This window comes from Micromonospora sp. C51 (genome assembly GCF_018070435.1).
In the GTDB taxonomy this organism is placed as follows: Bacteria; Actinomycetota; Actinomycetes; order Mycobacteriales; family Micromonosporaceae; genus Micromonospora; species Micromonospora sediminimaris.
The window spans coordinates 1-42573 of record NZ_JAGPXQ010000049.1; the positions used below are offsets into that span (position 1 = coordinate 1).

Genomic DNA, 42573 nt, shown 5'->3' on the forward strand with positions numbered 1-42573 from the left:
CACCCAACCCCGGTGATCATGAGGTTAACGGCACTCATGGAGATCAACTTCGCCGCTAACCTCATGATCAACGCGGACAGAGGGGGAGCGGACAGAGGGGGAGCAGGGGGTGGGCGGTCAGAGTTGGGCTTGGGATTTCAGGGCCAGGTAGGTGTCGGCCAGGGCGGGGGCCAGGTGGGTGGCGGGGGCGTCCACCACGGTGACGTTGTGGCGGGTGAGCGCCTGGGTGAGGCGGTCGCGTTCGGCGAGCGTGCGCCAGGCGGCGGCTGCGGCGTACGCGTCCGCCGGACGTCGCGGGGGCGCGGCGGTGAGTTGGGCGAGCACCGGATCCTGGGCCGCCGCCACCAACACCCGGTGCCGGGCGGCCAGCCGGGGCAGCACCGGCAGCAGACCCTCGCCGAGCGCACCGGGCTCCAGGGCGGTGAGCAGCACCACCAGGCTGCGCGGGCGGTGCCGCCGGAGCAACTCGCCCGCGATCAGCCGGAAGTCGGTCTCGACCAGCGCGGGTTGCAACGGGGCCAACGCGTGGGCCAGCCGGTTCCACTGCCCGGGCCGTTCGGCACCACCGACCGAGGCTCGGGGTACGGCGTCCGCCGCGAGCACGTCCACCCGGTCACCGGCCCGCGCCGCCAACGCGCTGAGCAGCAGCGCCGCCTCGATCGAGGCGTCCAACCGCGGCTCGTCGCCCAGCCGCACCGCCGAGGTGCGCCCGGTGTCCAGCACGCAGACCAGCCGCCGGTCCCGCTCCGGACGCCAGATGCGGACCAGCACCTCGGCCCGCCGGGCGCTGGCTCGCCAGTCGATGGACCGTACGTCGTCGCCGGACACGTACTCCCGCAACGCGTCGAACTCGGTGCCCGGTCCGCGCCCCCGACCGACCTGTGTGCCGTCGATGACGCGCAGCCGCGACAGCCGCTCCGGCAGGTGTCGGCGCGAGTCGAAACGGGGCAGCACCCGTAGGGTCCACGGCGGCGTGCCCGGCCGGCCACCCCACTGCCGGAACGCCAGCCCGAGCGGACCGAAAGAGCGGACGGTCAGGGCCACGGCGGGTCGATCGCCCCGACGGGTGGGGGTGAGGTGGCTGGGCAGCGCCAGCACCTCACCGGGTGCGGCCCGCACCACCCGGGTCGGCGGCACCTCCGGCCGGGCCCCGGCCGAGGGCACCCAGGCGTCGCGGACCCGGGCCCGCAGCGGCCGACCGGAGGCGTTACGCAGGTACAGGGTGACCGTGGCGGTGCCACCGAGCCGTACGGCCCGCTCACCGGTCCGTTCGGCGGTCAACGCCCGCAGCGGCGCGGCGAGCGCAAGGTCGAGCCCGACCAGCAGCAGCACCACACCGACCATCACCGCCACCCCGACGAAGGGTGCCGGCCACACCGGCAGGGTCAGCGCCCCGGCTGCCAGCAGCGCCGCCACCCGCCAGGTCATCGCGGAGTCGGCACGGTGGCCAGCACCGTGTCCAGGACCGGATCCACCCCGACACCCTCAAGTTCGGCCTCCGGCCGAAGGCGCAGCCGGTGCCGCAGGGTCGGGCGGGCCATCGCCTTGACGTCGTCGGGCACCACGTGATCGCGTCCGTTCAGCCACGCCCAGGCCTTCGCGGTGCCGAGCAGGGCCGTCGCACCGCGCGGTGAGGCACCCAGTTCCAGCGCCGGGGTGGCGCGAGTGGCCCGGCACAGGTCGACGACGTAGCCGAGCAGCGGTTCGGCAACGTGCACGCGGCCCACCGCCGTGCGTGCGGCGGCGAGGTCGGCCGCGTCCGCCACCGGGCGTACGCCGGCTGCGGTCAGATCCCGGGGATCGAAACCGGCGTGGTGGGCCCGGAGCACACCCAGTTCCTCGTCCCGGCTGGGCAGCGGCACGGTGAGTTTGAGCAGGAACCGGTCGAGCTGGGCCTCCGGCAGCGGATAGGTGCCCTCGTACTCCACCGGGTTCTGGGTGGCGGCGACGATGAACGGATCGGGCAGCACGCGTTGCTCGCCCTCGACGGTGACCTGCCGTTCCTCCATCACCTCCAGCAGTGCGGACTGGGTCTTCGGTGGGGTGCGGTTGATCTCGTCGGCGAGCAAGAGGTTGGTGAAGACCGGGCCCTCCCGGAAGGTGAACGCCGCGGTTCGCGCGTCGAAGACCATCGAGCCGGTGACGTCGCCGGGCATCAGGTCGGGGGTGAACTGCACCCGCCGCGAGGTCAGGTCCAGTGCGGCGGCCACGGTACGCACCAGCAGCGTCTTCGCGACCCCCGGTACGCCCTCCAGCAGCACGTGACCACGGCAGAGCAGGGCGACGATCAGCCCGGTGACCACACCCTCCTGACCCACGACCGCCTTGGCCACCTCGGCGCGGAGCCGGTGCAGCGCGGCCCGGGTGGGATCGGCGGCGAGCTGGTCCACGGTCGTCGCGGGTCGGGTCACCGGTGGTCTCCTTCGGATCGGGGCTTCGGCAGCCGGGGCGGGGCCGGCGGGTCGGCGACGGGCTGCGCGGGGCTCGGCCCGCCGGCCCGCGTCACGCGGTCCAGGTCACCGGCCAGCTCCAGCAGGTCCCGGTCGGTTGGCGGCGTGTCGCCGTAGAGCAGTTCGTGGATGGTGTCGGGCCGGTCGCCGGTGCGGGCGGCGACGGTGGCGGCGACCGTCACGGGCGGCGCCTCGGCGGGCAGGTGCACCCGTCGTGCCAACCGGGCGAGCGTCGCGGTCCGGAGTAGTCGGGCGGTGCTCTCGCGGGCTCGCGCCCGCTGGTAGAGCCGGCCCCGGCCGAGGACCGTCTCGGCGGCGGGTACGGAGACCGGCAGCGGTTCCGGCGTGGGCGGGCCGAGCCGGCGGGCCCGGCCGATGGCGATCAGCAGCGCCGCCAGGCCGAGTTGCAGCAGCAGCGCCCAGAACCACGGCGGGAAGGCCGACCAGAGCGGGTTGGGCTCCCCGGAGGAGCCCCGTGAGTCGGGGCCGGACGCCTCACCGCCCGGACGGCCACCCGGTGCCGTCTCGCCACTCTCCCCGCTGTCCAGGTCCTCCGGTTCGCCGCGATCGTCGATGTCGTCGTCGCGCTCCGGCAGTGGCCGGGTGGGTGCCGGGCTGGGTTCGGGTGGCGGCGGCGCCGGGCCGTCCAGGTCGAGCCAGACCACCCGGCCGGAGGTGGCGAGCAGACCGGTGGCGAAGGCAAGGTTGTCCCATTCGTCGATCCGGCCGTTGCGGAACGGGTCACTGGCACCCACCACCACGCTTTCGGCGGCGCCGGGCAGGCGGGCCAGCCCGCCGGCGTAGCAGAGATCGACGCTGCCGGGAGCGCCGGTCGATGCGTACCGCTGGCGGGCGACGGCGGCGGTGGCGGCGGGCGCGATCTCGGCCAGCGGGCAGGAGCCGTCGACGCCGTGCGGCGACACGGCCCGGGTCGCCCACCGCCGGCCCGCCGGACGCAGCGGCAGCCCGGCGGCGGCCAGCACCCGCCGGGGCGGGTCGACCAGCACCACCCGGGTGCCTCCGGGCAACAGGCCCAGGTATCCGACGGTGCGCGGGTGCAGCAGTTCGGGCGCCGGAACGAACAGGGTGGTCGGGGCGGGCCGGGTGGCCAGCAACGCCCGGAGGGTGTCGGTCTCCCGGTGCACCACCACCCCGCGCTCGCCCAGGATCCCGGCGAGCCGGCTGCCACCGTGGTCCTCGGTCACCACCGGGGAGAGGAAGCCCCGGTCGGTCTGGTCCGGCTGGTCGATCTCACGAGCGACAAGTGTGACGGCCATCAGCAGTACCCCCACCAGCACCGGAACGATGATCCGGTGGCGGCGTCCGGGTGCGCTCACCGGTCGTCGCCCTTCGCTGGTGGGGCCGCCGCGAGCAGGTCGCCCAGCTGACCGGCGTGGTCGCGCATCCGGTGATCATGCTCGGCGGTGGCCGGGCGCTGGGCGTACCACACCTCCGAGAAGATGGTGGCGGCGGCGGTCAGCGGCGGTTCGGCCGGTGGATGGTGGGCGGCGGCCTCGGCGACCACTTCGGCGACGGTCATACCGGGCCGGACCTGCACCACGCGCCGATCGGTGAGCTGGTGGAGCATGCCGCGCAACCGCTCGCGGACCGCCTCGTCGTAGCGGCCCTCGGCCGCCAGCCGGTCGGCCACCACTTCGGTGCCGACCGGGCCCGCCGACGGCGGTGGGGCGGCGGTCACCGGCGGGGTTTCGGATTTCCGCGCGGTGCCCTGGGTGCGGCGGCGTCGGCGCGGCCGGGGAAGTCGGCGGGGAAGCCAGGCGGGGAAGGTGTACCAGGCCGTCGCGGTCAGCGCCGTGGCCAGCACCAGCAGCAGCGTGGCCAGCGGCAGCGGCAGGTGGTCGCCGAGGGCGGCGGTGGTCTCGGTCCACCACCGGCTGACGCTCATCCGCCGACCGCCAGCAGGTCCGTGGCGCGCGGTGTGGCGGGCAGACGGGCGAGCCGGATGTCCAGGCCCTCGGTGCGAATCCGGGTCTCCAGCTGCACGACCGCGTCCAGGCAGGCCAACGCGGCGTAGGCGACCGCGTTCACGGCCGCCCAGACCAGCATCGCCACAGCATCGGCCCAGCCCTCGGCGATGAGGTCGAGTGCGGTCACCCCGGTGAACAACCCCCAGCCGAGCCCGACCCGGATGATCCACCAGACGAGGTAGCCGAGTACCCGCAGCGCGGCGGCCCGCCCGGTCAGGCGCAGCGCCAGAGCGACGGAGCGCTTGATCGCGCGTACCGGTGCGACCCGGTCGACCACCAAGGCTGGCGCCACCGCACCCAACAGGGCGAATCCGATGAACCAGACGGGGCCGAGCAGGGACGCGAGCAGGATGACCGCGCCGACCACGGGACAGAGCAGGACGGTGGCGCCCCAGCGGCCGCCGGGCCCCCATGCGTCCGTGGCGGCGGAGCGCCGGCCGACCAGCGCGCCGGCGGCGGCGTGGGCGGCGGGGTTGCCGAGTAGCAGAATGATCATCGCTTCGGTCGCCGCGCCGAGGGCGAGCAGGAACCAGAAGATGCCGAACTCGTTCAGGCCGGACGGCCACCACAGCGGCCCGGTGGCACCCACGACGGTCCGTAGGGGCAGCAGCAGGAGTTGTTCACCGGCGGCCAGCACGGCGGCGAGAGGCAGCAGGACCGCCGCCTGGCCGCGCAGCAGCAGCACCGCCGAGTCGAGCAACTCCCCGCTGGTGAGCGGGCGACCGGGGAGTACGACGGTCGGGCCTGCTTCGGGCACGCGTACTCCTGGGAGGCGGTGATGGTGGCGCGCTGCGGCGCACCCGGGGATCATGTTGACACGCGCGGTCGGCCGGGGTGCAGACCCGCCCCCCGGGGTGGCACGTGCGGGCGGTAGAACCGAGCGGTGCTGGGCACGGCCCACCTGACGGCAGTAGCGTGCGGGTGACGCCGAGCCCACCGAACTGACGGGATGGAACCATTAACCCCATGAGAGCCCGGGTACTGGTGGTCGACGACGACCCCGCGCTCGCCGAGATGCTCGGCATCGTGCTGCGCAGCGAAGGCTTCATGCCCTCGTTTGTGGCGGACGGGGAACGGGCGTTGGCCGCGTTCCGCGACAATCGGCCCGACATCGTCCTGCTTGACCTGATGCTGCCCGGAATGAGCGGTATCGACGTGGCGCGGGCGATCCGGGGTGAGTCCGGAGTGCCGATCGTGATGCTGACCGCCAAAAGCGACACGGTCGACGTCGTGCTCGGTCTGGAGTCGGGCGCCGACGACTACGTGGTCAAGCCGTTCAAGCCGAAGGAACTGGTGGCCCGGATGCGGGCGCGGCTGCGCCGCGGTGAGGACGCCACGCCGGAGTTGCTCACCATCGGCCCGCCCGCCAACCAGATCGCCATAGACGTGCCGGCGCACACCGTCAGTCGCAACGGCGAGGAGGTGAAGCTGACGCCGCTGGAGTTCGACCTGCTGGTCGCGCTCGCCCGCAAACCGCGTCAGGTCTTCACCCGGGAGGTGCTGCTGGAGCAGGTCTGGGGATACCGGCACGCGGCGGACACCCGGCTGGTCAACGTGCACGTGCAGCGGCTGCGCGCCAAGATCGAGCCGGATCCGGAGCGCCCCGAAATCATCCTCACCGTTCGCGGCGTGGGCTACAAGGCGGGCACCGGATAGCCTTGGTCGCACTGTGACCACCTCCCCGATCCCCGATCTCGACCCGACCTCCCGCCGGCACGGCGCCGCGTGGGAGTTGTGGCGTGGGGTGAGTGGGCGACTGGCCCGATCAATGGCGAGACTCCACCAGACCTGGCGCCGGTCGTTGCAGGTGCGGGTGGTGACCATCACGTTGGTGACGTCCAGCCTGCTGGTCGGCGGTTTCGCCTACCTGATCGCCGACAAGATCACGAGCATTCTGCTGGACAATGCCAAGACGGACGTCCAGCTGCGGCTGCTCAACGGCGCGGAGTACGCGGCCAAGCAGTTCAGCCTCTACAGCCAGCCCCAGGAGGCGCAGCTCCAGGAGACGATCGACGGCACGGTCAACTACCTCGCCGGTGGCGACCCCCAGCAGAACAGCGGCGTGGTGGTGGCCCTCACCGCGGACAACTGGCCCGGAGTGATCGAGGCGCGCACCTCACCGTCGGCGAACGTCCGGCCCCTGATCAGCCCCGAGCTGCGCGCCGCGGTGGCCGACGGGAACGTGGCCAACCAGATCCGTACCGGCCGGCTCACCGGAGAGGCCGAGGCGAAGTACCTCGTCTACGGCTCTCCGGTGCCGACCCGCTTCGGCCAGGTGGAGCTTTACTACTTCGTGCCGCTGACCCTGCAGGACACCACGGCGGCGCAGGCGCGGGCCACCGTGGTGGCCACCGGAGTCGCCCTGGTGCTGCTGCTCGGGCTGCTCGCCGCCCTGGTGACCCGGCTGGTGGTGCTCCCGGTACGGGTCGCCGCCCGGACCGCCCAGCGGCTCTCGGCTGGCCTGCTCGACCAGCGGATGGCCGTCAACGGCGAGGACGACCTGGCGCTGCTCGCGGCCTCGTTCAACCAGATGGCCACCAACCTGCAACGGCAGATTCTGCGACTGGAGGAGATGTCCCGACTGCAACGTCGGTTCACCTCCGACGTGTCGCACGAACTGCGGACCCCGCTGACCACGGTACGGATGGCCGCTGATCTGATCTTCGCCGAACGCGACGAGTTCGATCCGGCGGTGGCACGCAGCGCCGAGCTGCTCCAGGCCGAGCTGGACCGCTTCGAGGAACTGCTGACCGACCTGCTGGAGATCAGCCGGTTCGACGCGGGCTTCGCGGTGCTCGACGCCGAGCCGACCGATCTGGTGCCGGTGGTCCACCGGGTGGCCGACCGGCTGACCGGGCTGGCCGAGCGGGTCGGAGTGGCCATCGAGCTGGACGTCCCGGCCGCCCCGGTGATCGCCGAGATCGACCCACGACGGGTCGAACGGGTGCTGCGCAACCTGGTCGGCAACGCGGTCGAGCACGGCGAGGGCCGGCCGGTGCGGATCACGCTGGGCATGGACGAGACCGCCGTCGCGCTGACCGTCCGCGACCACGGCGTCGGGCTCAAGCCGGGTGAGGAGAAGCTGGTTTTCAACCGGTTCTGGCGGGCTGATCCGTCGCGGGCCCGGCAGACCGGCGGGACCGGCCTGGGCCTGTCGATCAGCCTGGAGGACGCCCGACTGCACGGCGGCTGGCTGGAGGCGTGGGGTGCGCCGGGGCAGGGCGCGCAGTTCCGGCTCACCCTGCCGGCGCGCGCCGGCGATCGGCTCACCACCTCGCCGCTGCGGCTGGTGCCGGCCGACGCCACCCTGCCGTTCGGTGGCGCGCCCGCCGGTGGGCTGCTGGCCATCGGGCCCGGCCCGGCCGGGGCGCTCGCCGTCGGCCCGGCTCCGGACGCGGTGCCGCCGGCCGAACAGCCGCGCGCGGAGGTGGGCTCGTGAGGCGACGGTTGCTGACCGGGGTCCTCAGCGGCGTGCTGGTGCTGGGTGTCGCCGCCGGCTGCGGGATTCCCGACCGCAGCGAGGTGCAGATCGAGCAGCGTGGGCCGGCCGCGGAGACGAACTGGTCGCTGGGACGCGGTACCGAGCCACCGACGCGGGAGGCCAGCGGCAGCGACGCCGAGGCGTTCGTGCGCAACTTCCTGGCCGCGGCAGCCGGCGAGCCCGATCGGGCGTACGAGCGGGTGAAGCGGTTCATCGCGACCGCGGACCGCAACGGGCTGCCGGACAAGCAGGGCAGCGAGGTGACGCTGTCGGTGGTGCGGCTCACCGACGACCCGGTGATCGAACCGGACGTGGACAGCATGAAGGTCACCATCAGCGTGCAGCAGGTCGGGCTGCTGCGGGCCAACGGGATGCTGGTGCCGCCGGTGGCCACGGAGTCGACGTACGAGTTCCGGCTGATCAGTGCCGGCCCGGCGGGTGAGGACGACGCCGGCTACTACGTCAGCGACCCGCCGAACGTGCTGCTGCTCAGCGACGACGCGCTGCGCCGGTTTTACCAGGCGGAGGCGATCTACTTCTGGAACTCCGACCGCACCCAGCTCGTGCCGGACCAGCGGTACCTCTCCTCGGCCGTACCACCGCAGCGGCGGGTGAGCGAGGTCGTCCGGTGGTTGACCGCCGGCCCGTCGGACTGGCTGCGGATCGGCGTCTCAGGTCTGCCCGACCGCACCGAGATGATCAACAACGCCACCGGTTCGGACGGCCGGTGGGAGGTCAACCTGGACATGCCGGGCGCTGACGAGCGGCGGCTGGAGCAGCTCGGTACCCAGTTGGCGTGGTCCCTGCGGGAGTTGCACGGCACGGTCGAGGTGAAGATCCTCAACCAGTCCCGCAAGGTGATCGACCTCGCGGAGCAGCGCCGGCTGAATCCGCTGGACCTGATCGAGGTCAACGCACGGCGATACTGCGTCTACGAGGGGGCGATCCACTCGCTGACGGTGGCTGGCGAGGCCGCCGGCTCGGTGCCGGTGGCGCCCGAGGTCAACCACGACATCGTCTCGGCCGGGCTGCGTCGCGTCGACGCGGACGTCCTGGTCGCCGTCGTGGTGGCCGGTGACGACGGGCGGCAGCGGCTGGCCGTCGGGCGGAGCGGCGGCGTGGTGGAAACCCTCACCACCGGCCCCAGCAGGTACGCCGAGATGAGCCGCCCGGTCTGGATTCGCAGCGACGGCGCCCGCCCGGCCGGCCTGGTTGTCGCCGACGGCCGGCTCTACCGCTTCGACGACCAGGCGGCGACGCGGCAGGTGCAGCTCAGCCTGCCGGGCCGGGTCACCGCGGTGGCGCCCGCCCTGGACGGGCACCGGCTGGCGCTGATCGTCGACGGCACGCTGCACGTCGCCGCGATCAACTGGGAGGGCGGGGTACCCACCGTGGGCCCGGCCCGACGGCTGGTCAGCTCGCTCAGCGACGCCACCGCAGTGGACTGGTCGGCGGCGAACCGCCTGCTGGTGGCGGGCTCGGCGGGTCGCCCGGCGATCTACGACGTGACCGTCGACGGCGCCTTGGAGACCCCGCTGCGGGAGGACACCGGCAGCCAGGTCGACCACCTCGCCGCGTACCCGGCCACCGCCGAGCGGTCCCCGCTGGCCGGCTCGTTCATGTACGAGGCGAACGGGGTGGCGTACCGCAGCAACCCGTTCGACCGGATCAACCGCGACCAGGTCCAGGACGTGACACCGCCCCCGGCGGGGGTGCGTCCGGGCAACCCCACCGCCCCCGTCTTCCTCTACTGAGCAGGCCGTGACGGGCGGGCTCTGGGCGGACCTGGCCGACCTGGTGCTGCCCACCGAGTGCGCCGGCTGCCGGGAACGCCGCCCCGGGCTGCGGCACGGGGTCTGCCCCGACTGCGTCACCGCCCTGCGGGCGCTGCGCCCGGGGCCGGTGCGACCTGTCCCGGCCCCGCCGGGTCTGCCGCCCTGTCACGCCCTCGGCGCGTACGGCGGGCCGCTGCGGGAGACGCTGCTGGCGTACAAGGAACACGGCCGACACGGTCTTGCCCGACCACTGGGTGCGCTGCTCGCCGAGGTCGTCGCTGCGGCGGTCGGTTCGGTGGGGCCGGTGCTGCTGGTGCCGGTGCCGGACACCCCGGCGGCGGCCCGGGCCCGCTACGGCGACCACCTGAGCCGGTTGACCCGGCACTGCGCCCGCCGGCTACGGGCGGCAGGCTGGCCGGTGCGGGTGCACAACGCGGTACGTGCCGCACCCCGACCGGACTCGGTGACGCTGGACAGCGTCGGTCGGGCGGCGGCGGCCACGGCTGCCTTCCGGGCCCGTTCGAGCCGCAATCCGGCCACCGCGGGGGCGCGGGTGGTCCTGCTGGACGACATCGTCACCACGGGGGCGACCCTCGCGGCGGTCAGCCGGGTGCTGACCGTGCGCGGGTTGTCGCCGTACGGGGCGGCGGTGTTGGCCGCGACACGGAAAAGGCACCAACAGTGACCGATCGTGTTTCCGTTTCACCCCTTCGTGTATGAGGTGTGGAAATTCTCCGGGCGGTCTTGGCGACCGGGGGTGACTGTCGGGCTAACAGGAGTTAGCGTTTGGCTGTCGGGGGTAGGAAGGCCATCCCACCCGCTCCCGGCGGTGAGAGGAGGCGTAGCCGCATTGACCGGTCGACGCCGAATGGGGCCGTTCCCCGGGCGCGACCGGAGTTCCGGATCGAAGACCGTCCGAACGAGGGAGGTCACGTGGACATCGTGGTCAAGGGCCGTAACGTCGAAGTGCCGGACCATTACCGGGTGCACGTAGCAGACAAGCTTGCGAAGATCGAACGCTACGACCACAAGCTCATTCGTGTCGATGTCGAACTGTTCCACGAGCGCAATCCGCGCCAGGCCGATCATTGCCAGCGGGTGGAGATCACCTGCTATTCGCGTGGCCCGGTGATTCGGGCCGAGGCCTGCACCAGCGACTTCTACAGCGCTCTGGACTCGGCGATCGCCAAGCTCGACTCCCGGCTGCGTCGCGCGGCCGACCGGCGTCGGGTGCACCGAGGCCGGCACGCGCCGCTGTCGGTCGCGGCCGCGACCGCCGGCCTGCCGGTGACCGACCTCCCCGCGCTGTCCGCCCCCGCGGAGACCAGCAGCGCCGCCGCGGAGACCAGCACCGCCACCGCGCTGGCCGAGCGGCCCGAGGAGGAGTACGCCGACGACCAGCCGTGGCACATCGCCCGGGAGAAGGTGCACCCCGCCGAGCCGATGACCATCGACGACGCCCTGTTCCAGATGGAACTGGTGGGCCACGACTTCTATCTCTTCCAGGACAAGGAATCCGGCCGCCCGAGCGTCGTCTACCGGCGGCACGCCTACGACTACGGCATCATCTCGCTGGACATCTGAGCGTGACGGCGGCCGGGTCGGTACCACCCGACCCGGGCCGCCGTCGCGGACCTGGGCCGTCGGGCCCCCGGTCAGCCCAACGGATCCGTCGTCAGCAGGCCGTAGACCGTCGAGTCGGCCCGGCTGCCCGCCGTGCCGGGTAGCCGACCTCGCAACAGCCCCTCTCGCCGGAATCCGGCCTTCTCCAGCACCCGCTGGGAGGCGGCGTTCTCCGGCAGGGTGCCGGCCCACAGCCGGGACAGGCCGACGTGGTCGAACCCCCACCGGGCGAGTAGCCGTACCATGCGGGTGGCGTAGCCGCGTCCGCGCCACCGCGGCAGCAGGCTGTAGCCGAGCATCGCCTGGCCGCTGGCGGGCTGGTCGGGGAGGAGCATGCAGCTGCCGGCGAACTCCCCGGAAACGGCGTCCAGGATGGTCATGGCCGCGGCAGTGCCCACCAGCCACTGACTCTCCGCACCGTGGCAGCGTCGCTCGATCTCGTCCCAGGCCGGTGCCGCCGGGGGCACCCGGCTGGCCACCACCTCCGGGTCGCTGTGCAGGCGGTAGGTCTGCTCGGTGTCGTCCGGTCCGAGCGGGCGCAGCACGACCACCCCGTCGGTGAGTCGGCCGTCGGGCAGGTCCGGCAGCGGACGCGGCGACGGGCCGGGCGGGTCGTCGGCGAACCGTACCCACACCGTCAGGTCCCGCCGGTCCCCGCCCCGAACCGGTGTCGCGGAGCGGCGTACCCCCTCGGGCCGGAAACCGGCGGCCAGCGCGACCCGCTGGCTGGCCGTGTTCTCCACCCGGGTGAGCAGTTCCAGCCGGGCGGTGCCGCTGGCGAAGGCGTGCCCGGACAGGGCGCGGGTGGCGGCGGTGGCCACCCCCCGCCCCCGCGCCCACGGTGCCACCCAGTAGCCGATCTCCGCCTGGCCCCGCTGCGGCACCGGATGGCTCAGGCCCACGGTGCCGAGCAGCCGGTCGGTCGCCGGGTCGGCCACGCAGTACGCGGCGCCACCGCTGGCGAAGGCGGCCGGCGCACCCTGCGTGATCCACCACCGTGCGTCGGCCTCGGTGTACGGGTCGGGCAGGCCGTCGAGGAAGCGCTGGGTGAGCGGATCGGCGCAACCGGCCGCGACGTCCTCCACGTCGTCGAGGCGGAACGGCCGTAGCCGCACCCCGTGCGCCTCGATCCGCTGCTCGCTGCGGTGCGGCTCGCTCATGACGACCCTTCGCTTCGCTGCGGGCCGTCATGAGCGTCCAAGGCGCTGCTTTGATGATTCGCTCGCGGCCGCTCGCTCATGACAGGTCCTCGGCGAGCAGGGCACCGACCCAGGCGTCGACCCGGGTGCCACGGTGGTTCAGGGCCGCGCGGGCGGTGCCCTCCATCGTGAAGCCGGCTTTCTCGGCGGCTCGCCGGGAGGCGACGTTACCGACGTTGGCCCGCCATTCGATCCGGGCCAGCCCCAGGGTGGTGAAGCCCCAGGTGCAGAGGGCCGCCAACGCCGCCGGCTGGTAGCCCCGCCCGCGGGCGTACGGTGCGGTCATGAAGCCGACGTCGGCCAGCAGCGGGTCGGTGGCCGACAGCCGCAGGTCGATGGAGCCGGCGTACCGGTCCGCGGCGTCGGTGAAGACGAAGTTGGCGCTGGTGCCGGCGGCCCAGGTGGCTCGCACGAACCGTAGGAAATCTTCGGCGTCCGCCCGCGTGTAGCCCTCCGGCACGGTCGTCCAGCGCAGCGTCTCCGGATCCCGACAGGTGGTGACGATGGCGTCGAGGTCGCGCTCGTCCATCGGACGCAGGCTCAGCTCGTGCGTGCCGGTGGTGGCGAACAGGGTCGGTTGGGGCCGGCCGAAGACGACCGCGCGTCGGGCGTCCAGTGTGCCCGGAGCGGCCGGGCCGACCTCGCCGGGTGCCGGTACGTCACCGGGCAGCAACGTGCCGAACCACTCGTGGGTGCGGCCGGCCGGGTCGGCGGCCCGTAGCCGTCCCTCGATCCGGATACCGGACCGCAGGGCGACCAGCCGGGAGGCGTGGTTGCCCACCTCGGCCCCCCAGAGCAGCCGGCGTAGCTTCAGCTCGTCGAAGGACCACCGGGCGACGGCCCGGACGGCGACCCGCTGGCCCCTCGCCCACGGCGCGGTCCAGTACCCGATCTCGCTGAGTTCGTGGTTGCGGTCGATGGTGTTGAGCCCGCAGGCACCGAGCACCTCGCCGCTGGCGGCGTCGCAGACCGCGAAGGCCGCGCTGGTGCCGCGTTCCCACTGGCGGGCCCGGTCCGCGAGGAAGCTCTGCGCGTGTTCGTGCCGGTACGGGCGAGGTACGGTGGTCCAGCGCTGGATGTCCGGATCCTGGCAGGCGCGGTAGACGGCGTCGGCGTCGGTCGCCTGCCATGGCCGCAGCAACAGGCCGTCTTCGGTGATCTCCACGGGCTCCACCGGGCCATCGTGCCGGATCGTTCGCGCACGGCGTAACCGGATAACCGGGACACGGACGGGGGCGGGGAGTGTTATGTCGGTTTCGCGGCGGCCGACCACCGCCACCAGTGACCATCGGCCCGATGGAACGCCTACGATGGTTCGAGACTGTCTAGGGGAGCGTTGATCCGTGTCGATTCTGGAAAAGGTCCTCCGTGCGGGCGAGGGGCGCATGGTGCGCCGCCTCAAGGCGATCGCCGCCGCCGTCAACTCGATCGAGGACGACTACGTCAACCTCACCGATGATGAGCTGCGCGACATGACCGAGCAGTTCAGGGAACGTCTCGCCGACGGCGAGACCCTGGACGACCTGCTGCCCGAGGCGTTCGCGGTCTGCCGGGAGGCGGCGGCCCGGGTGCTCGGCCAGCGGCCGTACGACGTGCAGGTGATGGGCGGCGCGGCGTTGCACTTCGGCAACATCGCCGAGATGAAGACCGGTGAGGGCAAGACCCTGACCTCGGTGATGCCGGTCTATCTCAACGCACTGTCCGGCAAGGGCGTGCACGTGGTCACGGTCAACGACTACCTGGCCCAGCGGGACGCCGCCTGGATGGGGCGGGTGCACGAGTTCCTCGGTCTGACCGTCGGTGTGGTGCTGCCCAACCGGCCGGCGACCGAGCACCGCGCGGCGTACGAGTGCGACATCACCTACGGCACGAACAACGAGTTCGGTTTCGACTACCTGCGCGACAACATGGCCTGGTCGAAGGACGAGCTGGTCCAGCGCGGCCACAACTTCGCCGTGGTCGACGAGGTCGACTCCATCCTGATCGACGAGGCCCGGACTCCGCTGATCATCTCCGGTCCGGCCGAGCACTCCGCCCGGTGGTACGGCGAGTTCGCCGCCGTGGTGGCCCGTCTCCAGTCGGGCAAGGACGGCGAGGGCGACTACGAGGTCGACTACGCCAAGCGCACCATCGCGGTCACCGAGCGGGGCGTGGCGAAGGTCGAGGACCGGCTCGGCATCGACAACCTCTACGAGTCGGTGAACACTCCGCTGGTCGGCTACCTGAACAACGCGATCAAGGCCAAGGAGCTGTACAAGCGCGACAAGGACTACATCGTCAGCGACGGCGAGGTCCTGATCGTCGACGAGTTCACCGGCCGCATCCTGCACGGTCGCCGCTACAACGAGGGCATGCACCAGGCGATCGAGGCCAAGGAGGGGGTGGAGATCAAGCAGGAGAACCAGACCCTGGCCACCATCACCCTGCAGAACTACTTCCGCCTCTACGACAAGCTCGCCGGCATGACCGGTACGGCCCAGACCGAGGCGGGCGAGTTCAACAAGGTCTACAAGGTCGGCGTGGTGACCATCCCGACCCACCGGCCGATGATCCGCGAGGACCGGGCCGACGTCATCTACAAGACCGAGCAGGCCAAGTTCAACGCGGTGATCGAGGACATCGCCGAGCGGCACCAGGCGGGCCAGCCGGTGCTGGTCGGCACGGTCTCGGTGGAGAATTCCGAGATCCTGTCCCGGCTGCTGACCCGCCGGGGCATCCCGCACTCGGTGCTGAACGCGAAGTTCCACGCCCGGGAGGCGGAGATCGTCGCCCAGGCCGGTCGCAAGGGCGCGGTCACGGTGGCCACCAACATGGCCGGCCGGGGCACCGACATCCTGCTCGGCGGCAACCCCGAGTTCCTCGCGGCCAACGAGCTACGCCAGCGCGGGCTGGACCCACTGGAGAACGCCGAGGAGTACGACAAGGCCCTCGAAGAGGTCCTGCCGAAGTGGAAGCAGGCCTGTGACGTGGAGGCCGAGGAGGTCGCCGCCGCCGGTGGGCTCTACGTGCTCGGCACCGAGCGGCACGAGTCCCGGCGGATCGACAACCAGCTGCGTGGCCGGTCCGGCCGGCAGGGCGACCCGGGCGAGTCGCGGTTCTACCTGTCCCTGCAGGACGAGCTGATGAAGCGGTTCCGCTCCGGTGCGGTGGAGGCGGTCATGGACCGCTTCAACATCCCGGAGGACGTGCCCATCGAGTCGAAGATGGTCACCCGTCAGATCAAGAGCGCCCAGGCGCAGATCGAGGGGCAGAACGCCGAGATCCGTAAGAACGTCCTCAAGTACGACGAGGTCATGAACAAGCAGCGCCAGGTGATCTACGCCGAGCGACTGCGCGTACTCAACGGCGAGGATCTCTCCGACCAGGTACGCAACATGATCAACGACACCATCGAGGCGTACGTCCAGGGGGCCACCTCGGACGGCTACGCCGAGGACTGGGATCTCGAGCAGCTGTGGTCCAGCCTCAAGCAGCTCTACCCGGTGGGCCTCACCATCGAGGAGTTGGAGGAAGAGGCTGGCGGGTCCCGGGCCAGCATCGACGCCGACTTCCTGCTCGCCCGGCTCAAGGATGACGCCAACGCCGCGTACGACCGGCGTGAGGAGCAGCTCGGCGCCGAGGGCACCCGGCAGCTGGAACGGATGGTGCTGCTCCAGGTCATCGACCGCAAGTGGCGTGAGCACCTCTACGAGATGGACTACCTCCAGGAGGGCATCTCGCTGCGGGCGTACGCCCAGCGCGACCCCGTGGTGGAGTACCAGCGCGAGGGCTTCGACATGTTCGCCACCATGATGGACGGCATCAAAGAGGAGACTGTCGGTTTCCTCTACAACCTTGAGGTGCAGGTCAACGAGCCGGAGCCGGAGGCCGAGGAGGTCCAACTGCTGGAGAAGCCGGTGGAGATCCGGGCCAAGGGCCTGGGTCGTGCGCCGCAGCAGCAGGGGCTTCAGTACTCCGCGCCGACCATCGACGGTGAGGCCGGCGCCGGTGGCGTCGCCGTGCAGCGCGAGGAGCAGCGGGCTCCCGCGCTCGGCATCGGCCGTCCGGACCAGGCCGCCCCGGCAGCGCCGGGGCGCACCGCACCGACCGCGCCGCAGCGTCCGGCCGGTGGCCTGCGCGGTCCGGCGGTACCGGTCGGCAACTCCCGCCAGCCCGCACCGGGGCAGGTGACCGCCAGCAACGGACCGTCCCGCAACGCGCCGTGCCCCTGCGGCTCGGGTCGTAAGTACAAGCGCTGCCACGGTGCCCCCGGCGGCACCTCCGCCGGCTAGGAATCATCCGACTCCGGACGATCGCGCCCGATCCTGGATCGAGTGGCCTCGCACCACGAACATGGCCACTCGCTCAGGATTCGGGCGCGTTCTCGGCTGGGCTCCCGTCCGCGGCGGTCAGGTCGCGGGGTCGGTCAGAGAACCCGCAGGTCGGTGCAGAGCCAGTTGCCGCGCCGCTGCTCCAGGCGCAGCGCCATTGCCCAGCTGCGACCACCGGCACCGGTGAACACGGCGGCGGCCTCGATGGCGCTGGGGCGCGGCTCGCAGACGCGCAGTCGACGCAGCCGTATCCCGGGTCGCGCCGAACGCCGTCGAGCCGGTGCCCCGTGAGCGGTGGCGCGGGCCAGCTCGGGCAGCAGCACGGCGACCCGAGCCGGGTCAAGCTGACGCCGTAGCTGCACCGGCGGCCGGAAGCCGTTAAACACCTCCAGGCAGGTGGCGACGAAGCGGTGGGCGACCCGGGTGGCCGCCGGGGTGGCTGTGGTCAGAGCCCCGGACGGCAGGTGCCGGGCCGACACGTGGCCGGGCCCGCCCGGCCCGGATCCGGTGGGCCGGGCGGGCTCACCCGACCACGGCACCCCCGGCGGGACCGGCCGGCTGTCGGAGCGCGAGGCTGCCCACGGCAGCGGTGGCCGGTCCGGGCCACGGCCACCGGGCCAGTGCCGGGCGGCGGCGAAGAGGTCGAGGGCCAGTTGGCCGTCGGTCGGTCGGGGCCAACCGGTGGTGTCCTCGTCGACGGAGGGCGGCTCGAAGGCGGGCGCCGGCCGCAGCCGCACGGGTGGGCGCGCCGGCCCGGGTCGCCGGAGGTCGGTCATCGCGCTGCCCCCTGCCGGTCAAAGATTGCGTTTGCCTTCGTTTGCCTTCGACAGCTTAGATTGTCGGGCATGGCAGAGCCGACGGTCAATGCCGTGCTGCGGTCCTACCGTTCGTCGGGGTCGCGTTCCGCCAACGGGTTACCGCGCACCCACTCGGCGGTTTCGGCGTACTTACGCTGGATGTACTCCTCCAGGCGGGCCCGCTCCACCCGCCACTGCCCCCGGCCGCCGATCTTGATCGCGGGCAGCTCGCCACTGCGTACCATGTGGTAGACCTGCGAATCCGACACGTTCAGCTCGGTGGCCACGTCGGACAGGAGCAGGAACCTCGGTTCCACCGAAACTCCCCGGGTTGACGTCGTTCGCCTCAGTTTGCCACCGTCCGCCGCCTCCCGACCAATCCGCCCGGCGACCGGCGGGACACACCGGCCGGTCGACGGAACTTCCACCAGGGCGATACGGGGTGTATGACGGTCAGGGCGGACGGGCAGGGCCGGACGCCGGGCCCGGCGTGTCGTCGCCGGGCGGAGCAGAGCGGGGGAGACCACGGTGACCGACGAGCTTGTCCGGGTCTACGTGCCGGCGACCGTGCCGATGCTGGCCAGGCTGCCGGAGCACGGGCTCGCCGCGAAGCAGGCGCACGCGGTGACCCCGACGCTACGTGAGTGGTATGCGGAAGGCGATGAGGAGGAGTTGGAGTACGTCGCCTTCACCCGCGCCGCCCAGGACGCCCTGCAACTGATCCGGCACGACCCGGCCGCGCCCCGTCGACGGGTGGTCGTCTCGGCGGACCTGCCCGCGACGGCGATCGGCCGGGGTGACGGAGAACTTGGCTCCAGCGTGGTCGAGCTACGGGCTCCGGTGCCGGTCGCGGCCGTCGCGGCCGTGCACGTGGACGGGGTGGACGCCGCCACCGACGTCGCCGCCGCCGTCCAGGTGGTGCTGGAGGCGTTGGCCGGCGACCCCGACGCCCAGTTCACCGTCGACGGTGCCGAGGACCATGAGCTGGAGTGGTACGACCCCAGCGAACTGGAGTCGCTGCTGCGCGCCAGCGCCACGGAAGGCTGACCGCCGTCCGGGTCACCCGGCCCCGGCTACGCCTCGTCGTCGGCTGGCGCGCCGAGCGTACGGCCGAAACTGACCACGGCGGTCAGCGCGCCGACGAACAGCACCCAGATGGCGTTGTCCACCCGTGAGGTGCCGAGTGAGGTCTGCGCGACCGCGTCCGCCTCGCTGAGCGCGGCGGCCAGGTCGATCAGCGACCGTCCACCGATCCGGATGATCACTTCGCTGAGCAGGAGCAGGAGCCCCGGTCCCGCGCCCGCCACCAGGTACGCCGGCCAGCGCGGCCCCGCCGCGCCGCCGTCGCGTACGGCTCGTCGCCGGGCCCAGGTGAGGTAGCCGAAGGCCAATCCACCGGCGATGAGACCGGCCAGCAGGGACTCGGTCCGGGAGACCCAGCTGGCCGCGTTGACCAGCGACTGCTGGCTGTCGCCGGCGCCGAAGAGGTTGAACAGCGGATCCCGAGCCACGCTGAAGGCCACCACGAAGATCAGGGTGCCCAGCGCGGCGGCGACCACGGCACCCACCACGGCACCGTTGCGGGCCCCGGCGAGCGCGCCGCCGATGACGGCCGCGGCGGCCGTGGTGCCGGCGATCGTGCGGGTGGTGACGTCACCGGCGTAGCTGAGATCGATCGCGAGCGCGGCGAGCAGCCCGACGAGCAGGCCGGCGCCGATCGCCACCGCGAAGCGCAGCGTCACCCGTTCGGTCCGGCGGGCAACCGGCTCCCCGGCCGCCAACCCGACGGCGGCGCCGGCCACCAACGCGGCCGAGATCACGCCGGGCAGCGCAAAGGCGGAGAGACTGACCGCGGTGACCCCGGCCGTCGCCGAACTGATCGCCTCCCGGGTCGACCAGAGCATCGCGGCCAGCCAACCGGTCGCCAGCAGCGCCAGCGCCGTCGTTGCCGGTGCGGGTGCCGGGCGGCTGGCATCGAGGTGGTCGCCGGCAGCTCCGGACTGGTCGTCCGCGTCGGGGCCGGCGGCCCCGGACCGGTCGTCCGCGCCCGGGTCGGCGGTGTCGGACTGGTCGGGCTGCGCGGCGGTCGGCCCACCGGGCTCGTTGCTCATGGTCTCCCTCTCGCCGCCGGGCCCGACCGGGCCGGAACGTCACGGCAACCCAGCGTACGCGGCCGGAACAGGCGTGCGCCCGAAGCCTGCACGGCCTGCATTTCTTCGGTCAGATATCTCGTTCGGGTGCGAATCCATCCCAGGGAACGTGAACTACCTCGTGATCAATGGTCAGGGAGTGGCCGGGGTGTGATCGACCGATGCTGGGCGTGGGAGGATTGACGCAGGTCCCGCCACCCCGGGGCCGGTTTCGCCACCGCCGTCGAGATCGCCAGGAGCCCTGATGGACGCCGTGTTCTCCGTACCCGAGCCGCGTAACGAGCCGGTGCGCAGCTATGAGCCGGGCAGCACCGATCGCGAACGTCTCCAGCGCAGGCTCACCGAGCTGGCCGCCGAGCGCATCGACCTGCCGATGACCATCGCGGGCGAACAGCGGATGGCCGGTGGTGAGCCGATCCAGGTGGTGCAGCCGCATCGGCACGCGCACGTGCTCGGGGTGACCGGGCACGCCACCCACGACGACGCGCGGGCGGCCGTCAAGGCCGCCAAGGACGCCGCGCCGGGCTGGCGCACGCTGCCCTTCGAGGAGCGCGCCGCGATCTTCCTGCGCGCCGCCGAACTGCTCGCCGGACCGTGGCGGGACACCCTGAACGCGGCCACCATGCTCGGTCAGTCGAAGACCGCCGTGCAGGCCGAGATCGACTCGGCCTGCGAGTTCATCGACTTCCTGCGGTTCAACGTGCACTTCGCCCGCAAGCTGCTGGCCGAGCAGCCGATGTCGTCGCCCGGCGTGTGGAACCGCTTCGACCACCGGCCGCTGGAGGGTTTCGTCTACGCGGTCACCCCGTTCAACTTCACCGCCATCGCCGGCAACCTGCCCTCGGCGCCGGCCCTGCTCGGCAACACGGTGGTCTGGAAGCCGGGCCCGACCCAGCAGTTCGCCGCGCACTTCACCATGCGTCTGTTCGAGGCGGCCGGCCTGCCGCCCGGCGTGATCAACATGGTGACCGGCCGGGGTGAAGAGGTCTCCGACGTGGTGCTGGCCGACCCCGACCTGGCCGGCATCCACTTCACCGGGTCCACCAAGGTCTTCCAGCAGCTCTGGCGTACGGTCGGGGAGAACATCGCCGGCTACCGGGGCTACCCCAGGCTGGTCGGCGAGACCGGCGGCAAGGACTTCGTGGTCGCGCACACCAGCGCCGACATCGACGCGCTGCACACGGCGCTGATCCGGGGTGCCTTCGAGTACCAGGGGCAGAAGTGCTCGGCGGCCTCCCGTGCGTACGTCCCGCGCTCGCTCTGGGAGGGCGGCCTGCGTGACCGGCTCGCCGCGACCGCCGACGGGCTGGCCTACGGCGACGTCACCGACTTCCGCAACTTCGGCGGCGCGGTCATCGACGACAAGGCGTACTCCCGGCACACCGCCGCACTGGAGTTGATCTCCTCCGACGACAGCTGCCGGATCATCGCCGGTGGCACCGCCGACGATTCGGTCGGCTGGTTCGTCCGCCCGACCATCTTCGAGTGCGGCGACCCGGCACACGAGACGTTCACCACCGAGTACTTCGGCCCGATCCTCGGCGTGCACGTCTTCGACGACGCCCGCTTCGACGAGGTGGTCACGCAGGCCGAGGCCATCGCTCCGTACGCACTCACCGGGTCGATCTTCGCCACCGATCGGCGGGTGGTCGACGCGGTGGCCGAGAAGATGCGGTACGCGGCCGGCAACTTCTACATCAACGACAAGCCGACCGGCGCTGTCGTCGGTCAGCAGCCGTTCGGCGGCGCCCGGGCCAGCGGCACCAACGACAAGGCCGGCTCCTGGCACAACCTGGTCCGCTGGATGTCCCCCCGGACGATCAAGGAGACGTTCGTCCCCCCGACCGACCACAGCTACCCGCACATGGGCTGAGATGTAACGAAGGGGCCCCTCCTGACGCCTCGTGTGCAGGAGGGGGCCCCTCCGCACGCCTCGCTCGTGGGGAGGGGGATCCTGCCCTGCCTCCGGCACGCGGGTGGCTTGGGTGGACCGTCGCGCGCCGACAGTGCACATAGGAAACCCCGATCGGTGGCGAAAAGGGGAAATCCTGGACGCCGGCCCGGCAAAGTGGCAGCGTAATGGGCATGGCGGAATCCGGAGTGAACCCCACGGCGGCGGCCCTGCTCGGGCTGCTCCACGAGGGTCCCATGACAGGTGGCCAGTTGATGGCCGCCGCCGAGCGCCGACTGGCGCCGTACTGGTCGATGACCCGAAGCCAGGTGTACCGGGAGTTGCCGGTGCTGGCCGAGCGAGGTTTCGTCCGGTTGGGTAAGCCCGGGCCGCGGATGAGTCAGCCGTACGCGATCACGGCAGCCGGGAAACGGACATTTTCCCGCTGGCTGGCCGAGGATCCGGGGCGGGACACCATCCGCAACCCGATCGCCCTGCGCATCGCCTTCGGGAACCTGCACTCCCCGAGCCAGCTGAAGAACCTCCAGGCCGCTGCCAACGAGTACCACACCGACGCGTTGGCGCGGGTCCGCGAGCAGGTCAAGAACGCCAAGAAGGAAGGCGACACGTACGACGCGAGCGCGCTGGAGTTCGCCGTGGCGTACCACCGGGCCGCCCTGTCCTGGCTCAAGAGCGCCGCCACCGGCTGACCCTGGGCCGGTCCGAGCTGGTTTTGTTTGGCTCTGACTGCGGGGCTCGCAAGCTCACTCCTCGTCCGAGCTGGGTTTGTTTGGCATCGGACTGCGGGGCTCGCAAGCTCACTCCTCGTCCGAGCAGTACCCTTGTCTGTCGTGACCGCTGCCGACTTCGCCGAACAGCTCAAGGAACTCGACGCCACCCTGCGCAACATCGAGGCGGTGCTCGACCTCGACCGTCTCCGCGCGGACAAGGCCCGCCTGGAGCAGGAGGCATCCGCCCCGGATCTCTGGGACGACCAGGCCCGCGCCCAACAGGTGACCTCGCAGCTGTCGTACGTCAACGGCGAGATCGACAAGCTCGGCAGCCTGCGCTCGCGGCTGGACGACGCGCACGTGCTGCTGGAACTGGCCGAGGCGGAGTCCGACTCGGGGGTGCTCACCGAGGTCGAGACCGAGATCGCCGGGCTGACCAAGGCCATCCAGGAGATGGAGGTCCGCACGCTGCTGTCCGGCGAGTACGACTCCCGGGAGGCGCTGGTGGCCATCCGGGCCGGCGCCGGTGGTGTGGACGCGGCCGACTTCGCCGAGATGCTGCTGCGGATGTACCTGCGCTGGGCCGAGCGGCACGGCTACCCGACCGAGGTCTACGAGACCTCGTACGCCGAGGAGGCCGGTCTGAAGTCGGCCACCTTCACGGTCAAGGTCCCGTACGCGTACGGCACGCTCAGCGTGGAGTCCGGCACCCACCGGCTGGTGCGGATCAGCCCGTTCGACAACCAGGGGCGGCGGCAGACCAGCTTCGCCGGGGTCGAGGTGCTGCCGGTGGTGGAGCAGACCGACCACATCGACATCCCCGAGAACGAGATGCGGGTCGACGTCTACCGCTCCTCGGGCCCGGGCGGGCAGAGCGTCAACACCACCGACTCGGCGGTACGGATCACCCACATCCCGACCGGCATCGTGGTGACCTGCCAGAACGAGAAGTCCCAGTTGCAGAACAAGGCCTCCGCGCTGAGGGTGCTCCAGGCCCGGCTGCTGGAGCGCAAGCGCCAGGAGGAGCAGGCGAAGCTCCAGGGGCTCAAGACCGACGCGGCCGGGTCGTGGGGTGACCAGATGCGTTCGTACGTGCTGCACCCGTATCAGATGGTGAAGGATCTGCGGACCGAGCAGGAGACCGGCAACCCGTCGTCGGTCTTCGACGGTGACCTGGACTCCTTCATCGAGGCGGGCATCCGGTGGCGCAAGCAGCAGCAACTGGCCGGCGACCGTGCGTGATCGATCGTGGGCGGAGCGCGCCGTCGATCTCCACCTGACGTGCTGATTTGATGACTTGCCGCGCAACGGCGGGGCGTGGGACTTGGCACGACAGTTACACGGCGTAGACTCACCACCCGTGATTCAGCTTGAGCAAGTGACGAAGACGTACCCGAAGGCGTCGCGGCCTTCGCTCGACAACGTGTCCGTGTCGATCGACAAGGGCGAGTTCGTCTTCTTCATCGGCCCATCCGGCTCCGGCAAGTCGACCATCGTCAAGATGCTGCTGCACGAGGTGGTCCCCAACAAGGGACGCGTCGTCGTCAACGGCAAGGACGTCACGTCGATGCGGTCCTGGAAGCGCCCGCACTTCCGCCGCTCGATCGGCTGTGTCTTCCAGGACTTCCGGCTGCTGCCCAACCGCACCGCGTACGAGAACGTGGCCTTCGCGCTGGAGGTGATCGGCAAGACCAAGGCGGTGGCCCGCCGGGTCGTGCCGGAGGTGCTGGAACTGGTCGGCCTCGGTGGCAAGGAGCACCGCTACCCGCACGAGCTCTCCGGTGGTGAGCAGCAGCGCGTCGCGGTGGCCCGGGCGTTCGTGAACCGTCCGCTGATCCTGCTGGCGGACGAGCCGACCGGAAACCTGGACCCGGACACCTCCATCGAGATCATGCGCCTGCTGGACCGGATCAACCGCACCGGCACCACCGTCGTGATGGTCACGCACGACTCCAACATCGTGAACCAGATGCGCCGCCGCGTCATCGAGATCGAGAGCGGCCGTATCGTTCGCGACCAGGCCCGCGGCGTCTACGGGTGACGGTACCTACCCATCGCACCCCGATCTGACGACGAACACCTCACGCCGGAGAGCCGGAGGAAATCCCGATGCGGATGAAATACGTCATGTCCGAGGTACTGGTCGGACTGTGGCGCAACGTGACCATGACCATCGCGATGATCATCACGATGGCGGTCTCGCTGACCATGCTCGGTGCCAGCGGCCTGATCTACACCAAGGTCGCCGACATGAAGCAGCTGTACTTCGAGAACATCGAGGTCTCGATCTTCCTGGACGCCGAGGTGACGGACGAGCAGCGCAGCGCGCTCGCCACGCAGTTGGAGTCCGACCCGCTGGTCTCGCAGGTCACGTACGTCAACAAGGACGAGGCCTTCCAGCGCTTCCAGGAGATGTTCCGGGACTCGCCCGACCTGCTCAGCGCGGTCAAGGCGGACCAGCTGCCGGAGTCGTACCGGCTCAAGCTGGTGAACCCGGAGGAGTACAAGACCATCTCCGACCAGTACACCTCGGTCGAGGGGGTCGACCAGGTCGTCGACCAGAGTCAGGTGCTCGACAAGATTTTCAACCTCTTCACCGCCGGGCAGAACATCGCGCTGGTCGCCGCGGTCGCGATGGCGATCGCCGCGCTGCTGCTGGTCGCCAACACCATCCAGGTCGCCGCGTACAGCAAGCGGCGTGAGGTCGCGGTCATGAAGCTGGTCGGCGCGTCGAACTGGTTCATCCAGGCGCCGTTCGTGCTGGAGGCGGTGGTCGCCGGCCTGATCGGCTCGATCCTGGGCCTCGGCGCGCTGATCGCGCTCAAGATATTCCTCTTCGACGGTGCGCTCAGCGCCCTACAGGGTCTCTTCGCGCCGGTGAGCTGGGGCGAGGTGTTCCTGACCTTCCCGGTGATGGCCGGCATCGGCGGCCTGATCAGCGCGGTCACCGCCTGGGTCACGCTCCGCTTCTACCTGCGGGTCTAGTTCGTCGACCAAGGGCCCTTCCACGCCGGAATAAACGGCGCGGAAGGGCCCTTGTCGTTCGGGTAGCATGATCTCCGCTCGGCGGCCGGCCAGGTCGGTCACGGGCGGCAAGGAAAGGAGGTGGCGCGGCGATGCCACGGGAAAAGGGGCGCAAGGTCGTCGCCTCCAACAAGAAGGCGCGTCACGACTACGCCATCCTCGACACGTACGAGGCGGGCATGGCGCTGACCGGCACCGAAGTGAAGTCGCTGCGCGCCGGGCGGGCCTCGCTGGTCGACGCGTTCGCTCAGGAGCGGGACGGCGAACTCTACCTGCACAGCATGCACATCCCCGAGTACGTGCAGGGCACCTGGACCAACCATGAGCCCCGGCGTACCCGGAAACTGCTGCTCAAGCGGCTGGAGATCGACCGGCTGATCGGCAAGCTCCGGGAGAGCGGGCTGACCCTGGTGCCGCTTCAGGTCTACTTCTCCGACGGCTGGGCCAAGGTGGAGATCGGCCTTGCCAAGGGCAAGAAGGCGTACGACAAGCGCCAGGACCTCGCCAAGCGGGACGCCGACCGGGAGATTCAACGGGCGGTGGGTCGGCGAGGCAAGGGAATGAACGACTGATTTATCCGGATTGTCCCATCCGGCGCGCCGCTCCGGGCTCGGGATGAATCCGATTGCGGCAGGCGTTACTCTTGTCAGAGCCACCGGAGATCGGTGGCCTGCCGAGGGGGTGACTGGTTTCGACTTCGTACGTTGCGGCAGGGGAAGCGAGCCGAGGAAGCCGACGTCGTCTCGAGAATCGTTCGTCGGAAACCAATAAGCGCCAAGAACAATCGCGCTGACTTCGCTCTCGCCGCCTGAGGCGAGTAGCAAGTCTGTCGGCCTGGGAGCGCCTTCGACCCAGCTAGCCGGCATCAGCTAGAAGGCTGGCCAACCGGACCCGGTCGCGGGGTCCGTGCGGCGAGATCAATCAGCGACTGGGCCCGTCACACCGACTCGCTCGCGTGATCGGAGGGGCCGAGTAGAGGCACAGCGAGCTGCGCTCGGAGAAGCCCTGACAAGGCGGCGAAGGACCCGGGTTCGATTCCCGGCACCTCCACCACCTCACTGCGCGCCCCGGTCAGCCGACCGGGGCGCGCAGTCGTCTTCCCGAACGGCCGGCATCGCGGGGCACGGGAACCAGCCCGGGGGCACCGCCGTCAGATCGGCATGCGCCGCGTCCTCGCCCTGCTGGGTCTGCCACTGCTGATGATGGCCGGTTGTGCCCGTCCGGGCACCGAGCCGACCGGCCCGGCTTTTTCGACCGACCACCACGAGGCGTTCGAGCAGCGCGCCACGGCGGTCGCGCAGGCATGGCGCCCGGGCGCGACGTGGAGCGCCGGCTACGTGCCGCTTCAGGAGCCCACAGTGCTCGTCGGCGACCCCGAGTTCACCGACGAGACCAAGCTCGCCTTCAACGCCGGCTGGTACCGGGAGCAGGTGCCGTTGCCGCCCCGGCGGCCGGGCGACGGCAGCATCCGCTTCCCCGACGACGAACTGCGGGTGCCAATGATCAGCGCGGCCGAGGCGTACCGGCAGCTCGACCAGGGTGACCCGCCGCCCTGTGCCGGGCGACCGAAGGACCCGGGTACGCCGCCACCGGCCAACCCGCCGGACGGGCCGGACGCCCCGGTGAGCAGCGAGCCGCAGGCCGCCTGCATCCCACTCACCGTCACCAACGTCGAACTGGGTTCCGCGCCGGTGCACACCAGCCGGGGCGAGGCGCAGGTGCCGGCGTGGCTGTTCACCATCGAGGAGATCGACGCCGTGGTGGCCCGGGTCGCGGTCGCACCCGAGGCCGTCGGTGCGCTGCCCGAGCCGGTCGCGCCGTCCACGCCCGCGCCGCAGGACCTGGTCAGCGCGCAGGACATCGAATCGGTCGACGGTACGACGCTGAACTTCCGGCTCGGTGTCGGTAGCTGCGACACCGGTATCACCCCGCTGGTGCAGGAACACGACCACGTGGTCGTCGTCGGCGGCACAGTGGTGCGGAGCACCGGCGTCTGCGACGACATGCTCAGGCTGGAACCGGTCGCGGTGACGCTGCGAGCGCCACTGGGCGCCCGTCCGGTCCTCGACGTGGTCAGCGCGACGCCGCTGCGCTTTGCCGCTGGCTGACCGCGTCGGCCTCCGCCTGTCTCGTCTGTCACCCGGGTTCAGAGGATCGGTGGCACGTCGGTGCGGATCGGCACCGGCAGCACCGTCGGCCCGTCGGCCCGGAGCGCGACGGCCAGCGCCTCGCCGAGCTGATCGGGACTCTCGACCACGGTGGTGGCGCAGCCGTAGCCGCGGGCTATCGCCGTGACGTCGATGCCGGGCAGGTCCAGCCCGGGTACCCCCGGCGTCTGCTTGAGTTCGGCGAACGCCTTGAGGATGGCGTACTGCTGGTTGACCGGCACGACGACCACCAGCGGCAACCGCAACTGGCTGGCGGTCCAGAGCGCCTGCACCGAGTAGTGGAACGAGCCGTCCCCGATCACCGCGATGACCGGCCGGTGTCGGCCGGTGTCACGCTGCGCCAGCGCGATGCCGACGGACGCCGGCAGGCCGTAGCCGAGACCACCGCTGGCCATCGTGAAGTACGACCCGGGGGTGTCGAACCGCAGCCGGCGACGCAGCGCCGACAGGTTGGACGGAGATTCCTGCACCAGCACCCCGTCGGCAGGCCAGTGCCGGGCCAAGGCGGCGAAGAGTGCGTCGGCGCTGAGCGGAACCGAATCCTCCACCGGCGACGGTGCGGGCCGGGCGGGCGGTGGCGGCCGGTCCGCCGGTGGCATGAGATCGGTCAGCGCGGCGAGGGTGAGGCCGGCATCGCCGAGGAGGCTGTCGCCGATCGGCGCCCGAGCCGCCTCCTCGGGATCGTCGGTGACGTGCAGCAGCCGGGCACCGTCCGGCAGCGTCTCACCGGGCACGTGCGGGTAGTACCGGAACACCGGGGCGCCGACCACCAGCACGGTGTCGTGTCCCCGGAGCTGTTCGGCCAACGGGCCGATCGCGAAGGGCAGCACCCCCTGGAAATGCGGATGATTCTCGGGGAAGGTGGTCCGCTCGGGCGCGGGCGCCGACCAGACCGGGGCGACCAGCCGCTCCGCGAGCGCCACCCCGGCCGCCCAGGCGCCGGCCCGGTCCACGGCGCCCCCGAACACCAGGGCCGGTGATCGGCTCGTCGCCAGTGCCGTGGCGAACTGACGCAGCCGCTCCGGGTCGGGAGCGAACCGGGTGGCCACCGTGCGGGCCTGCGGAGGCGGGTCGGCGGGCTGTGCCCAGTCGTCCAGCGGAAGCGAGAGGAAGACGGGTCCGGTCGGCGGCTGGATCGCGGTCGCGTACGCCCGCATGAGCGCCGCCGGGACGTCCTGGGCCCGGACCGGCTCGTGGGCCCACTTGACGTAGGGCTGGGGAAGTTCGGTGGGATGGCGGGCGGTGAGTCGTGGTTCGAGCAGCAGCATCTCCCGGGTCTGCTGGCCGGCGGTGACGATCAGCGGGGTCCGGTTGTGCCAGGCGGTGACGATGTTGCCCATGGCATTGCCGGTGCCCGGTGCCGTGTGCAGGTTGACGTGTGCCGGTGCCCCGGTGACCTGCGCGTACCCATCGGCCATGCCCACCGCCGACGCCTCGTGCAACGCCAGCACGTAGCGGAAGTCGTCGGGAAAGGCGTGCAGGAACGGCTCCTCGGTGGAGCCGGGGTTGCCGAAGACGGTGGTCATGCCCAGGGCCCGGAGCAGGTCGTAGGTGGTGTCGCGGACCGTTGCCATCGCTTCTGAATGTATCGGGGCAACTCGGGAGTGAAGAGCTTTTCGCCGCTGCTGCGATGGTCAGCTTCCTGGCGGCACCGGCCGTGGTCGCCTCGGTGGTGACGCGTCGCCCGGCCCAGCCGACCGTCTGTCGATCACCCGACTGTCAGACCTTCGCCTGGATCGGGGGCGCAAGCTATGGTGCCAGGCATGGCGATGACAGCGCAGATGTCACCGGTTGGTCCCACCGTCGATGAGTGTCACCGGTTCCGCCTTTCCGTGCACGACTGACGGGTGCGTGTGATGCAGGGAGAGGGGCAGGCGATCGGCGGGCGGGCGACCGAGTCGATGACCGGGAAGCTGCTGGTGGCCACACCGGCGCTGAAGGACCCGAACTTCGACCGTACGGTCGTGCTACTGGTCGCGCACGAGCCCGGCGGCGCGCTCGGTGTGGTGCTCAACCGGGCCACCGAGGTGCCGGTGTCCGACGTGCTGCGGGACTGGGGCGACCTGGCCCGCCACCCGGCGGTGCTGTTCGAGGGTGGCCCCGTGCAGCCCGACTCCGCGATCTGCCTGGCCCGGATGCGTCCGCCGGTGCGCCGCCTCAAGGGCTTCCACCAGGTCTCCGGCGCGGTGGGCACGCTCGACCTGTCGGTCGACCCGCAGCGGCTGCGGGAGAACGTGCAGAGCATCCGGGTCTTCGCCGGGTACGCGGGCTGGGGCACCGGCCAACTGGAACAGGAGATCGAGGATGGGTCCTGGTTCGTGCTGGACGCGCTGCCCGGTGACGCGTTCGTCGACCGGCCCGATGACCTGTGGCCGATGGTACTGCGCCGACAGGGCGGCATGATGGCGGCGGTCGCACACTTCCCGCCGGACGTGGCGCTGAACTGACCGGCCGTTGCGGGCACCCCCGCGAGATGACCATGCCGGCGGGCGTGTGTATAGTTCTCCCAGTGCCCGGGCGACCGGGCGCGACAGCAAGGGGCCGTGGCGCAGCTGGTAGCGCACCACACTGGCAGTGTGGGGGTCAGGGGTTCGAGTCCCCTCGGCTCCACCCTTGTTCGCGGAGGTCAATCGGCATCAGTCATCGACTGGTGCCGATTTTTGTGATCTCGTGGTCACCCAGCGCCCCACACTGCACTTCGATGACCGGTGTTGAGAGTTCGGGAGAAACCGCCTCTGAGCAGGGATCTCTCTACCGCTCTGACTGCCCGGGTGTCGTTGGAGCGAAATGTGGGGCGCAAACCGTGTGGTACCCGATGCCGGCCCGTACCGGCATATGCGGCACGGCCGGTGTGCTGGCTGGGTGCCCGGCGAGGCGGTTGTCGAGCTTCTCCTCGGCTGAGCGACTGGTCCGCGGCCACCACCCGCCGTCCAGAACCGCCCAGGCCGGGGGAGTGCGAGGACGACCCGGGGTGCGGAGGACACCGGTGCGGGGATCGTGGTGGCTGGTCGCGTGGTGATGGACACGGCTCATTCGTCCCGATTCTCGGGGCGGGGCGACAGCGGGACGGTGGCGATGCCGGTTGTCGGTGGGGGAGTCGGGTCGGGCCCGGGCCGGCCGTCCGGCTGCGTGGCGGGACGGCGGTCGAGCATCCTGAGCTGCACGATCCGGGCGGTGCCGGGCAGGGCGACGAGCAGGACCCCGAAGACCGCGGCCAGCAGCAGCGCCACCCCCATCGGCAGGGTGCCGTGTGCGCCGAGGAACGACACCTCGGCACGTTGTCCGTTCTGCAGTACGAAGATCAGGAGCAGCAGGAGCACGAACGCGAACACCACGGCAGCGACCCAAACGCCGCCGATCCGTGAGCGCTTCACCGCCGGCCGCCTGGGCATCGCACGAGAAGCATCGGTGCCGCCGCGGCCGTTTGTCGGGAAGAATCGAACATGACTGTTCCGGGGTGCGGTCATCACGAACCGCCGCCTTTCGATGAAGGCCTGGCGCGCCTGAGAGCCGTTTTGCGCTGGCGTGCCTGGATGATGGTGGGCCCTGCGACGAGCTGTCGCGGTCCAGGGTGCCGGTGCTACGTGGATGCCTGGCCAGGAATGCGACGGAGATCCGGCGACCTGACCGGCGGATGTGGTGTGGCGGGTGGCCAACACGGTGACCTCGATCGGTGGGGTGCGTCCGCCAACGGCGAACTGTCAGCCACCGGGGTCCCGAGCGACACCGCAAGCGTACGCCTCCGCGACCGGATCGGCAGCCGCTGGCGCCGGCGCGGTCCGGTGGGCCGCCGGTCGTGCGGTGGCGTCACGCGGGAGTACGGTGTGACCGTCGCCCGAGACTTCGGCGCCGTACGGCAGCGCGTCCGTTCGACTGATCCGGGTCGGAGTCAGCAGTGGACAGGAACAACCCGGGGCGTGGCGATCCGATGACCGCCGATCGCCGGCGGCGGCTGTGGGCCGATGTCGTCGGTGCCGCCCGGGGTGGTGCCGTCGCGGTCGATCATGTCTGCGCGGCGGCGGTATCGGTCGCCGGTGTCGATTCGGGGGCTGTCGCGGTGATCCTCGACGCCACGCCGCGCGAACTGGTGTGTGCTACGGACCGGACGGCCTTGGAGCTGGAAGACCTGACCCTGACGCTCGGTGAGGGGCCGTGCGTGGACGCGACCACCGGTGGACCTGTTCTGGTCGGCGATCTGACCGTGCCGGAGTGCCGGAACCGCTGGCCGGCGTTCGCGCCAGCCGCGGTGTTCGCCGGGACCGGCGCGGTGTTCGCGTTGCCGTTACGGGTGGGCGGGATCCGCCTCGGTGTGCTGGACCTCTACCGGGCCTGCGCCGGTGACCTCGGGGCGGAGCAACTGGCCGACGCGCTGGTCCTGGCGGGCACGGCATGCGCGGTGCTGCTGGACGATGCGACGCGCCAGGGGGTGGACCGGGACGATCAGTGGCCCGAGCGGACCGGCCTGCACCACCCTGAGGTGCACCAGGCAACCGGAATGATCACGGTCCAGTTGGGAGTTTCCGCGGCGGTGGCGCTCATCCGGTTGCGCGCCTACGCGTACTCCCAGGACCGGCGCCTGCGGGATGTGGCGGCTGACGTCGTCGCCCGGCGCCTGCACCTCGGACCGGCCGGGGCACCTGGTGACCGGCATGGGTGAACTAGCGATCGGCGCCAGGCCGGCGCGTTACGGATCACGCCGTTGGGCGACCAGCGGTACCACTGATTGACGAGGTGACTGACATGGCCGAGACCCCGCTGGCCGACGTTTTCGTGGAGATGGCCGACACTCTCGTCGACGACTTCGACGTGATCGAGTTCCTGCACGTGCTGACCGAGAGATGTGTCGAGCTGCTGGGTGTGACGGCGGCCGGGCTGCTCCTGACCGACCAGCGGGACACGCTGCAGGTGGTCGCCGCCTCCTCCGAACGCACCCGACTGCTGGAGCTGTTCCAGCTTCAGACCGACCAGGGGCCCTGTCTCGACTGCTTCCATTCCGGGCAACCGGTGTCGGTCGCTGACCTGACCCGGGCCACTGCCCGATGGCCGAGGTTCACCGCGGCTGCGGCCGAGGTCGGTTTCGCCGCGGTGCACGCCCTGCCCATGCGCCTGCGCTCCGAGGTGATCGGCGCGCTGAACCTCTTCGACGTCCGGCCGGGGGACCTCGACGAGGACAGGCTCCGCATCGGTCAGGCGCTCGCCGACGTGGCCACCATCGGACTGCTGCAACACCGCGCCATCCACCGGCGCGACATGCTCACCGAACAGCTGCAAACCGCCCTGAAGAGCCGGATCCTGATCGAACAGGCCAAGGGAATCCTTGCCGAACGCCTCCAGGTGGACGTGGGCCAAGCCTTCGCGATACTGCGCGACGGCGCCCGCAGCCGCAACCGGCGACTGTCCGAACTGTCCCAGGCGATCGTTGACGGCTCCGAGCAGCTCGCGCCGGGACCGGTCGCCCACCGGCCCGGCTGACGACCGGCTCCACCGCCGAGTCGGCTGCCGAGAGCGGCGGCTTCCAGGGGTGTCGGTCGGCAAGGTGAAGGCGTACGGTTGCGGTGTCGCCCGGGTCCCCGGTGGCCGCCAGTCTCGCCGCCACCAGCCCGTTAGGGGCGTACAACAATGGTCACCCCCATCGTGACACCCACGGCCGTTTCGCTTCCTCCGACGCTGGACCCGGCAACGGGGGCCAGCGAGCAAACGTTGCGTCGACGCGCAGCCCTGGACGTCGACGATCCCGACCGGGCACGGCTGCGAACCCAGGTCATCGCGGCGAACCTGCCGATGGCCAGTCGATTGGCCCGCCGTTACACCGGCCGCGGAGAGCCCCACGAGGACCTGGCGCAGGTCGGCGCGCTCGGCCTGATCAGAGCCGTCGACGGATACGACGCCAACCGGGGTGTTCCGTTCGCCAGCTACGCCATCCCGACAATCCTCGGCAGCATCCGACGGCACTTCCGCGACTCGGCCTGGGCGATCCGGGTGCCGCGAGCGGCGCAGGAACTGGGCGCTCGAGTGCCCGAGGCCCGGGCCAGGCTAGGGCAGCAGTACGGTCGCGAACCGACTAACGGAGAACTCGCCGACCACCTAGAGGTGACCGCCGCCCAAATCGTGGCCGCCGTCGCCGCCTCCGATGTCTATCGCCCGCAGTCCCTGAACGATCCACGGCCCGGGGGCAACGGCATCGAGCGGCACGCGTACATCGGCGCCGTCGATCCGGGATACGCCGCGGTGGACGACCACCTCACCCTCCGACTGCTCCTCGCGGCGCTTCCGCCACGTGAACGTCGAATCCTGACCATGCGGTTCTACGGCGACCTGACCCAGGCGCAGATCGCCACCCGGGTCGGCCTGTCCCAGATGCACGTCTCCCGCCTGCTGAAACGTTCTCTGGCTCAGATGAGAGCCGGGATGCTCCGCTGACCGGTAGCCGACCGGTACCAGCCCGTTTCGCAGTGGTCGGTAGCACGACACTTCCGGACGGCGTTACCAGGGAGCATCCGATGAACATCGCCAGGCAGAAGACGTATTCTTCGGCAACGCGGCCAGCAGGTCAGGGCAAACTGGGTCGAGCGCGAGCTACCGGAGCGGGTGGATCCCGAAGAGCACTTTGGGCTGCTCGCCATCCTGCAGCTGGATCCGGCCGATCTCCCGGACGAGCCGTCCCGTGAGGTGCCCCTCCGCTCGGACCCCTTCGCCAGGCCACACCTCCTACCGCAGCGACGCCGTGCTCCGGCGCTATTGAACCAATCCGCTGCGACGGGTTGGTCGAATGACGAAAATTGGAGGTGAAGAGGCGTCGGAGCCGGCCGCCTCGGGTCGGCCACGGAGGAAGCGGGTGGCCTGGTGCGGCGTGCCCGCCAGAGCCGGTCCTGCGGCGGACGCCTCAACAGCTCATGGCCCGCCTGACCGGTTGGTCGAGCCACCGAGGAGACAGACAGACGGAGACGGACCAGCGAAAGCAGCCATCATGAGCGATACCAACCTCGGCATCGACGGGCAGCGAGGTAGTGACTATGCGAGCCTGTCCCGGCTGGTCCGAGCGGCGGGTCTGCTCGGGCGACGGCGGGGCTACTACGCAGTGCGGATCGGCCTCGTCGTCGGTTCCTTCGCCGGATTGTGCGCCTTGTTCGTCCGATTGGGTGAATCGTGGTGGCAGCTCGGCATCGCGGTGGCTCTGGCGGTGGTCTTCGCGCAGGCCGGGTTCATCGGCCACGATGCGGGGCACCGGCAGATCGCCAGCTCGCGGCGCGGGAACGACCTGATCGGCATCGTGCACGGCAACCTCCTGACCGGGCTCAGCTACGGCTGGTGGGTGGACAAGCACAATCGGCACCACGCACACCCCAACACCGAAGGCAAGGATCCCGACATCACCGTGGCGCCCCTGGCCTTCACCGCCGACCAGGCCCACCATCAACGTGGACTCCGTGCGCTGCTCGTGCGCTACCAGGCATATCTGTTCTTCCCGTTGCTTCTGTTGGAAGGCCTGCACCTGCACCTCAACAGCGTGAAGGCGGTCCTCGGTCCGCGCCGCATCGCCCGCCGACCCGTCGAAGCCGGACTGCTGGCCCTGCACCTGGGCGGCTACCTGACTGCCGTGTTCCTGGTCCTGAACCCGGTACAGGCGGTCGCGTTCATCCTCGTCAACCAGGGCGTGCTCGGCCTCTATCTCGGCTGCTCCTTTGCCCCGAACCACAAGGGCATGCCCATCCTCGACGCTGACGACAATGTCGACTACCTCCGGCGGCAGGTTCTCACCTCCCGCAACGTCCGCGGCGGGAGGTTCCTCGACATCATGCTCGGCGGCCTGAACTACCAGATCGAACACCACCTGTTCCCGAGCATGCCGTGTCCCAACCTGCGCCGCGCCCAACCCTTGATCAGGCGGTTCTGCGCCGAGCACGAGATCGACTACAGCGAAACCACGCTTGGCCGCTCCTGGGCCGAGGTACTGCGCCACCTGAACGAGATCGGATCTCCCGCACCTCCGGTCGTCACGCGTTGAGCTGCCGTGCGACCCGGGCGGGAGCTGAGGCGCCCTCCTGAGCCTGTTTGTCCGGATCGGTAGATCCGACATCTCGGGCGGGCCGATCAGCCAGTCGGAGAGTAGGCTGAGGATGTCGTCCTGGACCTCGGCGGCTCCGGTTCGCGTACTTCGCGCACCACCGTCGAGATGAGGTCCACGATGTCTAGGTTCACCGGCTCCGCCCGCTCCACCAACGTGCAGCCGGGCCCGCAGATCAACGACCGGCCCCGTCCTGGGCCGCGTGTCCGCGCCGGGGGTTCGCTTGTCGCGTTCGCAGCGTCCGCCGTGGTGCTGCTCCTGCTTTTGATCTTCATCCTACAGAACGGTCAGCGCACGGAGGTGCACTTCTTCGGCGCGCAGGGGCAACTGCCGATGGGAGTCGCGTTGCTGCTCGCTGCGGTGTTCGGTGTGCTGTTGGTGACCGTGCAAGCCACCGTGCGGCGCATCATCCGACTGCGGCTGTTGACCCGCAGGCACCGCACCACCTCCTACACCACCAACACCCGTCCGGACCCCGCCGACACCGACCCGGGCACCGACGTACCGGAGGGGCGGAACTGATGGTCAGCTCTGCCGAGGACCGCATGACGTGGGTCTGCACCGGTGAGCCGCCTACGGCACGCCTGCGGATGACCGACTCGCCGTCCAGCCGCGCGATGCTCGACGGCGGTTGGTGGCCCACCTCACGCGACCCGGTCGTCGAATTGTGCAGCCTGGTCACGGCGCTGACCGCACGGCGTGGTGGCGTGATCGAACGCATCATGTTGCAGCCGGCGGCCTGGGAAAGGCATCCGTGCCGCATCGGCGTCGGCGGTGCGGTGGTGCGAGTGGGCTGGTTCGCCACCCTCGGTGCCCAGTTGGTGATCATCACAGGCCGGCGGGATCTGCGGATCGACCTGGCCGTGATAGCACCCGAGACCACGTACGCCGCGGCGACGGCGGCCATGCTCGCGGCTTCCCGCCCCGCCAACACCACCCGCGCCGCCAACATCCTGTCCGTACCGCCCAGCCCTCGCTCACGACCGTTGGTCGCAGACGGCGACGATGTCGCCGTCTGGGAGACCGAAGGCGGCCATTTTCAACCCGATCGACACCCCACAGCGCCGGCCCGGGCCTGAACGCTCCAACCGGCCGGGTCGGCAGGCGCGGGGTCCGGGATCTCGGTTCGAGATCCCGGACCCCGAAGCCATCACCGACCAAGCCGACAGCCGGCCGCCGACTGAACGTCCGAGGAGCGGAGCAATCGCATGGAGTTCGATGTCACCATCGAGATTCCCAAGGGGACACGCAACAAATTCGAAATGGATCGCCGGACCGGCCGGATCCGACTGGACCGCACCCTGTTCACCGCTACCCAGTACCCGGCCGACTACGGCTTCATCGAATACACCCTCGGCGAAGACACCGACCCCCTTGACGCGCTGGTACTGGTACAGGAACCGACCTTTCCCGGCTGCCTCATCCGATGCCGGGCCATCGGCATGTTCCGCATGCGGGACGAGAAGGGGCCCGACCCGAAGGTGCTATGCGTGCCCACGGCTGACCCCCGCCTCGCGCACCTCGGCGACATCGCGGATCTGGAGCACTTCTACAAGCTGGAGATCCAACACTTCTTCGACGTGTACAAGGACCTCGAACCCGGCAAGAGCGTCGACACCGAACGCGGGATCTGGGCCGGCCGGACCGAAGCCGAGGCGGAGATCAAACACTCACAGGAACGCGCCCGCCAGTCCACCTCCGCCAGATGACCATGACCACGCCAGGCCGAGCCAGGGAGCATTCGATGAGCATCGCCAGGGACCGGATCGTCAATGTCCTTCGGGACCGGGGCCAGCAGGTCAGGGCTGACTGGGTCGAGCGGGAACTGCCGGTGCGGGTGGACCTTCATGAGCACGTGGGGCTGCTCGCCACTCTGCGTCTTGATCCGGCCGATCTTGCCGACGCATCATCCCCGTGAGGGTTGCCCTGCTCGGTCCGGTCGCCTGGCGGACGCCCCCGCACCACTACGGCCCTTGGGAGCAGGTGACCGGCCTGCTCGCCGAAGGACTTGTCACCCGGGGCGTGGAGGTGACCTTGTTCGCGACGCTGGACTCCGTCACCTCCGCCGCCCTTGACGGTGTGTGCCCCCGTGGGTACGCCGACGACGCGGCCATGGACGGCCGCGTGTGGGAGGCGATGCACGTCTCCCACGCGATGGCCCGCTCCGAGCAGTTCGACCTGGTGCACAGCCACCTCGACTGGCTGCCGCTGGCCTTCGCCGAGCACTGCCGTGTTCCGCTGCTCACCACCGTGCACGGCTTCTCCGGTACGGGGATCCTTCCGGCGTACGCCCGGGCCCGCTCGTCCTACGTGTCGATCTCCGACGCCGATCGGAGCGCCGAACTCGACTACGTCGCGACGGTGCACCACGGCGTCGACCTCACCGGACTGCCGTTCACCCGCGACGCCGGCCCCGGACTGGTCGCCTTCGGCCGGATCCACCCCGACAAGGGCATCCACACGGCCATCGAGATCGCCCGTTGCGCCGGCCGCCCGCTGACCATCTGCGGCATCGTGCAGGACGAGCGTTACTTCGCCGAACAGGTGGCCCCGCACATCGACGGCGACCAGGTCGTCTTCCTCGGCTCGGTCGGCCCGAGACGGCGTGCGGAGGTGCTGGGCGCGAGCACCGCCCTGCTGCACCCGATCGCCTTCGACGAGCCGTTCGGACTGTCGGTCGTGGAGTCGATGGTCTGCGGCACGCCGGTCGTCGCGTACGCGCGAGGGTCGATGCCGGAGATCGTCGATGAGGGGGTGACGGGGTTCCTCGTGCACACCATCGAGCAGGCCGTCGACGCGGTCACCCGGGCCGGCGGGCTGGACCGGGCCAGCTGCCGGGCCCGGGCCCGGCAGCGCTTCGACGTGGACCGGATGGTCACCGACTACCTGTCCGTCTACGACCACCTCACGCATCGACCGCGCCGCTGAACCCGGCCACCGCCAACGAATCCGTTCCGCCGGCCACACACGCTGGCCGGCGGACGCCGTCACCGCGTGAGGCCGCCCCTGCAGTCAGGCGGCGGCCGACAAACCGGAAGGCCCGAAACCCATGCCCAGCTATGGATTCCTCAGCACGCACCCACCGACGCGGTGCGGACTGGCAACCTTCAACTCCGCCCTCGCCGCCCACCTGACCGCTGACGGCGCGCGCGGCGGCATCGTTCGGGTCACCGACCGCGGCGACGACCTGCGGGCCGGATCCGGGGTCGTGCACACCTGGTCGACGCGTGCCCAGGTCGGATGGCGGGACGCCGCCGCCGTCCTGAACACCTTCGACGTGGCCGTCGTGCAACACGAGTACGGCATCTACCCCGGCATCGACGGCGAGGACGTCCTGCCGCTGCTGCGCCGACTCACCGTGCCGAGCATCGTGGTGCTGCACACCGTGCTCCGCCGGCCCTCGGCCCGGCAGAGGTCGCTGCTGGAGCAGATCGTCACCGCCGCCGGAGCGGTCGTCACGATGACCGACACGGCTCGCAACCGGCTGGTCGTCGGCTACACCGTACGCCCAGGCAAGGTCACGGTCATCCCGCACGGCGCCGCCGACCATGTCCGGGTCCCTGCCGACCGCCGTACCCGCCCGCACCTGCTTACGTGGGGACTGCTCGGCCCCGGCAAGGGCGTCGAGTGGGCGTTGCGGGCCCTCGCGCGGTTGCAGGATCTCGGCCCGACACCCACCTACACCGTCGCGGGCCGGACCCATCCGAAGGTGGCCGCGCGCCAGGGGGAGGCGTACCGGGCGGGACTGCACCGGCTCGGCGCGCAGCTGGGCGTCGCCCATGCCGTGGACTACCAGGACGTCTACCACGACCAACCCACGCTCGCCGGTTTGATCCGCTCCGCCGACGTGGTCGTGCTGCCCTATGACTCCCGGGAACAGGTCACCTCCGGGGTGCTCATCGAGGCGGTGGCCGCCGGGGTGCCCGTCGTGGCCACGGCGTTCCCGCACGCCGTCGAGCTGCTCACCGGCGGTCCCGGTCTGGTCGTACCCCATCAGGATCCGGCGGCGCTGGCCGCCGCCATCCGGCGGATCCTCAACGAACCGGGCCTGGCGGCTCGGCTGGCCGGCCGCGCTCGGCCGCTCGCTGCGGACCTGCGTTGGCCGGCGGTGGCGGTCCGGTACGGCACCCTCGCCGAACGGCTCGTCGCCGCCCACCCGCCCGTGGTCAGCGCGGCATCGGCGTGACCACGACCGCCAGCCGCCCCAGCACGTCGGACCGCGGTCCCCGGCGGACCGCGCCCGCGCCGAGCTTCGCGCACCTGATCCGGCTGAGCGACGACACCGGCCTGTTCGAACACGCCCGGCACGCCATCGTCCGCCGCGAGCACGGCTACTGCACCGACGACGTCGCGCGCGGCCTGGTCGTCGCCAGCCGCGAGCCGGAACCGACCGAGGAGGTGCTCCGGCTCGCCGAGCGTTACCTGGCCTTCCTGACCCACGCCCAGGACCGCGGCGGCGCTTTCCGTAACCGGCTCGGTCATGACCGGCGTTGGACCGACGAGCCCGGGCTCGGCGACTGGTGGGGCCGGGCGCTGTGGGGGCTGGGTACCGCCGCTGCCCGCAGTCCCGCCTCGTGGATCCGGGAAGAGGCACTTGTCGCCTTCAGCCGCGGTGCCGCCCGGCGCTCCCCGGCGCCACACGCGATGGCCTTCGCCGGGCTCGGCGCCGTCGAGGTGCTGCGCCGCCACCCGACCCACACCGCTTCGGCCACGCTACTGGCGGATGCGGCCGCTGCGGTCGGCCGCCCCGGATCCGACCCACGGTGGCCCTGGCCGCAGCAAGGGCTCAGCTACGCCAGCGCGGCTCTCGCGGAGGTCGTCATCGTCGCCAGCCAACTGCGGCACGACGGGCCACCCCTCGACGACGGTCTGCGAATGCTGGGCTGGTTGCGCGACATCCAGCTTCGCGACGGGCACCTGTCGGTGGTACCCGCCGGCGGGTGGCGGCGCGGCGCGGCACGGCTGCCCCACGACCAGCAACCGATCGAGGTCGCCGCCTTCGCCGACGCCTGCGCCACCGCCGCCACGGTCACCGGCGACCCCGGCTGGGAGGCCGGAGTACGGCAGGCGGTCGGCTGGTTCCTCGGTGACAACGACGTCGGCATGCGGATGTGGGATCCGTCGACCGGCGGCGGCTACGACGGGCTGACCTCGCACGGACCGAACCTCAACCAGGGCGCCGAATCCACCCTCGCCCTGATCTCCGCCCTGCAGCATGCCCGGCGATGGTCGTGACCGGCACCACGATCCGCCAACCGGATTACCCGTTCTAGGAGTACATCTCGCGATACTGACACGTCCCGATTAGTGCTTTTCTGGCTATTTGCCGTTTTGAAGCGATTTTGCGCGGATACACTCCGACCGACGCTTTGGGGGCGCTCGTCGCAAGCGTCAGTACAACTTTCGCATTGTGGAATCTGCCCGCTGGCGGGCTCTTGGTTGGTGGGGGCATCCCGTGTCGAGATCTGCTTGGCTCGCGTATCGCGTGCGCCGTCGTTCTGCTGCAATGTTGATGGCGGGGGCTGTCGCCGCTACGACGATCCTTGTCGGCGTCGTGGGGACACCGGCCTGGGCCCAGTCCCCGGTGCCGTTGGGGGTTGCCGAGACCTACGGGGTGTTGGCCGGTCAGGAGGTCACCGACGTTCCGCCTCCCGTCGGTCCTTCGGTCATCAACGGGGACCTGGGTGTTTGGCCGGGTACGTCGGTCACTGGGGCTCCCGTGGTGAACGGCGAAACGCACGTCGGTGACACAGAGGCGATGCAGGCCCAGTCCGATCTGACCACCGCGTACAACTTCGCCGCGGCTGAGCCCACGACCAGTACGGTCGGCGAACTCGGCGGCCAAACCCTGGTCGCCGGGGTGTACACGTCGCCTGCCACCATGTCTCTGACCGGCACCGTGACGCTGGACGGGCAGAACGATCCCAACTCGGTGTTCATCTTTCAGGCAGGATCCGATCTGATCACCGCGGTCGACAGCCGGGTCAGCCTGGTCAACGGCGCTCAGGCGTGCAATGTTTTCTGGCAGGTCAGCAGTTCGGCGACCCTGAACACCAGGTCCGTCTTCGTCGGAAGCATCTTGGCGCTGCAGTCGGCGACCCTGGGTGAGGGAGCTACCGTCGCTGGACGGGTGTTGGCCCGCAACGGTGCCGTCACGTTGATTAGCAATACGATCACGCGACCGTTCTGCGCCGCGTCCATCGCGCCACCGACCATCTCGAAGGCTTTCGGGGATGCGACGATCCCGTTGGACGGGACGACGTCGCTGAGTTTCACTCTCAGCAACCCCAACGTAGGTACGGCGTTGACCGGTGTCACCTTCAGCGACGCGTTACCCGCCGGGCTGGTGGTGGCCACGCCGAATGGTCTGACTGGTTCGTGCGGTGGTGGCACGATCGCTGCGACGGCCGGTGGTGGCAGCATCAGCTTGACCGGTGCGACGTTGCCGGCTGGTGGGAGTTGCACGTTCTCGGTGGATGTCACCGGCACGACCAGTGGCACGAAGGTCAACACGAGCAGTCCGGTGGACTCGAACGAGAGCGGCCCGGGTGCCGCCGCGTCGGCGAGCGTCACGGTCGGCGCGGAGGTCGTCGCGCCACCGACGATCGCCAAGGCTTTCGATGACGCGACCATTCCGGTTGGCGGGACGACCTCGCTGGGTTTCACTCTCACCAACCCGAACGTGGACACCCCGCTGACCGGGGTCGGTTTTTCTGACGCGCTACCCGCCGGGCTGGTGGTGGCCACGCCGAATGGTCTGACTGGTTCGTGCGGTGGTGGCACGATCGCCGCGTCGGCCGGTGGTGGCAGCATCAGCTTGACTGGTGCGACGTTGCCGGCTGGTGGGAGTTGCACGTTCTCGGTGGATGTCACCGGTACGACCAGTGGCACGAAGGTCAACACGAGCGGTCCGGTGGACTC

At 70.8% G+C, this 42573-nt stretch carries 39 protein-coding genes, 1 tRNA gene and 1 other RNA gene; 29 read left to right on the plus strand and 12 right to left on the minus strand.

Going from position 1 to position 42573, the window contains the following annotated elements; genetic code table 11:
- Window positions 1-117 precede the first annotated feature (117 nt).
- The 5 genes from KBX50_RS28770 to KBX50_RS28790 are packed head-to-tail and all read right to left on the minus strand — an operon-like array spanning window position 118 to window position 5195.
- A complete protein-coding gene (locus KBX50_RS28770; RefSeq protein ID WP_210941010.1) occupies window positions 118-1428 on the minus strand; it encodes a DUF58 domain-containing protein in 1311 nt (436 codons plus the stop codon).
- Window positions 1425-2411, minus strand: a complete 987-nt coding sequence (locus KBX50_RS28775) for a MoxR family ATPase (RefSeq protein ID WP_210941011.1) — start codon at window positions 2409-2411, stop codon at window positions 1425-1427. The genes KBX50_RS28770 and KBX50_RS28775 overlap by 4 nt, the downstream gene beginning before the upstream one ends.
- Window positions 2408-3787: a DUF4350 domain-containing protein gene (locus KBX50_RS28780; RefSeq protein ID WP_210941012.1), complete on the minus strand. Its 1380-nt coding sequence runs from the start codon at window positions 3785-3787 to the stop codon at window positions 2408-2410. The genes KBX50_RS28775 and KBX50_RS28780 overlap by 4 nt, the downstream gene beginning before the upstream one ends.
- Window positions 3784-4356: a DUF4129 domain-containing protein gene (locus KBX50_RS28785; protein ID WP_210941013.1), complete on the minus strand. Its 573-nt coding sequence runs from the start codon at window positions 4354-4356 to the stop codon at window positions 3784-3786. The genes KBX50_RS28780 and KBX50_RS28785 overlap by 4 nt, the downstream gene beginning before the upstream one ends.
- Window positions 4353-5195, minus strand: a complete 843-nt coding sequence (locus KBX50_RS28790) for a hypothetical protein (protein WP_210941014.1) — start codon at window positions 5193-5195, stop codon at window positions 4353-4355. Before KBX50_RS28790 ends, KBX50_RS28785 begins: the two co-directional genes overlap by 4 nt.
- 209 nt (window positions 5196-5404) lie before the next feature.
- Between KBX50_RS28790 and mtrA the strand changes: the two genes are divergently transcribed.
- The 5 genes from mtrA (at window position 5405) to hpf (ending at window position 11278) form a co-directional block, all read left to right on the plus strand.
- Entirely contained in the window at window positions 5405-6094 is a 690-nt protein-coding gene (mtrA, locus tag KBX50_RS28795) for an MtrAB system response regulator MtrA (RefSeq protein WP_210941015.1), read from the plus strand.
- A gap of 112 nt (window positions 6095-6206) precedes the next feature.
- Window positions 6207-7877, plus strand: a complete 1671-nt coding sequence (gene mtrB, locus KBX50_RS28800) for an MtrAB system histidine kinase MtrB (protein WP_210941042.1) — start codon at window positions 6207-6209, stop codon at window positions 7875-7877.
- A complete protein-coding gene (locus KBX50_RS28805) occupies window positions 7874-9673 on the plus strand; it encodes an LpqB family beta-propeller domain-containing protein (RefSeq protein WP_210941016.1) in 1800 nt (599 codons plus the stop codon). The genes mtrB and KBX50_RS28805 overlap by 4 nt, the downstream gene beginning before the upstream one ends.
- 43 nt (window positions 9674-9716) lie before the next feature.
- The gene (locus KBX50_RS28810; RefSeq protein ID WP_210941043.1) at window positions 9717-10379 is read left to right on the plus strand and encodes a ComF family protein; all 663 of its coding nucleotides are present in this window, start codon (window positions 9717-9719) and stop codon (window positions 10377-10379) included.
- 248 nt (window positions 10380-10627) lie between these two features.
- Window positions 10628-11278 carry a ribosome hibernation-promoting factor, HPF/YfiA family gene (gene hpf / locus KBX50_RS28815; RefSeq protein ID WP_093406573.1) on the plus strand — a complete coding sequence of 217 codons (651 nt, stop codon included), beginning with the start codon at window positions 10628-10630 and terminating at the stop codon, window positions 11276-11278.
- Between the two features lie 71 nt (window positions 11279-11349).
- On the opposite strand, the gene KBX50_RS28820 is transcribed toward hpf, so the two are convergent.
- Window positions 11350-12477: a GNAT family N-acetyltransferase gene (locus KBX50_RS28820; RefSeq protein ID WP_210941017.1), complete on the minus strand. Its 1128-nt coding sequence runs from the start codon at window positions 12475-12477 to the stop codon at window positions 11350-11352.
- Window positions 12478-12553: 76 nt separating this feature from the next.
- A complete protein-coding gene (locus KBX50_RS28825) occupies window positions 12554-13690 on the minus strand; it encodes a GNAT family N-acetyltransferase (RefSeq protein WP_210941018.1) in 1137 nt (378 codons plus the stop codon).
- Window positions 13691-13859: 169 nt separating this feature from the next.
- On the opposite strand from KBX50_RS28825, the gene secA reads away from it, so the two are divergent.
- Window positions 13860-16787 (plus strand): preprotein translocase subunit SecA, encoded by a 2928-nt coding sequence (gene secA / locus KBX50_RS28830; RefSeq protein ID WP_210941019.1) that lies wholly within the window; start codon window positions 13860-13862, stop codon window positions 16785-16787.
- Between the two features lie 134 nt (window positions 16788-16921).
- Here secA and KBX50_RS28835 read toward each other — a convergent pair whose 3' ends face one another.
- Together KBX50_RS28835 and KBX50_RS28840 are read right to left on the minus strand one after the other, a co-directional pair.
- Window positions 16922-17602, minus strand: coding sequence for an Rv3235 family protein (locus KBX50_RS28835; protein ID WP_210941020.1), 681 nt, complete (start codon window positions 17600-17602; stop codon window positions 16922-16924).
- 104 nt (window positions 17603-17706) lie between these two features.
- Complete coding sequence (locus tag KBX50_RS28840) at window positions 17707-17940, minus strand: helix-turn-helix domain-containing protein (protein WP_210941021.1); 234 nt, start codon at window positions 17938-17940, stop codon at window positions 17707-17709.
- A gap of 211 nt (window positions 17941-18151) precedes the next feature.
- On the opposite strand from KBX50_RS28840, the gene KBX50_RS28845 reads away from it, so the two are divergent.
- Window positions 18152-18670, plus strand: a complete 519-nt coding sequence (locus KBX50_RS28845; protein WP_210941022.1) for a hypothetical protein — start codon at window positions 18152-18154, stop codon at window positions 18668-18670.
- 26 nt (window positions 18671-18696) lie between these two features.
- Here the strand turns inward: KBX50_RS28845 and KBX50_RS28850 are convergent, their stop codons facing one another.
- Window positions 18697-19734: a hypothetical protein gene (locus tag KBX50_RS28850; RefSeq protein ID WP_210941023.1), complete on the minus strand. Its 1038-nt coding sequence runs from the start codon at window positions 19732-19734 to the stop codon at window positions 18697-18699.
- Between the two features lie 283 nt (window positions 19735-20017).
- Between KBX50_RS28850 and pruA the strand changes: the two genes are divergently transcribed.
- From pruA to KBX50_RS28890, 8 genes are all read left to right on the plus strand, one after another.
- Complete coding sequence (gene pruA / locus KBX50_RS28855; RefSeq protein ID WP_210941024.1) at window positions 20018-21646, plus strand: L-glutamate gamma-semialdehyde dehydrogenase; 1629 nt, start codon at window positions 20018-20020, stop codon at window positions 21644-21646.
- A gap of 212 nt (window positions 21647-21858) precedes the next feature.
- On the plus strand, window positions 21859-22374 hold the full coding sequence (locus tag KBX50_RS28860; protein WP_093406591.1) for a PadR family transcriptional regulator: 516 nt from the start codon (window positions 21859-21861) through the stop codon (window positions 22372-22374).
- A 141-nt stretch (window positions 22375-22515) separates the two neighbouring features.
- Window positions 22516-23637, plus strand: a complete 1122-nt coding sequence (gene prfB, locus KBX50_RS28865) for a peptide chain release factor 2 (RefSeq protein WP_093406593.1) — start codon at window positions 22516-22518, stop codon at window positions 23635-23637.
- Between the two features lie 118 nt (window positions 23638-23755).
- Window positions 23756-24436, plus strand: coding sequence for a cell division ATP-binding protein FtsE (gene ftsE, locus KBX50_RS28870; protein WP_093406596.1), 681 nt, complete (start codon window positions 23756-23758; stop codon window positions 24434-24436).
- 68 nt (window positions 24437-24504) lie between these two features.
- Window positions 24505-25380: a permease-like cell division protein FtsX gene (gene ftsX, locus KBX50_RS28875; protein ID WP_210941025.1), complete on the plus strand. Its 876-nt coding sequence runs from the start codon at window positions 24505-24507 to the stop codon at window positions 25378-25380.
- A gap of 131 nt (window positions 25381-25511) precedes the next feature.
- Entirely contained in the window at window positions 25512-25991 is a 480-nt protein-coding gene (smpB, locus tag KBX50_RS28880) for an SsrA-binding protein SmpB (RefSeq protein ID WP_093406601.1), read from the plus strand.
- 105 nt (window positions 25992-26096) lie between these two features.
- Window positions 26097-26472, plus strand: a transfer-messenger RNA (tmRNA) gene (ssrA, locus tag KBX50_RS28885).
- A gap of 107 nt (window positions 26473-26579) precedes the next feature.
- On the plus strand, window positions 26580-27527 hold the full coding sequence (locus tag KBX50_RS28890; RefSeq protein ID WP_210941026.1) for a hypothetical protein: 948 nt from the start codon (window positions 26580-26582) through the stop codon (window positions 27525-27527).
- 38 nt (window positions 27528-27565) lie between these two features.
- Here KBX50_RS28890 and mdlC read toward each other — a convergent pair whose 3' ends face one another.
- Window positions 27566-29161 carry a benzoylformate decarboxylase gene (mdlC, locus tag KBX50_RS28895; protein WP_210941027.1) on the minus strand — a complete coding sequence of 532 codons (1596 nt, stop codon included), beginning with the start codon at window positions 29159-29161 and terminating at the stop codon, window positions 27566-27568.
- Between the two features lie 282 nt (window positions 29162-29443).
- On the opposite strand from mdlC, the gene KBX50_RS28900 reads away from it, so the two are divergent.
- Together KBX50_RS28900 and KBX50_RS28905 are read left to right on the plus strand one after the other, a co-directional pair.
- Complete coding sequence (locus tag KBX50_RS28900; protein ID WP_210941028.1) at window positions 29444-30034, plus strand: YqgE/AlgH family protein; 591 nt, start codon at window positions 29444-29446, stop codon at window positions 30032-30034.
- A gap of 90 nt (window positions 30035-30124) precedes the next feature.
- Window positions 30125-30197: transfer RNA gene (locus KBX50_RS28905), tRNA-Ala, on the plus strand.
- A 419-nt stretch (window positions 30198-30616) separates the two neighbouring features.
- On the opposite strand, the gene KBX50_RS28910 is transcribed toward KBX50_RS28905, so the two are convergent.
- Window positions 30617-30922 carry a lipopolysaccharide assembly protein LapA domain-containing protein gene (locus KBX50_RS28910; protein WP_210941029.1) on the minus strand — a complete coding sequence of 102 codons (306 nt, stop codon included), beginning with the start codon at window positions 30920-30922 and terminating at the stop codon, window positions 30617-30619.
- Between the two features lie 593 nt (window positions 30923-31515).
- Here KBX50_RS28910 and KBX50_RS28915 point away from each other — a divergent pair.
- The 12 genes from KBX50_RS28915 to KBX50_RS28970 form a co-directional block, all read left to right on the plus strand.
- Window positions 31516-32244, plus strand: a complete 729-nt coding sequence (locus KBX50_RS28915) for a GAF and ANTAR domain-containing protein (RefSeq protein WP_210941030.1) — start codon at window positions 31516-31518, stop codon at window positions 32242-32244.
- 83 nt (window positions 32245-32327) lie between these two features.
- Entirely contained in the window at window positions 32328-33059 is a 732-nt protein-coding gene (locus KBX50_RS28920; RefSeq protein WP_210941031.1) for a GAF and ANTAR domain-containing protein, read from the plus strand.
- Between the two features lie 228 nt (window positions 33060-33287).
- Complete coding sequence (locus KBX50_RS28925) at window positions 33288-34007, plus strand: SigB/SigF/SigG family RNA polymerase sigma factor (protein ID WP_210941032.1); 720 nt, start codon at window positions 33288-33290, stop codon at window positions 34005-34007.
- Window positions 34008-34554: 547 nt separating this feature from the next.
- A complete protein-coding gene (locus tag KBX50_RS28930) occupies window positions 34555-35592 on the plus strand; it encodes an acyl-CoA desaturase (RefSeq protein WP_210941033.1) in 1038 nt (345 codons plus the stop codon).
- A gap of 180 nt (window positions 35593-35772) precedes the next feature.
- Window positions 35773-36174 (plus strand): lipopolysaccharide assembly protein LapA domain-containing protein, encoded by a 402-nt coding sequence (locus KBX50_RS28935; protein WP_210941034.1) that lies wholly within the window; start codon window positions 35773-35775, stop codon window positions 36172-36174.
- Window positions 36174-36731, plus strand: a complete 558-nt coding sequence (locus tag KBX50_RS28940) for a DUF5994 family protein (RefSeq protein ID WP_210941035.1) — start codon at window positions 36174-36176, stop codon at window positions 36729-36731. The genes KBX50_RS28935 and KBX50_RS28940 overlap by 1 nt, the downstream gene beginning before the upstream one ends.
- A gap of 129 nt (window positions 36732-36860) precedes the next feature.
- Window positions 36861-37361: an inorganic diphosphatase gene (locus KBX50_RS28945; RefSeq protein ID WP_210941036.1), complete on the plus strand. Its 501-nt coding sequence runs from the start codon at window positions 36861-36863 to the stop codon at window positions 37359-37361.
- Between the two features lie 35 nt (window positions 37362-37396).
- Complete coding sequence (locus tag KBX50_RS28950; protein WP_210941037.1) at window positions 37397-37570, plus strand: hypothetical protein; 174 nt, start codon at window positions 37397-37399, stop codon at window positions 37568-37570.
- A complete protein-coding gene (locus tag KBX50_RS28955; RefSeq protein ID WP_210941038.1) occupies window positions 37567-38580 on the plus strand; it encodes a glycosyltransferase family 4 protein in 1014 nt (337 codons plus the stop codon). Before KBX50_RS28950 ends, KBX50_RS28955 begins: the two co-directional genes overlap by 4 nt.
- A gap of 121 nt (window positions 38581-38701) precedes the next feature.
- Window positions 38702-39838: a glycosyltransferase gene (locus KBX50_RS28960; protein WP_210941039.1), complete on the plus strand. Its 1137-nt coding sequence runs from the start codon at window positions 38702-38704 to the stop codon at window positions 39836-39838.
- Entirely contained in the window at window positions 39835-40887 is a 1053-nt protein-coding gene (locus KBX50_RS28965) for a glycosyltransferase (RefSeq protein ID WP_210941040.1), read from the plus strand. The genes KBX50_RS28960 and KBX50_RS28965 overlap by 4 nt, the downstream gene beginning before the upstream one ends.
- A 175-nt stretch (window positions 40888-41062) precedes the next feature.
- Window positions 41063-42573 (plus strand): ice-binding family protein (locus tag KBX50_RS28970; RefSeq protein WP_210941041.1); only part of this gene is annotated, 1511 nt, incomplete at its 3' end.

Coding starts and splice junctions, on each gene's coding strand:
- KBX50_RS28820 (WP_210941017.1), bottom strand. CDS start 12,477: ATGAGCGAGCCGCACCGCAGCGAGCAGCGGATCGAGGCGCACGGGGTG.
- KBX50_RS28860 (WP_093406591.1), top strand. CDS start 21,859: ATGGCGGAATCCGGAGTGAACCCCACGGCGGCGGCCCTGCTCGGGCTG.
- KBX50_RS28890 (WP_210941026.1), top strand. CDS start 26,580: ATGCGCCGCGTCCTCGCCCTGCTGGGTCTGCCACTGCTGATGATGGCC.
- KBX50_RS28945 (WP_210941036.1), top strand. CDS start 36,861: ATGGAGTTCGATGTCACCATCGAGATTCCCAAGGGGACACGCAACAAA.
- mtrA (WP_210941015.1), top strand. CDS start 5,405: ATGAGAGCCCGGGTACTGGTGGTCGACGACGACCCCGCGCTCGCCGAG.
- KBX50_RS28960 (WP_210941039.1), top strand. CDS start 38,702: ATGCCCAGCTATGGATTCCTCAGCACGCACCCACCGACGCGGTGCGGA.
- KBX50_RS28920 (WP_210941031.1), top strand. CDS start 32,328: ATGGCCGAGACCCCGCTGGCCGACGTTTTCGTGGAGATGGCCGACACT.
- smpB (WP_093406601.1), top strand. CDS start 25,512: ATGCCACGGGAAAAGGGGCGCAAGGTCGTCGCCTCCAACAAGAAGGCG.
- KBX50_RS28930 (WP_210941033.1), top strand. CDS start 34,555: ATGAGCGATACCAACCTCGGCATCGACGGGCAGCGAGGTAGTGACTAT.
- KBX50_RS28900 (WP_210941028.1), top strand. CDS start 29,444: ATGCAGGGAGAGGGGCAGGCGATCGGCGGGCGGGCGACCGAGTCGATG.
- KBX50_RS28770 (WP_210941010.1), bottom strand. CDS start 1,428: ATGACCTGGCGGGTGGCGGCGCTGCTGGCAGCCGGGGCGCTGACCCTG.
- pruA (WP_210941024.1), top strand. CDS start 20,018: ATGGACGCCGTGTTCTCCGTACCCGAGCCGCGTAACGAGCCGGTGCGC.
- KBX50_RS28940 (WP_210941035.1), top strand. CDS start 36,174: ATGGTCAGCTCTGCCGAGGACCGCATGACGTGGGTCTGCACCGGTGAG.
- KBX50_RS28950 (WP_210941037.1), top strand. CDS start 37,397: ATGAGCATCGCCAGGGACCGGATCGTCAATGTCCTTCGGGACCGGGGC.
- KBX50_RS28785 (WP_210941013.1), bottom strand. CDS start 4,356: ATGAGCGTCAGCCGGTGGTGGACCGAGACCACCGCCGCCCTCGGCGAC.
- mdlC (WP_210941027.1), bottom strand. CDS start 29,161: ATGGCAACGGTCCGCGACACCACCTACGACCTGCTCCGGGCCCTGGGC.
- KBX50_RS28850 (WP_210941023.1), bottom strand. CDS start 19,734: ATGAGCAACGAGCCCGGTGGGCCGACCGCCGCGCAGCCCGACCAGTCC.
- ftsX (WP_210941025.1), top strand. CDS start 24,505: ATGCGGATGAAATACGTCATGTCCGAGGTACTGGTCGGACTGTGGCGC.
- mtrB (WP_210941042.1), top strand. CDS start 6,207: ATGGCGAGACTCCACCAGACCTGGCGCCGGTCGTTGCAGGTGCGGGTG.
- KBX50_RS28935 (WP_210941034.1), top strand. CDS start 35,773: ATGTCTAGGTTCACCGGCTCCGCCCGCTCCACCAACGTGCAGCCGGGC.
- KBX50_RS28915 (WP_210941030.1), top strand. CDS start 31,516: ATGACCGCCGATCGCCGGCGGCGGCTGTGGGCCGATGTCGTCGGTGCC.
- KBX50_RS28835 (WP_210941020.1), bottom strand. CDS start 17,602: ATGACCGACCTCCGGCGACCCGGGCCGGCGCGCCCACCCGTGCGGCTG.